At 42.2% G+C, this 57,671-nt stretch carries 53 protein-coding genes, 1 tRNA gene, 9 pseudogenes and 1 riboswitch (1 of these 64 running past the window's edge); of the genes and pseudogenes, 24 read left to right on the top strand and 39 right to left on the bottom strand.

The genetic code is table 11. The features are described from left to right. Positions 1-106: the 5' end (the start) of an HXXEE domain-containing protein gene (locus tag JCM19038_RS12320; RefSeq protein ID WP_255343379.1), read on the bottom strand. 296 nt of this gene lie to the left of the window's left edge; only the first 106 of its 402 coding nucleotides appear in the window; the start codon lies at positions 104-106; its stop codon lies off the left edge, out of view. A 355-nt stretch (positions 107-461) separates the two neighbouring features. Between JCM19038_RS12320 and JCM19038_RS23710 the strand changes: the two genes are divergently transcribed. The 7 genes from JCM19038_RS23710 to csaA all read left to right on the top strand — a co-directional run bounded on the left by JCM19038_RS23710 (position 462) and on the right by csaA (position 5,164). Next, complete coding sequence (locus tag JCM19038_RS23710) at positions 462-812, top strand: amidase family protein (protein WP_238554402.1); 351 nt, start codon at positions 462-464, stop codon at positions 810-812. Next, the gene (locus tag JCM19038_RS23705) at positions 791-1,084 is read left to right on the top strand and encodes an amidase family protein (protein ID WP_238554408.1); all 294 of its coding nucleotides are present in this window, start codon (positions 791-793) and stop codon (positions 1,082-1,084) included. The genes JCM19038_RS23710 and JCM19038_RS23705 overlap by 22 nt, the downstream gene beginning before the upstream one ends. Next, a complete protein-coding gene (locus JCM19038_RS12315) occupies positions 985-2,379 on the top strand; it encodes an amidase family protein (RefSeq protein WP_238554401.1) in 1,395 nt (464 codons plus the stop codon). The genes JCM19038_RS23705 and JCM19038_RS12315 overlap by 100 nt, the downstream gene beginning before the upstream one ends. 166 nt (positions 2,380-2,545) lie before the next feature. Beyond that, positions 2,546-2,620 (top strand) — tRNA-Ala (locus JCM19038_RS12310). Between the two features lie 173 nt (positions 2,621-2,793). Next, entirely contained in the window at positions 2,794-3,279 is a 486-nt protein-coding gene (locus tag JCM19038_RS12305; RefSeq protein WP_042418394.1) for a hypothetical protein, read from the top strand. A 14-nt stretch (positions 3,280-3,293) separates the two neighbouring features. Then, positions 3,294-4,799 carry a serine hydrolase domain-containing protein gene (locus JCM19038_RS12300; RefSeq protein WP_052361573.1) on the top strand — a complete coding sequence of 502 codons (1,506 nt, stop codon included), beginning with the start codon at positions 3,294-3,296 and terminating at the stop codon, positions 4,797-4,799. A gap of 32 nt (positions 4,800-4,831) precedes the next feature. Continuing rightward, complete coding sequence (csaA, locus tag JCM19038_RS12295; protein WP_042418391.1) at positions 4,832-5,164, top strand: chaperone CsaA; 333 nt, start codon at positions 4,832-4,834, stop codon at positions 5,162-5,164. A 57-nt stretch (positions 5,165-5,221) separates the two neighbouring features. Here the strand turns inward: csaA and JCM19038_RS20935 are convergent, their stop codons facing one another. From JCM19038_RS20935 to JCM19038_RS12250, 9 genes are all read right to left on the bottom strand, one after another. Continuing rightward, a complete protein-coding gene (locus tag JCM19038_RS20935) occupies positions 5,222-5,707 on the bottom strand; it encodes a superoxide dismutase family protein (RefSeq protein ID WP_052361572.1) in 486 nt (161 codons plus the stop codon). A 109-nt stretch (positions 5,708-5,816) separates the two neighbouring features. Then, complete coding sequence (locus tag JCM19038_RS12285) at positions 5,817-7,124, bottom strand: NCS2 family permease (protein WP_042418386.1); 1,308 nt, start codon at positions 7,122-7,124, stop codon at positions 5,817-5,819. A gap of 96 nt (positions 7,125-7,220) precedes the next feature. Beyond that, a riboswitch (purine riboswitch) is annotated at positions 7,221-7,322 on the bottom strand. 134 nt (positions 7,323-7,456) lie between these two features. Further along, positions 7,457-8,149 carry a DsbA family oxidoreductase gene (locus JCM19038_RS12280; RefSeq protein ID WP_042418384.1) on the bottom strand — a complete coding sequence of 231 codons (693 nt, stop codon included), beginning with the start codon at positions 8,147-8,149 and terminating at the stop codon, positions 7,457-7,459. 45 nt (positions 8,150-8,194) lie between these two features. Beyond that, entirely contained in the window at positions 8,195-8,788 is a 594-nt protein-coding gene (locus tag JCM19038_RS12275; protein WP_042418382.1) for a GNAT family N-acetyltransferase, read from the bottom strand. Between the two features lie 60 nt (positions 8,789-8,848). Then, a complete protein-coding gene (gene guaA, locus JCM19038_RS12270) occupies positions 8,849-10,393 on the bottom strand; it encodes a glutamine-hydrolyzing GMP synthase (protein WP_042418379.1) in 1,545 nt (514 codons plus the stop codon). A 111-nt stretch (positions 10,394-10,504) separates the two neighbouring features. Then, positions 10,505-10,891: a DUF4129 domain-containing protein gene (locus tag JCM19038_RS12265; protein ID WP_193745121.1), complete on the bottom strand. Its 387-nt coding sequence runs from the start codon at positions 10,889-10,891 to the stop codon at positions 10,505-10,507. Beyond that, positions 10,794-12,674 (bottom strand): transglutaminase domain-containing protein, encoded by a 1,881-nt coding sequence (locus JCM19038_RS12260; protein WP_052361571.1) that lies wholly within the window; start codon positions 12,672-12,674, stop codon positions 10,794-10,796. The genes JCM19038_RS12265 and JCM19038_RS12260 overlap by 98 nt, the downstream gene beginning before the upstream one ends. Further along, positions 12,674-13,861, bottom strand: coding sequence for a DUF58 domain-containing protein (locus JCM19038_RS12255; protein WP_042418373.1), 1,188 nt, complete (start codon positions 13,859-13,861; stop codon positions 12,674-12,676). Before JCM19038_RS12255 ends, JCM19038_RS12260 begins: the two co-directional genes overlap by 1 nt. Further along, positions 13,858-14,814: a MoxR family ATPase gene (locus tag JCM19038_RS12250; protein ID WP_042418370.1), complete on the bottom strand. Its 957-nt coding sequence runs from the start codon at positions 14,812-14,814 to the stop codon at positions 13,858-13,860. The genes JCM19038_RS12255 and JCM19038_RS12250 overlap by 4 nt, the downstream gene beginning before the upstream one ends. Before the next feature lie 223 nt (positions 14,815-15,037). Between JCM19038_RS12250 and JCM19038_RS12245 the strand changes: the two genes are divergently transcribed. Next, entirely contained in the window at positions 15,038-15,484 is a 447-nt protein-coding gene (locus JCM19038_RS12245; protein WP_042418367.1) for a GNAT family N-acetyltransferase, read from the top strand. 47 nt (positions 15,485-15,531) lie between these two features. Here the strand turns inward: JCM19038_RS12245 and cyoE are convergent. Both cyoE and JCM19038_RS12235 read right to left on the bottom strand, forming a co-directional pair. Then, positions 15,532-16,460, bottom strand: a pseudogene (cyoE, locus tag JCM19038_RS12240) (heme o synthase). Positions 16,461-16,702: 242 nt separating this feature from the next. Next, a pseudogene (locus JCM19038_RS12235) lies at positions 16,703-17,693 on the bottom strand (zinc-binding alcohol dehydrogenase family protein). Positions 17,694-17,819: 126 nt separating this feature from the next. Between JCM19038_RS12235 and JCM19038_RS12230 the strand changes: the two are divergent. From JCM19038_RS12230 to JCM19038_RS12220, 3 genes and pseudogenes are all read left to right on the top strand, one after another. Then, on the top strand, positions 17,820-18,638 hold the full coding sequence (locus JCM19038_RS12230) for a YitT family protein (protein WP_238554400.1): 819 nt from the start codon (positions 17,820-17,822) through the stop codon (positions 18,636-18,638). A gap of 189 nt (positions 18,639-18,827) precedes the next feature. Further along, a pseudogene (locus tag JCM19038_RS12225) lies at positions 18,828-20,164 on the top strand (Na+/H+ antiporter family protein). A gap of 127 nt (positions 20,165-20,291) precedes the next feature. Further along, positions 20,292-21,451: pseudogene (locus JCM19038_RS12220) on the top strand (MFS transporter). Between the two features lie 271 nt (positions 21,452-21,722). Here JCM19038_RS12220 and JCM19038_RS12215 read toward each other — a convergent pair. The 4 genes from JCM19038_RS12215 to JCM19038_RS12200 form a co-directional block, all read right to left on the bottom strand. Then, on the bottom strand, positions 21,723-22,394 hold the full coding sequence (locus JCM19038_RS12215) for an ABC transporter ATP-binding protein (RefSeq protein ID WP_042418365.1): 672 nt from the start codon (positions 22,392-22,394) through the stop codon (positions 21,723-21,725). Beyond that, on the bottom strand, positions 22,394-23,464 hold the full coding sequence (locus JCM19038_RS12210) for an ABC transporter permease (protein ID WP_042418363.1): 1,071 nt from the start codon (positions 23,462-23,464) through the stop codon (positions 22,394-22,396). Before JCM19038_RS12210 ends, JCM19038_RS12215 begins: the two co-directional genes overlap by 1 nt. A gap of 77 nt (positions 23,465-23,541) precedes the next feature. After that, complete coding sequence (locus JCM19038_RS12205) at positions 23,542-24,900, bottom strand: cell wall metabolism sensor histidine kinase WalK (protein ID WP_042418360.1); 1,359 nt, start codon at positions 24,898-24,900, stop codon at positions 23,542-23,544. Beyond that, positions 24,897-25,571, bottom strand: coding sequence for a response regulator transcription factor (locus JCM19038_RS12200; protein WP_042418357.1), 675 nt, complete (start codon positions 25,569-25,571; stop codon positions 24,897-24,899). The genes JCM19038_RS12205 and JCM19038_RS12200 overlap by 4 nt, the downstream gene beginning before the upstream one ends. Before the next feature lie 135 nt (positions 25,572-25,706). Here JCM19038_RS12200 and JCM19038_RS12195 point away from each other — a divergent pair, with 135 nt between their 5' ends. Together JCM19038_RS12195 and JCM19038_RS12190 are read left to right on the top strand one after the other, a co-directional pair. After that, on the top strand, positions 25,707-26,258 hold the full coding sequence (locus tag JCM19038_RS12195; protein ID WP_042418354.1) for a hypothetical protein: 552 nt from the start codon (positions 25,707-25,709) through the stop codon (positions 26,256-26,258). 33 nt (positions 26,259-26,291) lie between these two features. After that, on the top strand, positions 26,292-27,230 hold the full coding sequence (locus tag JCM19038_RS12190; protein WP_042418351.1) for a hypothetical protein: 939 nt from the start codon (positions 26,292-26,294) through the stop codon (positions 27,228-27,230). On the opposite strand, the pseudogene JCM19038_RS12185 reads toward JCM19038_RS12190, so the two are convergent. Together JCM19038_RS12185 and JCM19038_RS21875 are read right to left on the bottom strand one after the other, a co-directional pair. Beyond that, positions 27,227-28,302: pseudogene (locus tag JCM19038_RS12185) on the bottom strand (ethanolamine utilization protein EutH). The gene JCM19038_RS12190 and the pseudogene JCM19038_RS12185 overlap by 4 nt on opposite strands. A gap of 5 nt (positions 28,303-28,307) precedes the next feature. Continuing rightward, positions 28,308-28,675, bottom strand: a pseudogene (locus JCM19038_RS21875) (VOC family protein). Positions 28,676-28,852: 177 nt separating this feature from the next. On the opposite strand from JCM19038_RS21875, the gene JCM19038_RS12175 reads away from it, so the two are divergent. Then, on the top strand, positions 28,853-29,326 hold the full coding sequence (locus JCM19038_RS12175; protein ID WP_042418348.1) for a glutathione peroxidase: 474 nt from the start codon (positions 28,853-28,855) through the stop codon (positions 29,324-29,326). Between the two features lie 145 nt (positions 29,327-29,471). On the opposite strand, the gene JCM19038_RS12170 is transcribed toward JCM19038_RS12175, so the two are convergent. Next, complete coding sequence (locus JCM19038_RS12170; protein WP_052361570.1) at positions 29,472-29,963, bottom strand: FixH family protein; 492 nt, start codon at positions 29,961-29,963, stop codon at positions 29,472-29,474. A gap of 225 nt (positions 29,964-30,188) precedes the next feature. On the opposite strand from JCM19038_RS12170, the gene JCM19038_RS12165 reads away from it, so the two are divergent. From JCM19038_RS12165 to JCM19038_RS12155, 4 genes are all read left to right on the top strand, one after another. Next, positions 30,189-30,854 carry a response regulator transcription factor gene (locus tag JCM19038_RS12165; RefSeq protein ID WP_152549434.1) on the top strand — a complete coding sequence of 222 codons (666 nt, stop codon included), beginning with the start codon at positions 30,189-30,191 and terminating at the stop codon, positions 30,852-30,854. 83 nt (positions 30,855-30,937) lie between these two features. After that, on the top strand, positions 30,938-32,140 hold the full coding sequence (locus JCM19038_RS12160; RefSeq protein WP_193745120.1) for a histidine kinase dimerization/phospho-acceptor domain-containing protein: 1,203 nt from the start codon (positions 30,938-30,940) through the stop codon (positions 32,138-32,140). Positions 32,141-32,148: 8 nt separating this feature from the next. Further along, complete coding sequence (locus tag JCM19038_RS25505; protein ID WP_081831778.1) at positions 32,149-32,268, top strand: hypothetical protein; 120 nt, start codon at positions 32,149-32,151, stop codon at positions 32,266-32,268. 73 nt (positions 32,269-32,341) lie between these two features. Continuing rightward, complete coding sequence (locus JCM19038_RS12155) at positions 32,342-32,908, top strand: SCO family protein (protein ID WP_193745119.1); 567 nt, start codon at positions 32,342-32,344, stop codon at positions 32,906-32,908. An 86-nt stretch (positions 32,909-32,994) separates the two neighbouring features. Here JCM19038_RS12155 and JCM19038_RS12150 read toward each other — a convergent pair whose 3' ends face one another. Continuing rightward, on the bottom strand, positions 32,995-33,207 hold the full coding sequence (locus JCM19038_RS12150; protein ID WP_042418339.1) for a hypothetical protein: 213 nt from the start codon (positions 33,205-33,207) through the stop codon (positions 32,995-32,997). 185 nt (positions 33,208-33,392) lie between these two features. On the opposite strand from JCM19038_RS12150, the gene JCM19038_RS12145 reads away from it, so the two are divergent. Further along, positions 33,393-33,572 (top strand): hypothetical protein, encoded by a 180-nt coding sequence (locus tag JCM19038_RS12145; protein WP_042418336.1) that lies wholly within the window; start codon positions 33,393-33,395, stop codon positions 33,570-33,572. Here the strand turns inward: JCM19038_RS12145 and JCM19038_RS12140 are convergent. Next, entirely contained in the window at positions 33,569-35,281 is a 1,713-nt protein-coding gene (locus tag JCM19038_RS12140) for an adenine deaminase C-terminal domain-containing protein (protein ID WP_042418330.1), read from the bottom strand. The two genes, JCM19038_RS12145 and JCM19038_RS12140, sit on opposite strands and share 4 nt — an antisense overlap. Before the next feature lie 162 nt (positions 35,282-35,443). Between JCM19038_RS12140 and JCM19038_RS12135 the strand changes: the two genes are divergently transcribed. After that, positions 35,444-35,764, top strand: a complete 321-nt coding sequence (locus JCM19038_RS12135; protein ID WP_042418327.1) for a YxeA family protein — start codon at positions 35,444-35,446, stop codon at positions 35,762-35,764. Positions 35,765-35,987: 223 nt separating this feature from the next. Here JCM19038_RS12135 and JCM19038_RS22870 read toward each other — a convergent pair whose 3' ends face one another. From JCM19038_RS22870 to JCM19038_RS12115, 5 genes are all read right to left on the bottom strand, one after another. Further along, positions 35,988-36,161 carry a hypothetical protein gene (locus JCM19038_RS22870; RefSeq protein ID WP_193745118.1) on the bottom strand — a complete coding sequence of 58 codons (174 nt, stop codon included), beginning with the start codon at positions 36,159-36,161 and terminating at the stop codon, positions 35,988-35,990. Between the two features lie 107 nt (positions 36,162-36,268). Next, positions 36,269-37,024, bottom strand: a complete 756-nt coding sequence (locus JCM19038_RS12130; protein WP_042418324.1) for a hypothetical protein — start codon at positions 37,022-37,024, stop codon at positions 36,269-36,271. 474 nt (positions 37,025-37,498) lie between these two features. Further along, positions 37,499-38,050 (bottom strand): DUF1572 family protein, encoded by a 552-nt coding sequence (locus tag JCM19038_RS12125; RefSeq protein WP_042418321.1) that lies wholly within the window; start codon positions 38,048-38,050, stop codon positions 37,499-37,501. Then, positions 38,050-38,568, bottom strand: coding sequence for a GrpB family protein (locus JCM19038_RS12120; RefSeq protein WP_042418318.1), 519 nt, complete (start codon positions 38,566-38,568; stop codon positions 38,050-38,052). The genes JCM19038_RS12125 and JCM19038_RS12120 overlap by 1 nt, the downstream gene beginning before the upstream one ends. An 11-nt stretch (positions 38,569-38,579) precedes the next feature. Beyond that, positions 38,580-39,188 (bottom strand): FMN-binding negative transcriptional regulator, encoded by a 609-nt coding sequence (locus tag JCM19038_RS12115; RefSeq protein ID WP_042418315.1) that lies wholly within the window; start codon positions 39,186-39,188, stop codon positions 38,580-38,582. A gap of 133 nt (positions 39,189-39,321) precedes the next feature. On the opposite strand from JCM19038_RS12115, the gene JCM19038_RS12110 reads away from it, so the two are divergent. Beyond that, complete coding sequence (locus JCM19038_RS12110) at positions 39,322-40,722, top strand: PLP-dependent aminotransferase family protein (RefSeq protein ID WP_042418312.1); 1,401 nt, start codon at positions 39,322-39,324, stop codon at positions 40,720-40,722. Between the two features lie 46 nt (positions 40,723-40,768). On the opposite strand, the gene JCM19038_RS12105 is transcribed toward JCM19038_RS12110, so the two are convergent. From JCM19038_RS12105 to JCM19038_RS12095, 3 genes are all read right to left on the bottom strand, one after another. Further along, entirely contained in the window at positions 40,769-42,283 is a 1,515-nt protein-coding gene (locus JCM19038_RS12105) for an acetyl-CoA hydrolase/transferase family protein (protein ID WP_042418310.1), read from the bottom strand. 166 nt (positions 42,284-42,449) lie between these two features. Beyond that, positions 42,450-43,100, bottom strand: coding sequence for a LytTR family DNA-binding domain-containing protein (locus JCM19038_RS12100; protein ID WP_042418307.1), 651 nt, complete (start codon positions 43,098-43,100; stop codon positions 42,450-42,452). Between the two features lie 74 nt (positions 43,101-43,174). Further along, positions 43,175-43,564 (bottom strand): hypothetical protein, encoded by a 390-nt coding sequence (locus JCM19038_RS12095; protein ID WP_042418304.1) that lies wholly within the window; start codon positions 43,562-43,564, stop codon positions 43,175-43,177. A 116-nt stretch (positions 43,565-43,680) separates the two neighbouring features. Here JCM19038_RS12095 and JCM19038_RS12090 point away from each other — a divergent pair. Next, positions 43,681-44,534 (top strand): annotated as a pseudogene (locus JCM19038_RS12090) (LysR family transcriptional regulator). 80 nt (positions 44,535-44,614) lie between these two features. Here JCM19038_RS12090 and htpX read toward each other — a convergent pair. From htpX to JCM19038_RS12075, 3 genes are all read right to left on the bottom strand, one after another. Further along, entirely contained in the window at positions 44,615-45,517 is a 903-nt protein-coding gene (htpX, locus tag JCM19038_RS12085) for a protease HtpX (RefSeq protein WP_042418301.1), read from the bottom strand. A gap of 69 nt (positions 45,518-45,586) precedes the next feature. Next, positions 45,587-45,952: a M20/M25/M40 family metallo-hydrolase gene (locus tag JCM19038_RS12080; protein ID WP_042418300.1), complete on the bottom strand. Its 366-nt coding sequence runs from the start codon at positions 45,950-45,952 to the stop codon at positions 45,587-45,589. After that, positions 45,930-46,715: a M20 family metallopeptidase gene (locus JCM19038_RS12075; RefSeq protein ID WP_052361564.1), complete on the bottom strand. Its 786-nt coding sequence runs from the start codon at positions 46,713-46,715 to the stop codon at positions 45,930-45,932. Before JCM19038_RS12075 ends, JCM19038_RS12080 begins: the two co-directional genes overlap by 23 nt. A gap of 172 nt (positions 46,716-46,887) precedes the next feature. Between JCM19038_RS12075 and JCM19038_RS12070 the strand changes: the two genes are divergently transcribed. Next, a complete protein-coding gene (locus tag JCM19038_RS12070; protein ID WP_042418298.1) occupies positions 46,888-48,150 on the top strand; it encodes an ATP-binding protein in 1,263 nt (420 codons plus the stop codon). A 162-nt stretch (positions 48,151-48,312) separates the two neighbouring features. Here JCM19038_RS12070 and JCM19038_RS12065 read toward each other — a convergent pair whose 3' ends face one another. From JCM19038_RS12065 to JCM19038_RS12040, 7 genes and pseudogenes are all read right to left on the bottom strand, one after another. Then, positions 48,313-49,506 (bottom strand): M4 family metallopeptidase, encoded by a 1,194-nt coding sequence (locus JCM19038_RS12065; protein WP_052361562.1) that lies wholly within the window; start codon positions 49,504-49,506, stop codon positions 48,313-48,315. After that, positions 49,478-50,077, bottom strand: a complete 600-nt coding sequence (locus JCM19038_RS20925) for a hypothetical protein (RefSeq protein ID WP_052361561.1) — start codon at positions 50,075-50,077, stop codon at positions 49,478-49,480. The genes JCM19038_RS12065 and JCM19038_RS20925 overlap by 29 nt, the downstream gene beginning before the upstream one ends. Before the next feature lie 139 nt (positions 50,078-50,216). Continuing rightward, entirely contained in the window at positions 50,217-51,731 is a 1,515-nt protein-coding gene (locus JCM19038_RS12060) for a BCCT family transporter (protein ID WP_307190022.1), read from the bottom strand. A gap of 76 nt (positions 51,732-51,807) precedes the next feature. Further along, entirely contained in the window at positions 51,808-52,446 is a 639-nt protein-coding gene (locus JCM19038_RS12055) for an MOSC domain-containing protein (RefSeq protein WP_042418292.1), read from the bottom strand. Between the two features lie 206 nt (positions 52,447-52,652). After that, positions 52,653-53,981 (bottom strand): ribosomal protection-like ABC-F family protein, encoded by a 1,329-nt coding sequence (abc-f, locus tag JCM19038_RS12050; protein WP_307190021.1) that lies wholly within the window; start codon positions 53,979-53,981, stop codon positions 52,653-52,655. 256 nt (positions 53,982-54,237) lie between these two features. Then, positions 54,238-55,181 (bottom strand): annotated as a pseudogene (locus JCM19038_RS12045) (pseudouridine-5'-phosphate glycosidase). Then, positions 55,178-56,281 (bottom strand): carbohydrate kinase, encoded by a 1,104-nt coding sequence (locus tag JCM19038_RS12040; protein WP_042418288.1) that lies wholly within the window; start codon positions 56,279-56,281, stop codon positions 55,178-55,180. Before JCM19038_RS12040 ends, JCM19038_RS12045 begins: the two are co-directional and overlap by 4 nt. A gap of 239 nt (positions 56,282-56,520) precedes the next feature. On the opposite strand from JCM19038_RS12040, the pseudogene JCM19038_RS25500 reads away from it, so the two are divergent. Further along, a pseudogene (locus JCM19038_RS25500) lies at positions 56,521-57,671 on the top strand (collagen-like triple helix repeat-containing protein); the annotation flags it as partial.

Genomic DNA, 57,671 nt, shown 5'->3' with positions numbered 1-57,671 from the left:
GGTCAATTAAATGTTTCTTACTGTCTGCCCACTTCTCAACAGTAAGAATCTCTTCGAAGTCATGAAACATAAACACGATGACGAACAGCCAAATAGAGGTTATCATTACGGGGTCTTGCATCCACTCACTTCCTTCTTTTTGTTGAGGTTCTTTAAATACGTATGATTACTATTTTTTGTTTCATATTATTTCCAATCAAAGTAATAATCTTGACATTTCACTCCAATTTTCACTTATCCTTCCCCCGAACTCCTTCCTATTTCATTTAAACTAACTTCTACAAAGAAGACAGGTTGATCTTGATCTACAACACTATCTCCTTTGCACGTTCGACACGGGCATTGGGCATATCCTCAGCGCTCGCAGTCGAGGTTAGATAATCTAACAAACTAGTCGTCTCCATCTTCAATCGTTTGATACAAAGAATAAGAGAGATAAAAACGAGGAGAGTGACGACGTTATGCGAGCACATACTTACTTGAATGTTAAAAGAGCGGCATTTCTATCGGTTTCAGCTCTTGCATTATCCATCGCTTCAGTAACACCAGCAGCGGCAGAACAGCAATTTGAATTGCTTGAAGTTACCGTCTCAGATTTACAAGAAGCATATGAAGACGGGACATACACCGCTGAGCAAGTGACACAGAGCTACTTAGAACGAATTGAACTCTATGAAGACCACTATAATGCGTTTACATTTCTAAACGATCAAGCATTAGAAGAAGCTAGAGCTTCAGATGAGCGAATACAAAACGGCGAAGCGGTGCACTCGAAGGTGTACCTGTCGTCATTAAAGAAGCTGTTGACGTAGAAGGGTTTCAGTCGACTTTCGGATGGGAAGGATTTGGACCTGACTCATCAATTTCAATTGACCCAGAGCTAGATGCACCAATCGTACAAGATTTACGAGCAGAAGGTGCAATAATTGTCGGAAAGACAAACATCCCTGCGTTTAGTACATCGGGTACTCGAGCGGATACGAGTTGGCAGGTGATACGTACAATGCCGTTGATCGTGCACTTGCACCAGGCGGTAGTAGTAGTGGAACTGCAACAGCTATATCTGGAAACTTCGCAGTCTTAGGGGTTGCTGAAGAAACCGGTGGTTCCATCCAAAATCCAGCTGCTGCTCAATCCTTAGTAAGTGTTAAACCTTCGTTTGGACTTGTTCCAAACACAGGCACGACACCACTTGCTGCCAATACGCGTGATGTACTTGGTCCTCATTCGAGATCGGTTGAAGATGCAGCGATTATGCTCGATGTGACAGCTGGCTATACCGTACAAGATCCTAAAACAATCGCAGCAATTGGTAACATCCCAGCGGATGGCTATGCAGACGACCTTTCTGAAGATTCGTTAGAAGGTAAGCGGATAGGATTGTATGGCGAAGGATGGCGTGACGAGGCACTTTCTGAGGAAACTGAAGAACTTTATGAACGTTCAATTGAAGAGTTAGAGGCTCTTGGAGCTGAAGTAGTCGAAGACCCGTTTGCAGATTCTGGGTTTATTGATGTGATGGAACAATACGGCAACATCGGCTATGAAGCGTTAGTTAGCGATTTCCAAGCGTATTTAGATCGATTAAATCCGAGTGGCGACCTTCCATCGATTGCCGAGCTTTTTGAACAAGCTGAAGAAGTACCGTGGGCTGAAGGTGGACCACTCGCGCACTTCGGCAATCGCGGGGTAGACTTTGAAAAAGATTTACAGAATCCATACGACATTCCTGAACAAGTCGAATTTACGAAGGCACGTACCGCCTACCTTCACATCGTGGACCAAGTGATTGAAGAGCATGACCTTGATGGGTTTGTTTATCCACAAATGTCGGAAGAGATCCCAAACCTTCATGAAGGTGATCACTCCGCAACAACGGTTCCTGAGATTAATATGAGTGGTCTACCACTTGTAACCGTTCCAGCTGGCAATTATGAAAGTGGCTCTCCATTCTCACTTGCGTTCTTTGGGGAAATGTGGAGCGAGCAAGACTTGTTAGCGATGGCTTATAGCTATGAACAAGACACGAATTACCGTGAAGCTCCGGTTCTTGAACAACCTGAGCAAGACGAATCTGTAATTCGAAACATCCAACCAACGGAAGATCAAACGCTTCAAGCTGGTGAATCGGTGCGTGTATCGTTTGCAGGAGAACCTGGACTTGAAGCTTCATTCGCTATACGTATCCCGCTTTTTACGAGAGCTGCTGCACCGACAGAAATCATGATGCGTGAAGTTGAAGAGGGTTACTATGAAGGCTATTGGACGGCAACAAATAATCTGCAAGTCGACGGCGCAGAAATAGAAATTAAAGCCATTAATCAAGAGGGACAAGAATTTCGTGAAGTTGCTGAAGGAAGACTAAGTATTGAACAATAACGAAACACTCGTATGATGGCACAATCAACATGATTGTGCTTTTTCTCTTTTAATAGGTTTCTCCATATTCCATTTACTGAGCAACTGAACTTGTCAAAAAAACTCGAAAATTCCTTGACGATCGCGAAAGTTAACTGGTATATTTTTAATTGTTGTTATCATTCTTGGGGCCATAGCTCAGCTGGGAGAGCGTCGCGCTGGCAGTGCGAAGGTCAGGGTTCGAGCCCCCTTGGCTCCACCATAAACCTGTTACTAACGTATCTTTACAACCCAATGTGAAGGTACGTTTTTTATTGTTGTTCTGAGTAGCTCGTCCCTTTTCCCTGTTATCATTTCTTATCATTAGCTTGACCTTTTCGTATGCAATAGAGATGATATGAATAGTTTCACTATTCTAACTTTAAGGGGTGTGCTATGAAATCCATCTTGCAACTAACATTAACCATTGCTCTCATCTTTTCACCCGTCATGTTTTCCACTGATCTTGTTCATGCCGAAACAGAAGTGACTGATGCAGCGCTGACAGAACATCCGTCCGTGACGCTTGGCGACATCCAGTTAGCCATCTCACGACTTGAACAACAAGGTCTCCTTACCGATCGTCGGCTAGCGAACGAACTACAACGGGAGCTCACCGTCATGCGTTTTTTCATTAAAGATCCGACCGACGAGAAGCTTCATTCGTACATGCTTGAATTTCAACAGTCACTTGCCGAATACCGTGATCATAGCCGTCTTAATGAGACGACTTACGAGCAATTACGCACGTTAACCAATTACTTTCTTCATCGGCATGACACGTTGTACTTTTCATATGATTCCGATTGGGCAGACCGGCTAGAGACAACACAACTTCGCTATGTCCTTCCTGAAGAATCGACCTTAACGATGACGAACTAAAGAAAGCTGAAGATGTGATAACCTCCGGACTTCAAGATCAACTGTACCCCGGTGCTGTCACACTCATTGCTAAGGACGGAGACATTGTATTCCACGAATCGGTTGGGGATTCATACAAGTACGATGCAAACGGTGAGCCACTTTCTAGCGAAGACATGATTACAATGACGAACGAAACATTGTTTGATCTTGCTTCGTTAACGAAAACATTTACAGCAACTGCCATTATGCAACTCCATGAGAAGAATCGCCTCTCCATTGATGATCTAGTCATTGATTACCTTCCAGAGTTCTCTACGCATCCAGAAAAAGACACGATTACAATTGAGCAACTGCTTACTCATACTTCCGGTCTTCCAGCCTCAATTTCATTAGCCAACTATGATGAGCAAGAAGAAATGTGGGGCGCCATACTGTCTTTGGAGACGGTTTATACACCCGGAGCACAAATGATTTATAGCGATGTTGGTATGATGATTCTCGGTAAAATCGTGGAAGTTGTGAGTGAGCAATCGCTCGATTCGTATGTTGAAGAATGGATTACAGTTCCTCTCGGCATGACTGATACGATGTTTAATCCGAATAGAGAGCTACATACCATTGCTCCGACTGAATACAGCCCTGATCGCGGACTCGTTTGGGGAGATGTTCATGATGAGAAAGCCGCTGCATTAAACGGCGTTGCCGGTCACGCCGGTCTCTTTAGTACTGCCTATGATCTTGCAATCTTTTTACAAACGATGATTAATGGTGGCAGTTATGGTGATGCACAAGTGCTGCAACCTGAATCCTTGCAGTTAATGATGAAAGATCAAATCACAACAGAATCGCATCTCGGTCAAAGCTTAGGTTGGAATGTAAACCGTGGCTGGTTTATGGCTGGTCTTTCTTCACCATCGACCGTCGGTCATACCGGATTCACAGGTACTTCATTTGTCCTCGATCCTCTGACTGACTCGTTTGTTATTTTCTTAACGAATCGTGTACATCCTACTAGAAACGAAGGTTCTATTAATGGCGTGCGCCACGACCTTGTTCAGCAATTCATACGTTCCATTCCATATAGTCATCCACTTGGAGGTCACACTTGGTACTCTGGTATGACTAGCCATGCGAGTAGTGAGCTCGTTTTCGAATTTGACACTTATGAAACAGACCGTCTAGTCTTTGATACTTCCTTTGATATTCTTAATGATATCGCACGTGATCAAGGCTTCGTAGAACTTTCAACCGATGATGGTAACACATGGGATATACTGCCTGTAACGATTTCCATGGATGACTATACAAAAACAATGCACCATTCCTGGATTGGCTCAACGAAAAATCATTGGGTTGAAGCACAAGCCTCAATTGAACATCTAACAGAGGAAGAAATACTCATCCGTTTTCGATATGTAACGAGTGGCTCTAACGGAAAAGGCTGGTGGATTCGTCCGTCTAATCCAGAGAATTGGAGCTTAGTGAACGATCAGAATTGGTCACTCATTGAAACTGAGTTAGAAGTTTCGGTACACTAAGTAAAAAACAAAAGAGGAGACATTGAACACCTATGGCTACCATTGAAGATTTTTTGAAATTGGATATGCGCGTCGGTACAGTTCTTACTGCTGAGCCGCTCGCAAAAGCGAAAGTTCCAGCAATTGCAATGACTATTGATTTCGGTGAAGAAATTGGTGTTAAACAATCAAGTGCACAAATTACCGCTCGGTATGAACCTGAACAAATGATTGGTCAGCAAGTGACGGCCGTCGTTAATTTTCCACCTCGCAAAGTTGCAGGCTTTAAGTCAGAAGTCCTCGTCATCGGCGCAGTGCCTGAAAAAGGAGACGTCGTCTTGCTCACCCCTGACCAACCCGTCTTAAACGGAACACCCGTTGCTTAAATTACGAAAAACTGCCGACGATTGGAATACCTCCATTTCGGCAGTTTCGTGTTAACTTCAATATTGCACTACGCCACACGCAATCCGTTCGCCTCCGACTTGTAAAACGAGCGAAGATCCTTCCTCAAGTGCCGGATTTGTGAGATCCATCGTATCTAAACTGGCATGTTCAGCGACCAAAGAATCACTGTAGCGTCCGTTATTGTCGGTTCGAATACTCGGCAACTCTCCTGCAACGTTTTGCTTATCACTTGTAGGATTGAATACATCACCTGCACTCGTAAACAGCGGTGCTTCACACGTTGCATACTCATGGAAATTAAATTCATACGTTCTGTTCGGCTCTAGACCCGAAACACTAAAATGAACTCGAACGCCTTCATCGTCAGTTTCAAAATAGGCAAGACCAATTCGTTCTCCTCCACTATTCGTTAGCGTTGATGTAAATGGACCTACATTCTCTGCTTTTACGTGATCCGTAACTGTTGTTACGAACACGATGGCTATCACCATCAAGGCGAACTGTCGTGCAACTCGTTTCATTCGTTCTTCGTTCCTTCCTCTATGTAACTGGCACTATTTTGTCCGAGTTGGCATCGATTTACTCATAAAAAAAGACAAGCGATTGATGATCGCTTGTCGACGTTTAGAGTTATAAGAAGAACAAATATCCAGCAAATACGAAGAAGAGGAAGTACATGATCGGGTGAACTTCTTTCCCTTTTCCTGCAAGGATCATTGTGATTGGGTAGAACATGAACCCAAGTGCAATCCCGCTCGCGATACTATAAGCAAGTGGCATACCGACCACAACAAGAAATGCTGGAATGGCAATTTCAATTCGATCCCATTCAATAAGGCGTAAGGCGGATGCCATTAATACACCTACGATAATCAAAGCAGCTGCAGTAACGTGTGACGTTACAACTTCAAGCAACGGTGAGAAGAAAAGTGAAATCAGGAAAAACCCTGCCGTTACAATCGCCGTAAATCCAGTTCGTCCACCCGCTGCAACACCAGCAGATGATTCGACATAGGCCGTCGTTGTTGACGTACCGAGAATCGCACCAACCGACGTAGCTGACGCATCAGAAAGTAATGCGCGCCCGGCGTTCGGTAATTTGTTATCTTTAATGAATCCCGCTTGATTTGCAACCGCATAAAGCGTTCCTGCTGTATCAAAAAAATCAATGAATAAAAACGTAAGTACTACAATTGAGAGTTGCAAGATCATTTCTGTCGTCCACTGAACTTCACCTAAATGAGTAAACGCGGCTCCAAACGTTGGTGCTAAGCTTGGAATTGAACTAATAATACCAGAAGGAGGTGAAATAAGACCGAAAAGCATCCCGGCAACCGCTGTGATCACCATACCGAAGAATACTCCGCCCTTAACGTTAAGTACCATTAAACAGGCAGTCACAATCACACCAAACACAGCTAAGAACGTATAAGGATTTCTAAAGTCTCCAAGACTAACGAGTGTCGCTGGATCTGGAACGATAATTTCAGCGTTTTGCATCCCGATAAAAGCGATAAACAAACCGATACCAGCGCCCGCCGCATACTTCATCTCAGCTGGGATTGCATTAATAATGACTTCACGGATTTTGAACAACGTAATAATTAGAAAAATAATACCAGAAAGAAAAACTCCGAACAAAGCAATTTGCCAATCAATCCCCATACCTAAAACGACAGTATAAGCGAAGAATGCATTCAAACCCATACCTGGTGCTAGTGCAATTGGGTATTTCCCCCAAACCCCCATAACGAGTGAACCAATCGCTGCAGCAATGGCCGTTGCAACAAAGACTGCGTTCGCATCCATACCCGCGTCACCAAGAATCAGTGGGTTAACCGCTAAAATGTACGCCATAGCAAGAAACGTCGTGAAACCGGCTAGCGTTTCCTTTTTATACGATGTGTTGTGCTTCTCAAATTCAAAGTAATTCTTCAACCTCTTTGCCCCCTGATTGTAAGTTCTGATTTCCTCAAAATAAAAAAAGTCGCTGCCTAAAAGCAAGACGACCGATCACTTTTGTAAGAGTAAAGAAGTCAAAAGTATACCGATCATAGTCAAGACATTTACGGTGTCTTGGTAGAGACTTACAAGCCATATCCTTGTTGTTATATGAGGTATCATTGATGATTTTGTCTATAATTATACTATCAGCCTATATCATTGAAGTCAAGTAAAATACGAACATTAAAATGACTAATTTACCATTCGTTCGTATTTAAGTCCTAATCACAAATAAAAAAAGAACCCCATCGCTGAGGTTCACTTAATTAGCAAGATTCATCCGTGCACGCCTCGCCTTGGTTCATCACTTTGAGTCCTTGATCTTTCTCTTCATCGTGCACTTTGTTCAGCACCTCAAGGAACGATTCAGGCGGTTGGGCACCAGATACGGCATACTTACGGTTGAATACAAAGAACGGAACGCCTTGTACACCTAATTGAGCACCCTCTTGGATGTCTTGTTGTACGGCTTCTTTGTACGCACCGCTTTCAAGAATCGTCAATGCGGTTTCTTTATTTAGTCCCACTCGTTCTGCAAGAACGGCTAATTGTTCGTGTTCACCGACGTGCTTCCCTTCGATAAAGTACGCTTTTAGCAACTCTTCTTTCATCTCAGCCATTTTGCCGTGTTCTTTTGCGTAATGAATGAGACGGTGAGCGGATTCTGTGTTCGTCGGTTTTACGTCGTCCATATGATAATCAAGGTTAACATCGTTCGCTTGTTGGACGACTTGTTGTTGCATCGCTACAACTTGTTCTGGCCCTTGACCGAACTTCTTCTCAAGTTGTTCATTTAACGTCTCGGTTGTGTGTACGTCAGCGTCCGGTTGGAGTTGGAAGCTTTTGTACGTCACCTTGACGTTCTCTTTATCCGAGAATTGATCTAAACCCATCTCGAATTTTCTTTTTCCAATATAACAAAATGGACATGCAATGTCCGACCATACTTCAATATTCATGTTAAATCCCCCTTAATCATTTACGATAATTGATTTGTGACCTTCTTACAAAGAATTTGCTCGAACGCTCCGTTTCATGTATTGTTTCCGCTGATTTTCACTTAAATTAATAAACCATAGCTTCTCTTTGCCCATACTATACGTCTCAAACCCTAATGATTCGTATACAGAGATTGCACCTTTGTTCATTTGATACACTTCTAAAATAAACTCAGTGTAAGGTTCATGTTGTATGAGATGAGTAATAATCGCATGGGCAACGCCCTTTTTACGATGATTTGGTGAGGTTGCAACGTCTTCAATGTAACATTGATCGCTTTCAATCGGCACTGGCTTTGTTTTAATCGCTTTTGCGAACAAATATCCTTTCAGGAAACCGAAAGCTCGAACCGATCGGATCAGTGTACTTACTTGCGAATAACGATGCTTCGTTGAGAAAGCCGCGAGCCCTATTACTTCTTCATCAATCATCGCAACGTAAACGTGATCGCTTCTAAAACTATCGGCAATATCTATTGAAAGAGAACGCTCATCTTTATTAAAGATTGCAAGATCTTCTTTAAACGATTGAATTAATACGCTCGCTGCTTGTTGTTTATAAGACACATCGAGTTGATCGAGTCGCTTAATTGTATACATGTACCTTCCCCCTCACCAAAAAAGAGATGCCTAAAATTATTTAGGCATCTCCATTATACGTTATTCCCACTCAATCGTCGCAGGTGGCTTACTCGTAATATCGTAAACAACGCGATTGACATTCGGTACTTCGTTAACAATTCTTACTGAAATTTCTTCAAGAACGTGGTGCGGGATTCTCGCCCAGTCTGAAGTCATTCCATCAATGGACGTTACGGCACGAACGCCGACTGTGTAATCGTACGTTCTAGAGTCACCCATAACGCCTACACTTCTCATGTCCGGAAGTGCTGTGAAGAATTGCCAAATCTCTTTATCTAAACCGTGTGCTTTTAAAACTTCATGAAGAACTGCATCTGATTCACGTACAATCTCGAGCTTGTCTTCTGTAATTTCTCCAAGTACGCGAATTCCAAGACCTGGTCCTGGGAATGGCTGACGCCAAACGAAGTTCTCTGGCAAACCGAGCTCTTTACCAAGCGCACGAACTTCATCTTTGAAGAGTGTGTTTAATGGTTCAATTAAGTCGAGGCGCATCTCTTCAGGAAGACCACCAACATTGTGATGTGACTTAATTGTTTCTGCTGTTGCCGTACCACTTTCAATCACGTCGGTGTAAAGCGTACCTTGTGCTAAGAAGTCCATGTTCTCTAGCTTGTCCGCTTCTTCTTCAAACAGGTAAATAAACTCATTTCCGATAATTTTACGCTTTTGTTCAGGATCACTGACACCACTTAATTTCCCGAGGAAGCGATCTGCTGCGTCAATGCGTACAACTTTAATATCGAATTTTCCTTCGAACATTTGCATAACCATATCGCCTTCGTTCTTACGAAGAAGACCGTGATCAATAAACATACACGTTAGTTGATCACCAATGGCACGGTGAACGAGCATCGCAGTAACGGAAGAATCAACCCCACCACTTAGTGCACAAAGCACTTTCTTGTCGCCCACTGCTTGTTTAATCTTCTCAACTTCCATATCGATGAAGTTCTCCATCGACCACTCGCCACTTGCGTTACATACTTCATAGACGAAGTTTCTGAGTAATGCATTGCCGTGTTCTGTGTGACGAACTTCAGGGTGATATTGTACTCCGTAAAGGTTCTTGTCAACGTTACTCATTGCAGCTACCGGGCAAGATGGACTCGTTGCATCAACGATAAAGCCTTCTGGCGGTGCAACGATTTTGTCACCGTGACTCATCCAAACGAGTTGCTCTTCTGGTAATCCTTTATGAATCTTTACGTCACGATTTTGTACAGTCATTGTTGCTTTTCCGTATTCACGGTGGTTAGCAGCTTCAACCTTCCCACCGAAATCATGCGTCATTAACTGCATTCCGTAACAAATCCCAAGAATTGGAACTCCTAATTCATAAATCTCAGGGTCACAACTTGGAGCGCCTTCTACGTACGCGCTGTTCGGTCCACCCGAGAAGATGATCCCTTTTAAATCGAGTTGCTTTAACTCTTCCGCTGTAACTGTATTAGGGTACAGTTCACTGTAAACACCTAAATCGCGAATACGTCGCGTAATCAATTGATTGTATTGCCCACCAAAATCGAGCACTGCAATCGTTTCGTTTATTTCCTTATTCATCATTGCACCTCGTGAGTTTATGATCAAGACATTGTCTCGTGTCTAAAAGATAGACGTTTCGCTTATAAAATACGAACATAATTTTATCAATAACCTTGGTAGTGGTCAATGTTATCTCGCGATCCGACTGTGAACATCCCGCAACAGTTGGTGATATTGCTCGTTCGTTCCATCTGTAATGGACGAACGCTCTTTTCCATAATACAAATCTTCATACTGACGGGTTAATCGCGTGAAATTCTCATTATCCAACCGTTGATCGATCCGATTCGCGTATTCTGATAATGTCTCGTATTTATTACGCTTAAATCCAGTAAATTTGAGTAACCATAGGAGTGATAGATACGCTCGTTGGAACTGCTCAGTGCTTTGTATATTTTGATGTTTACGCTTCATCCAGTTAATGATAATACGCTCTCGCAAGAAGAAAACGATGATCCCACCTAAAAGCATCACACTGATCAATCCGATTAATACTGGCGATAGCTCCATCAGCATTTGAACTACCCGCTGCTGCACTTTCTTCTTCCTCATTAGTATCACCTTCATCGAGCTGTTCATCCTCTAAAGGATCTGGAACATCACGATCATCTAAATCAGGTGAATCTGAAAGCTCTAAGTCTGTATAAGCATGGTTCGCTTCATTATTAAATCCTGGTGTAGGCTCAAATGGAACCCAGCCAACTTCTGGAAAATAGACTTCAACCCATGAATGGGCGTTTGCGTTTGTAACTTGATACGTACCGTCTTCAACTTCCTCACCAGGTGTGAAGCCTTTCACCCAGCGAGCCGGAATGTCTTGACTTCGGAGCATGACGACCATTGCCGTAGAGAAGTTATCGCAATATCCAAATTGACTCTCAAATAAAAACTGATCCACATAATCCTGTCCATCTTCAGGAATCGGGACATCTTCCGTTTCATACTCGTATTCGTTACGCAAATGATCTTCTACTGCTCGAACTGCACGATAACGATCTGTTTCTCCATCGGTAATCTCTGAAGCTAATTCCGTGACACGTTCCGGCAACTCTTCTGGCGTTTGTAAATACCTCAATTCAATTCCTTCAGGATCCCTAGCATCACCTTCTTGGAATGGCACACCTTGCATGCGTTCAATTGAGAACTCAGCTTCTCGATATGAAAGGTTCATCCCTACTTCTTCATCGTATCCTGATCCCATTTCAATACGTCCACTAATTGCATCCACAAAATAATTCAACGGTTGTTCTGCAGACGTTGCCTCAAAAAATTCACCTTGTGCAAAAATGAGCTCTCGCGTTTGGAAATGCGGCGTATATCGGAGCGTCGCTTCGTTCTCTTCTACGTCTGTTTGTTCTTCGTATAGATTAAGCTCGCCTTGTTCTTCAACGGCTTCTCCGTGCTGTTCTGACTCCCAACCATGGCCTGTATAAATGTGCTTAGCCTCACCTCGCCAATAACCAGGGTCCTCCACTTCAGCATACATGACCGGTGATTCGTCTAATTCAAAACCTCCACCGAGTCTGTCATCATGCTCACCGTATCCAATTCTGCGATTTTCAGTTGAGTATCCTTCTCCAAACCCACCTGCTGCCTGTATATAAGGAACAGGGTTTGGCCATTGTGGTGAAAATTTCGGTCCGAAGAAGGCAACACTACCTGCTACGAAGATGACAAGTGTCGTTCCAATCGACCAACGCGTCCAATCACGCCATGATATGTTCGCGTAAACCGTGCTTAACCGTGACAACTTCAGATAAGCCAGCAGTACAAAACCGATTACAACGAGTCGAATCATTGCCCATGAACCTTCATACATCGTAAATGTGTCTAAGATTGCTACGTAAATGACTGAACAAGCGAAAAAGAATAAGATTCTCTTTACATAAATCACCCAATAGTAAATCAAGAAACTCATGAGCATGAGCATAATCATAAAGAGTAACGTTCGAAACATTGGCGATAACGTTTGCCATTCACCTGTTAGAAGCAAGTTACCTTGGGAGACCGCTTCACTAATAAATGTCTGCCACCAAGCCAATGACATAAAGGTTTCGGTAAAGAAAATGACGTCTAAGCATACTAAAATTGCAAGTACAACAAGTGGCAAGCGCAACCACGTAGACATCGGGATCGCACTCAGAATAAAGAAGAAACCTGCCAACATGAGAAATACAAGCACGTAACCTGTATCTGTAAACTGCGGAAGTGGAAATAGCCACTCAGCCAGTAATAAAAACCCTAATACGTATAAAACAGCTAAATGGGGGTGGCGGAACAATGAAGTATCTCTACTCATTATGAAGCTCGCCTCCTACGTTTATCTTTCTTAGTGATCGGCATCAAAAGCGGATGGACGTCCAATTGTCTGAGTACACGACCTGCCTTGTTCCCGTCATCTCCGTAAAGAACAATGAGCTTGTACCCTCTTGCAGCCAACTGTTTTAGTTTTGCAGTCGTTTTCTCAGTCACTGTCGGCGCAACGTAAACGATCGTACGTAACAAAGAAAACGATCGATGCAGTTGAACATTCTCATCTAAGTCGACTCTCTCGACACTCGTTAACACGTTCATCACTTGTCGCAGTTGTTTTTGTTCATACGTCTTGTTGAGTGCAAGTGGTGTCGATGAGATTGCTGCAAAGTTCATAATATCTTTCTCAGTAAATGAATGGTGCACAAGCCCTGCAGACCATTCAACAGCTGTCTCTAACTGCTCATCAGTCTCCGCGCGGCAATCGAGCAATACAGTAAACCCTTTCGGGTCTTCAGTATCAAATTCTTTAGTCGCGAGTTCTCCTCGTCTTGCGGTTACTTTCCAATCAATGGTTGATAAGCGATCGCCTGGTGCATACTCACGTAAATGTGAGAAATCGAGTGTCTCATTAAATGTCATGCGCCGACTCGAATTGCCTTCGTTTTGCAATTTAATTGCTTTACGAAGACTTGAGAATGCAATGGGCAAGCTTGCGCGCTTTGGATAAACGCGAATCTCGTTGTCTACCCGAACGATTCGTCTTCGTTTAATAAGACCAATCATGTCACCAGTCTCAAGCTCCACTTCTGTAAAGGTGTGTACACCCCGCTGGTCACCACGAATCACATAACTATACGTTTGTTTCTTTTTAAAAAGCATAAAGAAAAACGATCCTGGATGACTTTCAACGCGAATGGAGTTGGGAGGTGCATCGTACACTCCAAGGTAAAAAAGCGGAATCGGTACGTTCTTTGTGATCGTAACTTTTACCGTTGCATGATCGCCATTCTCAAGATACGGCTTTTGAATAGACCGATCTACAGAAATGAAGCGAAGTGGAAAAAGTGCAGTCACAAACCCTAACACAACAACCGTTGTTACACTATAAAAGAGGAACCAACTAATAAATCCCCCTTGAAACATGGCGTAACTATACAAAATGACTAACATTGATAAAAGAAGTAACGTCCTCACCAACTGCTTAATCAGTGAGCCGATTTTTCGTTTCATCGCACAAAGTCCTTCGACGCAGTAGGAACACTTACTTTACGCAATACCTGTTCAATTTTCTCTGCATCTTCAGATTGTGCAGAAAGTAAATCGGTATCGACAACAAGACGATGACCGAGTACATAAGGTGCAAGATACTTCACATCATCTGGCAACACATAGCTGCGACCTTCAACATAAGCAAGCGCCTGACTCGCACGCATAAGAGCAATAGCACCACGTGGACTAACGCCAAGCTCTACGCCTTCGAGCTGACGTGTTTCCCGTACAAGCGAGACGATGTATTGCTTAACGGCCCCGTCTACATAGACTGCTGGAACTTCTTTTTGCATAATGACAAGATCGTCCACATGAATAACGGGTTGCAAATGATCAATTGGATGGCCATGTTCAGTCATTGAGAGTAATTCCAACTCATCTGCTTCTGTAGGGTAACCCATCTTGATTCGAAAAAGAAAACGGTCCAACTGTGCCTCAGGCAAAGGATACGTTCCACCATGCTCAATTGGATTTTGTGTTGCCATTACAAAAAATGGATCGTGAAGCTGGTGTGTTTCTCCGTCAATTGTCACTTTTCCTTCTTCTAATGCCTCTAAAAGAGCAGATTGTGTTTTTGGTGACGATCGATTAATCTCGTCTGCTAACACAATGTTGCCCATGATTGGTCCAGCACGAAATTCAAAGGTTTGTTTGTCTTGATTGTATATTGAAACACCCGTAACATCAGATGGTAATAAATCCGGTGTGAACTGAATTCGACGAAACTCAGCATTTGTTACTTTAGAAATCGCACGCACGAGCATCGTTTTCCCTACCCCTGGTACGTCCTCAATCAATACATGCCCTTTCGCCAAGAGCGCAATCACAGCAAGCTTTATCGTTTCCCGCTTCCCGATGACGACTTGTTCTACTGCTTCAATCACTTGTTGTATTTGCAAGTTTGGTTGAGTCAAACGAAATTCCTCCTCGTGTCTAGTACATATCTATTATCATATCATTAAACTGTCCGTAAGCATTTTGTTATTTCTCACCAACTCTTGAGGACGTGCGCAATTCTCATGCCTTCTTCATAAGATGTAGATGAATTAATTGACGATTCCGGCAATAATCATTAGTCAAATATGCTAGAATACTCTTTAAGATGATTAAAGTTGAGTCAATATAGGGAGGCCATGCATGCAACTTTGTCGCTTGGATCATACGAATACGTCAACTGCAAAAGACATCCTTTCCGTCCAATGCCCTGCGTATAAAGAAGAATCCAAAATTATCGGTTTTGATGGGATTCCTTATCTGAACGATAACATAGATACGATTATGATGAGCCAAGAAACATTTATTGGTTGTTATGATGATCACTTACTCGGGTTTATCGCTTACGAAAAACGGGAAGATCATTATCAAATCACTCGGCTCTGTGTTGTACCAACACACTTTCGAAAAGGTGTCGCGAGCCGACTCGTTGATTACATCTTAACGACAAGTAAATCAGGACCAATTCACGTTCAAACCGGTAGCCTCAACACACCTGCCATTGATCTTTATCGCCGATTTGGCTTTGTTCACGACTACATCTCTGAAGCAGAACCAGGAGTGTGGTTGCAATGTTTAGTTCGCCATTAGATGCCAAAAAGATGAATGGTGTTCACCATTCATCTTTTTTGAACGTTTTAAAAGACCGTTGCAACAATGCAATACAAGATAATTGTCGCAAATAAAATACTCATATGATTTAACGAATAGATGAACATCACACGTGCCCATTTCTGCTCATCCATCTTATGATAGCCCACAATGCTCAGTACGAGCCATGCTCCACTTAGAAGAAGGGCTACGAGCACAATTCCTAGACTTAGTGGCAAGAACAAGAAACTCGCTGCAATCAGCAACACTAAGTAAAAGTTCGTTTGCAAATATGTTCTTCTTAATCCTTTAACGACTGGTAACATCGGTACAGATGCTGCCTTGTACTCATCGTGCTTACGAATCGCAATCGCATAGAAATGTGGCATCTGCCATAACAACATGACGATAAAGAGTCCTAAGACACCAGGCTCATCATGTCACTTGAAATAGCTGCCCACCCAATTAACGGTGGAACTGCACCCGAGAGACTTCCAATTTCAGTGTTATAAATGGTACGACGCTTTGTCCACATCGTGTATGGAATTACATACAAAAACAGCCCTAAGAACCCGAACAATCCTGCAAGTGGTGACGCAAAAAACAATGATATGAGTCCTAAAATCGCAAGTGCACTACCGAAGATTAATCCGTTTCGCAGTGACATAACTCCTGTCACGGTAGGACGATTCTTCGTCCGTTCCATAATTCGATCAATGTCACGATCATATAAATTATTAAATGTTCCTGCTGCACCGATGACAAAAGCTGAACCAATTGTCGCAAGCACAATTTCAGGAATCATAATTAGTGGATTTAATTGATTTGCATAAAGCGCTAGCGCCATACCGGCAAACATCGCAATTAAGTTCGACTTAACAATGCCTGTCTTTACGGTTTCGGCGATTACTTTTGAAGTACGTTGTCGTGGTATGGATAGAGAGGCAGTCGCTGACGCAGGTGCAGCCTTATCCATCGTTTTGTTGACTTTTACATTACTCCGCATGTTCCCCCTCTTTCCTATCGACTAAGTATCTTTCGTTAGTTTACCATGATTTCTATAAAAAAACCGTCATTCTACAAATAAGCTTGTGAACGTTCTGTGTAGGCATATGTTGGCACACGTCTTCAACTATTTTATCTTCGTTAATATAAAATTTCAATCCTGAAAAATATTCACATTATGTAGTAGAGAAGAGAAGAATTGAACAAAATTGTTCAATTCTTCATCTCGATAACAAGCTTGCCAATCATCGATTGTGATTGAAGTTTCTCATGTGCTTTAGCGACTGTTTGTGCGGTAAGTGGAGAATGAACTTCAGTCATCGTATGTTGAATTTCACCTTGATCGATGAACTTGCTTACCTCATTTAATAGATGATGTTGTTTAATCATCGATTCCGTTTCATACATTGCACGTGTGAACATGAATTCATAAGAAAACGTTACACTCTTCGTCTTTAACTTATTAAGGTCAACCTTCTCTTCAGAAACGATGCTCACAATCCTGCCCTCTGGAGCAACAACCTCACAAATGGCATCCCAATGCGTCGTTAGATGTGTACAACAAAAAACGTACTCTATATCATGTTTCTTTAATTGTTCATCCAATGGTTGCTGATGATTAATGACAACATCTGCACCAAGATGCTTCACCCATTCTGACGTTTTCGTACGAGAGGCTGTGGCAATCACATTTAAGCCAACTTTTTTTTGCGAGCTGGATGGCTACAGAACCGACACCTCCTGCACTGCCTACGATCAGTAGTTGTTTTCCTTTATTGTCCTCAACATCTTTTGAAACATTCAAGCGATCAAACAGCCCTTCGTAAGCTGTAATTGTCGTAAGTGGCATTGCTGCAGCTTCACCAAAAGACAATGATGCCGGCTTTTGGCCAACGATTCGCTCATCTACAAGATGATACTCACTGTTTGTCCCTGCTTTCGTCACATCACCTGCGTAATAGACGTGATCGCCGGGCATAAACAATGTAACCTCCTCACCGACTTCTTCAACGATTCCAGATGCATCATACCCAAGAATTCTTGGATGCTTCTCATCTTCAGTTCCTGCCTTAAATTGCTTCGTATCAACCGGGTTCACCGACACTGCTTGGACACTGACTACGAGATTACGCCCCGTCGCTTTTGGCTTCTCGACCGAAACATCCTGTAATTGTGAGCCTTTATAAAACCCTACCGCTTTCAACACATCACAACCTTTCCAGTTATTCTCACTTCATTTTAAGGAAAAGTACGAAATTTGTCACAATGGAAGTGTTAAGATAATCTCGCCTACAACAATTCCAATAGAGAGAGAAAGGAAGTGTTTTGCGTGAGAATCGCTAAAGATTTAGCCCTCATGACATCTGGAACGTTTTTATTTGCCTTATCCATCACTTTACTTTCAATGCCAAATCAACTGGCAGAAGGTGGGGTTGCTGGTTTATCTTTACTGCTTTATTACGCGGTGGAGTTATCCCCTGCACTCGTTACATTAATCGTGAATGGAGTTCTACTCATCATCGGTTACCGATTGTTACCAAGAAGAATGGTCATGCTTTCAATTCTGAACATTCCGTTATTGTCGTTATTCATTTACTTCACAGAGAATCTTGGTCAACCGATTGATGATCCACTGATTGCAGCGATTTTCGCTGGGTTACTTACTGGCTTTGGCTTCGGTTTGATCTTTCGTGGGAGCTCTACGATGGGTGGTACTTCAATTGTTGCACGAATGTTGAACTACCGATTTGGCTGGGATTTAACTGCCACGAACTTTGTGTTGGACCTTCTCATTGTTTTAAGTGGAATGTTTGTTATCGGTCCTCAGCTCACCATGTATACGATCGTTGCACTCTTTATCGGCAAAAAAGCGACAGATTTTATTCTTGAAGGAATCAATACTAGAAAAGCTGTGAACATTGTTTCTCCTCGTGCCGAGGAAATCGCAGATGCTGTCATCGAAAAAATGTCAGCTAGCGCAACGGTCTTCTCAGGGCACGGCATGTACACGAAAGAATCACGTGATGTGATTTATATTGTGATTCAAACCCCACGTCTTTTTTATTTAAAAAAGATCATCGAGGAAGTCGATGAGCACGCTTTTATCGTTGTTCATAACGTAAAAGATGTGTCTGGTGAACATTCTTAATGAAAAAACATAAACGCCGACGCTTAAATCTTACGACTCGAAATGAAAACAGTGATTATTCCGTTTAAGTTGTTGCAGCCGAGCTTCTCGGCTGCTTTTTTGTATTGACAAAAATGAAGGAGCAATGATAGCATACATTTTATCGTATTAGTGATTTATCGAACTAAAGTATTTTAGAGGATGATTTCTATGAATGCTGTCGTTATTGCCGTTTTATTAATGATTGTCTTAAGCTTAATGCGCGTCCATGTCGTTATTTCCCTCATCATCGCAGCCTCGTCGGTGGCTTGCTCGGTGGATTAGGGTTTGAAGGGACTATAGAGACATTTTCCGATGGTCTCGGCGATAGTGCCAGTATCGCTCTTAGTTATGCAGTACTCGGAGCGTTTGCTGTTGCGCTCTCCAAAACTGGTTTGCCCCGCTTACTTGTGGACATCTCAATTAAAATTGTCGGTAAAAAGGGTGAATCGCGCTCCAAAGCGTTGCCGAAAGCGCTGATCTTTTTAATTATCTTTACAATCTCATGTATGTCACAAAACGCGATTCCTATTCATATTGCTTTTATTCCAATTCTAATCCCGCCAATTCTGCAAGTTCTTAATGAATTAGCGATTGACCGCAGAGCCATTGCAACCGTTATGACTTTCGGATTAAAAGCACCATACATGCTACTGCCATTTGGTTTCGGCGCTATTTTCCACGGCATCGTCATAGAAAATACTGAAGCAAATGGGATGAGCTCCGACATATTTGAGTCATCCACTGCAATGACTACTGCAATGCTTATCCCAACACTTGGAATGTTTTTCGGTTTACTCGTTGCAGTGTTCTTCTCCTATCGAAAGTCTAGACAGTATGAAAACCGCCCACTTGAAGCCGGTCAGGAAAATGGTGAGCAAGCAACGTACTCCGTCTACTCACTTATCAGTGCCATTATTGCCGTTGTTGCGACCATCATCATTCAACTACTCTATGACAGTATGATCTTTGCTGGTGTAGCCGGTTTAATCGTGCTCGTCTTTAGTCGCTCGGTTCGCTTTAAAGAGTCCGATGCACTCCTTACTGAAGGAATGAAAATGATGGCATTCATCGGCTTTGTTATGATTGCGGCATCAGGTTTTGCAGAAGTTATTCGTGAAACGGGTCATGTCGAACAAATTGTTGCAGTATCGACGAATTGGATGGGTGATAGTAAAGGTTTAGCTGCGATCGTCATGATTCTAATCGGCTTACTCATTACGATGGGGATTGGATCATCGTTTGCAACTATACCAATTATCGCTGCACTATTCGTCCCAATCTGTGCTGCAATGGGCTTTAGCCCGCTCGCAACCCTTTCTTTAATTGGTACCGCAGGCGCAATTGGTGATGCAGGTGCTCCAGCATCTGATAGTACACTCGGTCCAAGTGCCGGTTTAAATGCAGATGGTCAGCACAACCACATTTGGGATACGTGTGTACCGACCTTTTTACACTTTAATATCCCACTCGTGATTTTCGGCTGGATAGCTGCAGTCATCCTCTAACTTTTTAGCAAGCGACTTACTATAAGTCGCTTGTTTTTTATGTTTCGTGTGTCGAACTTGTTGTTTTGATTTAACTACAGTAGAATGGAGCAGTTAGATTTCTTTACAAAGAAGAAGGTGGAACATCATGAACTTCAAAGTCTATGTCTTAGCAGTCTCAGCATTTGTCGTTGGAATGGTCGAACTGATCATCGGAGGTATTCTCCCGATCATCTCCGAAGACCTCGGCGTCTCTGTCGGTGCCGCCGGTCAATTAATTACCATCTTTGCACTTGTCTTTGCCGTAAGTGGACCCGTTCTACTCTCATTAACGAGCAAATATGAACGAAAATACTTATACCTTATCGCCTTAACGATCTTTTTCTTTGCTAATATTGGGGCATTTCTAAGTCCAAATTACGCGATACTCGTCTTCTTTCGAGTCATCACTGCAATGAGTGCATCGTTAATTATCGTGCTCTCGCTAACCATTGCACCAAAAATTGTAAAACCTGAATATAAATCACGCGCCATCGGAATTATTACAATGGGCGTTAGCTCAGCGCTCGTCCTCGGCGTACCGCTCGGTGTTTTAATCGGCGAAGCATTCGGCTGGCGAATCCTGTTCTTGATCATTGCATTTATGACACTCATCGCTGCACTCGTCATTATGAAATTCCTTGATCCTATTAAACCTGAACAAGTGAGCACCGTACGTGAACAACTTCGCTCGTTACGACACGTAAAGCTCTCGACCGCTCATATTGTCACCTTACTCGTTTTAGCCGGACACTACACGTTTTACGCGTACTTTGCAGAGTTTCTAAATGTAACGATGCAAGTCGAGCCTTTCTGGGTCAGCGTTGCGTTCTTCGTCTTCGGTATTTCTGCAGTAAGTGGCGGTGGAATTGGTGGTTGGGTAACTGACCGCATCGGGCCCGAGCGCACCGTTATTATTTTCATCATCCTGTTCTTCTTCGTTCTCGCTTTCATCCATTTACAACCTTCTCAATCGTGCTTTTCACAATTGCCGTTGTTATTTGGGGAATGCTAAGCTGGTCCATCGCACCAGCTCAACAAGGGTACCTTATTAAGACAGCACCAAGTACGTCAGATATCCAACAAAGCGTGAACACATCAGCATTACAGTTCGGTATCGCAATCGGCTCAGGTGTCGGTGGGCTCGTCGTTAACGGCATTTCCGTACAAGCTGCTCCAATTGCCGGTAGTATTCTAGTTATTATCGCGCTTGGTTTTGCGATCTTCTCGTTCAAGCGCCCACCAATTGAAGAAGAACAAACAATATAAACTAAACCGCGGACCCTTTGAAGGTCCGCGGTTTTTCATATGGAACTGTGACAGGGGCTAATCGGGGGATGGCTACGTTTTGTCTTTTGACGGCTAGACGCGTGGTGCATGCTCGCCTTGGCTTGCTACACTATCGTCCTCGCTTGCTACACCCACGCCTTCCCTTGCTACACTATCGTCCTCGCTTGCTACACCCACGCCTTCCCTTGCTACACTAGTGCCCCCGCTTGCTACACTATCGTCCTCGCTTGTACACCCACGCCTTCGCTTGCTAACTCACTGCGCCGTCTTCTAACGTGATGACGCGGTCGCAATACGCGAGCATTCGTTCATCGTGAGTGACCATGATTGCGGCCCGCTTCTTCTGTTTCACTTGCTGAGCTAGCTGCTCAATGACGTGTTGACCCCGTTCTGTATCTAAGCTTGCGGTTGGTTCGTCGGCAAGGATTAAGTCCGGCTCGTTCATCCATGAGCGGGCAATTGCTACTCGTTGGCGTTCACCTCCTGATAAGCGTTCTGGGTAATGGTGGAGTCGATGGTGAAGACCCAGTTCGGTTAACAAGCGTTCTGCTCGATGTTCTGCGTCTTTTTTTGACTCCTTACTCAGTCGAGTCATAAGCATGAGCTGGTCTTTGACTGTTAAATACGGAAGCAAATGTGATGATTGAAAAATAAAACCGATTTGGTGGAGTCGAATGAGTTGTCGTTCTTTTTCGCTCGCATCGGCGATGTTTTTTCCATCAAGTAAAAGTTTTCCGGAAGATGGTGACAACAGTGCACCTGCAATCGATAACATCGTGCTTTTACCTGAACCGGACGGTCCGACAATCGCAACAAATTCCCCGGGAAATATGTCGAAAGAAACGTCTTTTAGAACCGTCAACGTTCGGTCACCGTCTATAAATGTCTTTTGCACATGTTGTAATGATAATTTTGCGTTCATTATTTCCCACCTCCAATGGCTTCTAACGCATCAACTTTTGCGACTTTATACAGTGACAACAACGAGCCCACAATTGCTGTTAAAAGAAATAATCCTGCACTAATAGCAACCATCGTACCTGTTAACTGAAACGGAAGTCCTTCAGGCATAATCTGTGAAGCACCTAACGTTACAACGATTGCAAGTGTTAGACTGACTGCTGAAAGAACCATCACTTGTACGAGCAAGGATTTTGCCAACACGCTTACTGGTGAACCGATCGCTTTCATAATGCCGAATTGATTCAATTTTTGAATCGTAATCACATAGAAAAATGCAGCGAGTACAAACGCAGCAATAATGTACAAAAAGACGATCATCATCGTAAGTGACCCTTGCTCGGCACTATAGCCAGGTATTCCTGCTAGAGCCTCATCCAATGTAATGACTTCACTATCTGTTAGTTGCTCTCCAACTTGTGCCGCTTCTTCTTCACTTCCGTGAATGGCAATTGTGCTTACGATAAACTCTCCATCACGCATTTCTCGCCAGTCCTCTTCATGTACGTGCATAATTGGCGCATGGCTAAATGTCTGATCTTCTGTAAAACCCGACACTTCGAATTCCATGTCGCTAGCGTTATCCGTAACAACATCTCCAATCTCAATGCCTTCCTCTTGAATGGATTCATGAATCAGCGCTTGTCCTTCACTTGGTGTTTGACCTTCAATGATCGTTGGAGCAATTGGAGAGTTTAAATCAACACTCATCATCGCAACATCAACGTTACTTGCCTCTTCTCGAATGAGCATCGTCATATGAAGACCAAAAGGTGTGGCGTCAACCTCTCCATCTTCAATTACTTGCTGGTCTTCATCAGAAACGAGAGACCTCGTTAGCTGATGTTCAGCCTCTTTATCAAGCACAAAATGATCAACATTCATCGTCTCAAGCGAAGACGCATTGTTAAACGCCAACCCTTGTGCTAAACCAGACACAAATAAAACTAGAAAAGAAATGAGAAACATAATCCCAGCAACGAGTGCATACCGAGTCTTTTCATATCGCAGTTCTTTTAAGGCTAAAAACAAAACATCCACCTTCTCACATTTAGAATTGCTTTCGCTGCACTAAACGGTAAAGGTGGAATATGAACGGAAAATGAACACTAAAACGTGACGGTAAATGTTGTGCCAATACCAACTGTACTCGTCACGTTGATGTCTGCACCATGCAAATCGACAATCTTCTTAACGATTGATAATCCTAATCCTGTGCTGTTCTGCTCATTTGTCCTCGCCTCATCTACTTTATAAAAACGCTCGTAGACGCGGTTGATTTGCTGTTCAGTCATGCCAATTCCATTGTCTTGAATCGACACCTGATCGTCTTTAAACGTAATGTGAATTGTGCCACCGGTTGGAGTGAATTTTATCGCATTAAAAATAAGGTTCTCCCATACTTGGTGAAGCAACAGAGGATCACCCGTGATCGTATACGGAAACGTATCCAACTGAATATATATGTCCTTTTGTTGAGCTTGATAAATGAGCGAACGCACAACTCCTTTAATTTGTTCTTCTAAATCGATCGTTTCTTTGTTCACAACGTCTGTTTCTTGGTCGAGCGATGCCAATGTGAGCAATTGCTTACTCAGCGATGATAGTCGCAAACTTTCTGTTTCAATGAGTTCACTGTAGGTGATTCGCTCTTTGTCTGAGATGTCGTTTGCTTGTAACGCATGAGACGTAGCCGAAATTGTTGCTAATGGTGATTGAATTTCATGAGACACATTCGAGACAAACTCTTGTCGCATCGCATCGAGTTGACCCAATTCTCTACTCATTGATTTGAAGTGCTTCGCTAATTGACCAATCTCATCTTGCCTTCTTACGTTTAAATCTACTTGAAATTCACCTTCTGATATTTGCTTTGTAGCTTCGGTTAGCGACACGATCGGTTTAACGATTCGCTTCGCTGCAATCGCAATAAACAGGAAACTAAACAAAAGAGTTAATACGAGAAGAATCGCTAAAAATGAACGGAACTCACCGAGGTTCTGTTCAACATCTGGACGGATAAATAATGCATAGCGCTCTCCTTCGATCTGAACTGGGACCCCGATCGTGTTTGTCGCAACGTTGTTAAAGAATCCTGTCACAAACCACTCAAACTCTTGTGCTGTGATTCCTCGATATACCGTTCCTTCTAACACTTCGGCTATTACTTCACCCGGAATTGAAGCATCACGGTAAGGTGTACCATAGTGGCTTGAATAACCACTCTCTTGCAAAAGTGTGACTTGATAACCTAACTCTCCCGCATGAATCAAGTAATCTTCGTGATACGTGCTAGGCAAATCTGTTAGAAACTGAGCTACATCTCGCGCAGTTTGTTCAATCTTTTCTTCATTTTGCTCTTGTAATACGAATTGGTAATAACCATTTGCTAGAGTAAAAGCTAATAAACTACTTAAAATCATGACCGTAAATGTAATCAAGAGCATGCGCACATAAAAACTTCTCATGAATGCACGTCCAACTTATACCCGACACCTCGAACGGTTTTAATGTGCACTGATTTGCTAATCTCACTAAAACGTTCCCGTAATCGCTTAATATGTACATCAACCGTGCGGTCGTCTCCTTCATAATCAAACCCCCACACAAGTTCAATCAACATTTCCCTCGTGAATGTACGGCCCGGGAAGCTAGCCAGCTGAGAAAGTAGTTCAAATTCTTTTAGTGGCAAAAACATCGTCCGGTCTTCACAACGAACTTCAAAGCTTTTCCGGTCAATCGCCAAGTCGCCTACACTAATTTCTTGTTCATTCGGTTTGTGATATCGACGCAGCAATGCTTTCATACGAAACGCTAACTCTTTCACTTCAAAAGGCTTCGTCATATAATCATCAGTCCCTACAGCAAACCCACGCTCTTTATCACGTAATTGGTCTTTTGCTGTAAGCATGAGAATGGGGATTTCATAGTGTTCACGTAGTTGCCCAGCGAGCTCGTACCCCGACATTTTTGGCATCATAAGATCAACAATTGCAAGTTGAATTCGGGTTGTTTCCATCACTTCGAGGGCTTCAACACCATCTTTTGCTTCGATAACATGATACCCTTCACGCTCCAAATGCTCTCTCACAAAACCTCGTAGATTTGCATCATCATCAGCGAGTAAAATCGTAGTCATATGATCCCTACTTTCCGTCCTTCTTTTCCCCATTATGAAAACAAATCGTTTTTAAAAGCAAGTTTGAAGATGATCTTGTCGAGGTAATTCTAGCTGTGGGATAATGTTCGTAACCTACTAAAAGAGGAGGAAGCTATGAACGATTTATTGCATTACCATAGTGATTTAGCAGATCGTTCTCGATTAGGTTCTCCAATGCTTTTTGCAGGATCGCTGTATTGGCTTTTTGTAGCATTGTGCACGACGTTCTTGCCTGAAACAGCATTTCCATGGATCTATCTCTATTCCCTAGCTTTTGTACTTCCTTTAGGTGTTTTACTAGCAAAGTTTTTACACGTTGATTTATATCCTAAGAATAATCCTTTCACGATGCTCATCGGTATTATCAGCGGCATTCAATTGTTTTTCATTCCAGTTATCATCTATTTCGCGTTAGTGCAGCCAATGCAATTGTTGTTTGCTATTGGCGTTATGTATGGCGCTCATTTTTTCCCGTATATGTGGGTCTATCAAACGCACCTTTATACGATTTTTAGTGTTACGATTGTAGCAATTAGTACGATTTTTTTATTAGCACCCCTTTCCTTACATTTTTATTTACCATTATCTTTATTTATTGTTTATACATTATTCGGGATTTTTGCTCATACACAATCTAAACGGTTGCAACGATCTGGAGCGAAGTAATTGCCCGGGAAATAACGAATTGGAGGGTCAAAAATGTTTGAAACTCAACGGAAATCCTTGATAGAGGCAGAAAACAACAAACTTCTATATAAAAAATGGAGCTTAGATTTACAGCGAGCAGAACAGTATTTACAAACTGAAACGGCTAAGAAGAATACTTTACTAGAAGAACTCCATTCCTTAGAAAAACGAGTCGAGCAATTGGAACGTTTGTCATTCTCTACGTTATTCTACACAGTTGTAGGAAAAAAGATTGATGAAATTGATGAACGACAACAATCTGTTTTATCGACACAACTGAAATTTAAAGAAGCCGAAAGAACAGTCGAAGATTTAAAACGAGAAATAGACGAATACAAACGCAATTTACAACAACTAGAAAATGCGAAAGACGATTATGAACACGTTTTTGAAGAAAAGCGTCTATCACTCATTCAGCACAATCCTGAGCTTCACCAACAATTGAGTGATTTCGAAGTAAGAGAAGCACAGCTTTATGCTGAACTTAATGAGTTAGATGACGTTTTCGCTGCAGGTGAGAAAGCCGCGTCAGCAATAAAAAATGCGCTTAACACGATTCAAAGTGCTAGAAATTACTCAACCTACGATATCTTCTTTGGAGGCATGATTGCGACTGGGTTGAAACACCAACGAATGGATGATGCGAGTGATGATATTCATAAAGCTCAAACTTCACTTCGTCATTTTCAAGAAGAACTTATGGACCTTGAAGAATTAACCGATCATTCGTTACAGATTGGCAACTTCCTTACTTTCGCTGACTACTTCTTCGATGGCTTTATCGTTGACCTTACAGTACACAATCGAATTACTGAATCAAAACAACAAGTCGAGGATATGGAAAATACTGTTAATCAACTCCTTGAACAAGTCACTGCTCAACAAGAACAACAAAAAAACGAGCTGCACCATGTGCAGACTCGCTACCAACAACTCGTTAAAGAAGCTTAAGGCATTGACTTTGTAACAGAATAAGCGACGACAAGTGCCAAGACGCCTGCAGTCAACTTGCCTACGACCATTGCACTCACGTAATCGGCATCAATTCCAGCCACGAACCTAAGTGCCCCCCAAATACAAACGCTCCAGCTACTGCAAACGAGGCCACGAGTACTTTTCCTCTCGGGTTCATCTCGTGAAAAAGATGAAATGCAGGAATCGCATGAGCGAGAGACGCGAGCAGCCCTGTGCTGCTCTCTTTATTGATCCCTATTCGTTCGCCAAATGATTGCAATGGTTTACGCAATGCTTTTGACAGTAAATACGTTAGCGGTATTGCTCCTGCTAGTACGAGAACAATACGTCCTACAATCGCCATGCTTTCTTCAATTGGTGTAATTCCAGACACTTCGACGCCTGGAAAAATGGCGTCCATCATTAGCACACTTAATCCAATGACAGCGATCACTGTCACTGTGCGCCCTAACCATGTAAAGATCTGTACAGTCCCTTCTGGCTTCCATGAGAGTCCAATGATAATAATAATTGAAGCCCCGATAGCTGGAATTAAGTTTATTAGCATCATCGACAATGGAAAGCCTGCCACGAACCCTCCTAACAAACAGCCGATTGGCGCACAAATAATACCTAATAAGATTCCTCTAATGAAATAACTCACATCATCTTTATGAATGATTCCAAGTGCTACTGGTACGGTAAAAGACAGTGTAGGTCCATACATCGTCCCAAGTAAAACCCAAGCGAACAATGCTGCTTCCTCGCTATACGACAACGTTTCTGCCATAGCATAGCCACCCATGTCGAGTGCTAAGACCGTATTGATGACTGCCGCTGGATCAATTCCTGTATATATGTATAATGGTTCACTTACAATCGCAAGACCATTTGCTATAATCGGCGCTATCGTAACCATTCCGACAATGACAATCATTAACGAACCGAGCATAGCAAAGGCTTGCTGAAACTGATTGCCGAGTCCAAACTTATTCCCTAGCACATAATCGAACGCCGCGATGATAAATCCTATACTCAGAATAAGCAAAATATAATCGTTAATTGTCATGATATTTAATCCGTAAACGTCATCGGCTTCTTTTCATCTTTATAATATTTGATTCGCCCTTTTAAACTGCCTGTATGGAATTCAAATAAATGGCCATCAGGATCTCTAAAATAAATCGAGTCACCTTCGTGCTCTTTATCTCTTGGGCGACCAAGCGTATAAGATATACCTAGCCTTTGAAAACGTTCCTTCTGTTCTTCTAATTCCTCTTCAGTCACGGTAAACGCAAGATGAGTATACGATTCTTCAATTTCGTTTCTGCTAATGTCTTGTTGTACGTTTAACGCAAACCAAACACCACCAATATCGTAATACGCCATCTTTTCACCTTCTACCAACGTTTCGCACCTAGCGCGTTCTCAAAGAGTGCCATAGAACGAGCCAAATCTGAAACGGAGTAGGTGATATGATTCAACTTCAACGTATACTCCCCCTTTTCCCTATACAGTGTACCATGATTTTTATTATGTTCTGACAATGCATTGTATGAGCGCATTGCTTTGTTTTAGCCTTTACAATCAGATAAAATGGAGAAAAGGAGGATTTCTACATGTCAGTCTTTGATTACACCGTTAAAAAGCCCGATGGAGAAGACTTCCCACTGTCTGAATACGATGGAGACGTTTTACTAATCGTAAACACGGCTTCAAAATGTGGATTTACAAATCAATTTGATGGACTTGAAGAGTTGCATCAAAACTATAAAGATCAAGGATTACGAGTTCTCGGTTTCCCAAGCAATCAATTCATGAATCAAGAACCATTAAAAGACGAAGAAATGGAAGAAGCATGCAAGCTTAATTTCGGAGTCACGTTCCCTCTTTTCCAAAAAACGAATGTTAAAGGAAAAGACGCAAACCCATTATTTAAGCACCTAAGGGAACAACAAAAAGGATTGTTCGGTGAAGATATCAAATGGAACTTCACAAAGTTCCTCGTCGACCGAGACGGTAATGTCGTCAAACGCTTCGCACCAAAGGACAAGCCAGCACAACTTGAAGACGATATTAAGAAGACGTTGTAATTCATATAAAACCAGAGGCAGCCTTTCGCTACCTCTGGTTTTTACTTTGATAAGTAATTATATGCCCGTTGACTAAGTATTGCACTGCTAAAGGGAAGGTATCTTCGTCGAACATTCTCCTTTTATCATTTTTTGTACTAGATATTCACCCATCAATTTTTGTAGCGTCGATCTCACTATGATCATAATTTGACCGATCTTCCATTGGTCCTTCTTCAATTCTTGACTGGTCTTGTTTCGTATAATCTCCGATGAGTATTCCTTTGAGTGGCATTACGTGATATCCTTTTGCGGTCACGTGTGTTTGAACGAAATAGGCACCACTTTCATTGAATGTGTAGTTAATTTCATAGACTCCATTCTCAACGTGTGATGCGGAGATGATGTCACCATTCGCTCGTTCATCTGCCTTCCAAATCTCAAAATCTACGTGTTGGGCATTTTCTATCGCTTCGTCGCCTTGACTTATACGAACGGCCAGTTCGTGATTTCCAGTTTCTTCGAACTCATAATCAAATAATACGTCTACTTCAACGATTTCCATCATTTCATTCGTGGCATTATTATCAACTTCTTCATTTGAACACCCAAACAGAATTGCACAACTTGCAACGGCTACTAAGGATCTCTTCAACACATCGATCAACTCCTTTCCTCTTACTCTATTCTATACTTGTGAAATTTCCGTGAGGTTCGTCCATTTAAAGTTCCAAGTTTCGTTTCGTAAAGCTCACAATTACTTCACAATTTTACGATATGCTAACGTAAAATACAGACCGGTGTACGAGACAATCATGGATTGGCTATACTAAGAAGATACAGAGGAAAATGAAGCTCTGGGGGGTCCATTTTGAGTAAAGACATGTTGATTTTAGTCGTAGATGACGAAAAACAATTAATTGAGCTAATTAAACCTGTACTTGAAGCTGAACGTTACGACGTCGTTACCGCTTCTAACGGGGTTGAGGCTCTGGAAATTCTTCGTACACAAAAAATTCAGCTTGTGTTATTAGATGTGATGATGCCTGGCATGGATGGATTTCAGCTCTGTCATGAGATCCGTCTACAATCAGACATTCCAATTATTATGCTAACAGCTAGAGGCGAAGAAGAAGAACGGGTACACGGACTTCGGCTCGGTGCAGATGATTACATCGTAAAACCTTTTGGACTTGAGGAACTGCTGGCAAGAATCCAAGCTGTTTTAAGGCGTTTTGGACATTCAAATCAAAAGAACGTCTTGTCTTTTGAGAATTTGATGATCCATGTTGATTCTAGAACTGTGACAGTCGATGGTGAGCGACTTTCTTTATCAAAAAAAGAATTCGACTTGTTGCTTTTTCTTTGTGAGCATCCCTCTCACGTTTTTTCTAGAGAGCATTTGCATGAGATTTTATGGGACAAGGATGGTTCACCATCGACACTAAGAACGGTCGATACACATGTTAAAACACTTCGGGTAAAACTGAAATCTGCGAAACATATGATTTCTACAGTTTGGGGAGTTGGCTATAAATTTCAAAGTTAATGGAACGATTTAAATCATTACATGTTCGCATTTGGTTGGCGTTAGGAATACTTTTTATAACCATTGTTTTTGTAGGTATGTATGTGATTTCGTTTTTATATGAACGACTGTATGTCGATGAACAAATTAACTCTTTGATGACTTCTGGTGAGGAATTGCAAAGTGTCTATCATAATTATGACTCAGAGAGTGCGTTTTTATGGCGAGTACAGTGGACCGACCAAAGCTTAGGTGCTGATGTTGCTTTTCTTACAGACGAGCACCCTCTAATTTCAGAAGGCAATTCGGACAACGGTGGCATTCACCTTGATTTCGTTGATGCAACGGAGAGACAAGCGCTTGAATCGGGTGAAACAGTCGTGATGTTACGAAATCACCCTAGTTACGATCAAGAGATTCTCGGTGTAGCGGTTCCGCTCAATGAAAACCAAGAACTCACTGGTGTGATTCTTCTCTCTCAACCGTTAGCTAGTGTGTACGAACCGCTAGGTGAATTACGTGTACTTGCGTTACTCTTACTCGCGATCGTCATTGCACTGTTAATTGTGACAGGGAGGGTAATCTCCTTAGAAGCTATTAAGCCGATTCAACAAATGCAGCATACAGCTCTAAAGATGGCCGAAGGAAAATTCCAGGAACGCGTACATCATCAACCGCGTTCAATTGAGTTGAAACGCTTAGGTGAATCATTAAATTATTTAGCACAAACATTGGAAGAAGAAGAGAAAACTCGTAGAACCTTTATCGGTAACGTGTCTCACGAGCTTCGAACGCCTCTTAGCTATATTAAAGGCTATGCAGAAGCTATTGAGAAAAATGTCGTTGATCAAAAGACGGGAATTACGATTATCCAATCGGAAACTGAATCAATGTTACACCTCACGAATGATCTTCTTGATTTAACGAAGCTTCAAAGTGTTACGTATACGATTGAGCAAGAACCTGTCGCGTTTGCTGAAATCGTACATGACCTTATTACACGTATGGAAATTACGGCAAACCGTCATAACATTCAAATTCAGCGAAACCTAGATGATGCTGCAATCATTACTGGTGATGCCAAACGCCTTGAGCAAGTCGTTCGTAACTTACTGGATAATGCCATTCACTATTCTAACCCTGCTACGACAATTTACGTATCATTGATCCCCTGGAAAGACCAACACTATCGTCTCACGATTCAAGACGAAGGCGTAGGCATTCCAAAAGATCAATTGGCGTATATTAAAGATCGTTTTTATCGGGTGAACGACGCAAGAACACGGACTGATGGGGCACGGGATTAGGACTTGCCATTGTCGAAGAAATCATCAAGAAACACCACGGAGTATTGACCATTGAATCTACCTTACACGTCGGTACGACTGTTCATATTGACTTACCAGAGTATATCTTTGATGAGGTAAGTTCGTAATTTCCATCACGAAAGGCGTGAGTTTAATGATGAAACGACTCGTATACACGCTAAGTGTATGTACGCTATTTGCATGATCAGCGGTTGCAACTGGTTGTATCAATCGTCAAACGAATCAGATCTAATTGGTCGTGATCTAACGAATCAGAACTTAACTGTAGAACCATTTTCATATATCAATCAATCCGAAGATGTTATTTCTAATGAGGATTATGAGGGCTCCTACTGGATCGCGAATGTCATTTTTACGAGTTGCCCTACCATTTGCAATCTCATGACTCCACATTTAGTGGAAATCCAAGAGAAAGCTGAATCTCGTAATCTTGATCTCCAATTCGTCTCTTTTACCGTTGATCCCAATCACGATACTCCTGACGTACTCACTCAATATATGGATCGTTACGATGTTGATGAAACGAATTGGCAATTCTTAACCGGATATTCCGAGAAAGAAATTGAAAACTTGATGCTTAATTCTTTTCAATCTACGGTCTTAAATGATCCCGAAGATCCGGATATTCTCCACACGACGAATTTTTTTCTAATTAATGAACAAGGCCAAGTCGTTCGCAGTTATGATGGCCTTGGCAATGAAGACATGGAATTACTCATGGAGGATATTGAACAGAGTATCACGTAAATACACCCCCAGCCTCTTAAAACGGTTGGGGGTTTAAAAGATCATAAAAAAAGAACTGCCCTTATTGATAAGAACAGTTCCTGCTATTAAAGAAATGTGATAACGAGTCCAACGACCGATAACACGACGATTGGAATCCATAAAAATACCTTTTTTGTATTACGAACCGAGAATGCTGAAGCCCCTGAAAAAACAAAGATGGATAGTGCCCAGATGGAGTAAAATGCATCGCTATCATAGACCATTGCCATCACTGCAGATAAAGCCATAATGAGCATCATATAATTTGGATACTTCATTACCCTTACCTCCGTTCCCGTTCATACATTACTATGCGTGTCTTAATTATAGCATATGAAGTGATCGGGACGGCTCTTTTAATTTTAGAACTCGACAAATAGCGACAAATATCTCAATCTTTCCAACAAAGAGCCTTACATTTGTTATACTATACCTTTATTTGTTTTAGGAGGTTCGATAGCCCATGCTCGTACTTATTTTTCTAACCTTTTGCATTATATTCTATGTACAAAATTATCGTATTCAGAATCAAAACAAACGCATTATTGAGCAAAATGATAAGATTATTATTGAACAGAACAAAGACTTAATGATGCAAAATGACGAATTAAAACAGCAAATCCAGCAATTACATCATCGCTAGAATCCTTTTCTTATTACAGGAGAAATTATGACTTCTTGATTTTTCACGTCGATTAACCCTTTTTGCGTAATGCGCACGAAAGGTAAATGTGTCGCTGTTAAGAAAAGCAACGTAAACGCAGGATCGTGAAACGCATATCCTGCGTTTTTTAGTGTTTGAATGATTTCTCGTTCCTCTGCAATGACTTGATTAAAAGGTTTTTGACTCATGCTGCCAAAAATTGGCAACTGAATCTCTGCACGAATCTCTCCTCCTTGAACGATTACAATTCCACCTGCTTGTTCTTTCACCCGATTAAATGCTCGAATCATACTTTGTCGGCATTTACCGATGAGAAGCACATCTCCAGTTCCAGAATAGGAGCTAGCAAGTCCATCAATCTGTGCAAAACCTTTTACGACCGTATTTAAGCGCCAACTCCCGTCTCTTGCAACCATCATGAGCAAGCATTCATCTTGTTCTTGTGATAGTTGATTCACTGATAAATCTTGTTCGGATACGTAAGGTTTCGCGATGACGTTGTTGACTAGATGCATTCCCGCTTGACTTGCAAATTGAAAGTCTTCTTCTGTTAGTTGCCATTCTAATTTCAGACTCGGCATTTTTGGCATGTTGCTGTCTTCTTCGTTGTTACGGACCACTGTTCCTTTTGCGATTACATGCACAGGAGTCGGTTCTACTTTGCTAGATAATAGATTGATGTTAGCGACCCGACCGGTTGCAATGTTTCCATATGAATGATCCATGCCATAATAACGAGCAATGTTGTCACTCGCCATGTGGTACGCATCAATAATTGGGACCCCTAAATCAATGGCTTTTTTAATGAGGACGTTTGACATTCCATGTTCATAATAGAACGGGTGTGAGCCATCCGTCGTCATAAATAATCGATCGAATCGATCGATCCCTTTATCTAGTAATTGTACGAGAATCGTTTCAAGATCTGGACGAATTGATGAATCTCGTAACGTCACATAGTAGCCTTGAGAAAGTCGAGTGATTACTTCATCGGCAGTCATCGCCTCGTGATCGCTTTCAGCCCCTAACAACATCAGTTTCGCTAATGTTTTTTCTGATGCGCCAGGAAAGTGTCCTTCCATTCGCTTTTTGTTTTCTTTTGCATAGCGCACCCACGCATGCATATTGTCATCACCTTGAAGTAGTCTGGGCCAGCCTGTTAATTCTCCGCCTTGAACGACAAGAGGGTGATCAAGCCAGGTTTTCACAGACTCATCCGTAAACATTGACGCTTCATCGTTTAACAGCGACTGTGCGTCGAATCGACTCCACCAAAATAACGTGCTCGGCAAGGAACGGAGTTCGTCTAACAGACGATGAGCTTCTTCAGTTGATAATCCGAGTAAAAATGAGAGATTATCACAAATTAGCGTCGTCGTCCCAAATTGAGCGGCTTGATGAGCAAGAGAAACAGGATTATACAACTGGAATGGGTGGGCATGAGGTTCAATGTAACCGGGGACAGCAACCATGTCTGAGCAATCCATAATATTCGAAGCATCCTCTGGGATTTCTTTACCTACGTACACAATGCGCTCTCCGTAAATCCAGATGTTGCCTTTCATCCATGTATGTAAATAAGAATGCAAATACGTAACATTTTTTAATAATAGTGATGGTACTTCTTTCAAATCCAGCACATTTACTTGTTGTTGCAATACCTCTTTGGAGTATGTTTGGTTTGCCATAAAATCACCTTTCACTAACTCTTCGTCTATGTATTAACTTCGATAGTGCTGTCGAAGTTTCCTGCTAACGGTATGGATTCGTACAACTTTGTAAGAGTCATGAAAGGGAAAGCAATGGTTCCTTATTCGCCCGCGCATTAGACTGATCACAGAGGTGATTAAATGCGTAAAGCACTGATTATAATTTTGACGATCGTAACAGCAACCGTAGGACTTATCTTCTTATTTACGATGCTCGTTCAACATGAATTTGCCGATCAACTAAACCCTTTTGTACCAGAAGAAGATGTATACGTGATCGTGGAGGGTGAAGGTGAAGAACTTGGAAGCGGCCGAGTGGAATACACGTTGACAGGATCCACTGAAGACGGCGAAGAGCGTGAAGTCACGTTCACAGCCAGTGCACCATTACGAGAAGGTGCCACGCTTCGCTTAGAAACAAAACGCACGTATGTAAAGAGCTGGGAAGAAGTTGATCTCTAAACGCTCAGCCTAAAGTGCGACCTATGAGGCTAAATAAAAAGACAATGCCTAAGCATTGCCTACATAGCACTGGCCCCGCCTACGCCAAGTGCCGAAACAACCACGATTGTTGTTCTACCCAACTTCATTGTAGATGATAGCGCTTTCATTTGTCTAGCATTTTTTGGAATTTAAATTGTTTCTCTATTTTCTCGACATCTTTCTACCCTAAACACAGTAGACCTTAGCGGCTTTTAGACGCTTTAGATTGTTGCTTCCGATAATCGAAAAAATGAAAAAGCTGCAATCCAGCTAAAAATAGAAAACCAACCGCTACAAACCACGGGGCACCAAATGCAACTAATAAGATGACGATCAGCAAGTATACGAAAAACGAACTAAGATAAAAACGTACCATATGAATCCTCCATTATTCCTCTCCACACTATATCTCTTTTTTGATAGGGAGACAATGCGAGGCCATACAACGGGGAAAATTGTACCTTAGTAAAAAGACATCTAAACCTAGATGTCTTCTTGCTCCAGCTCTCTCAATCGCTCATACGTTGTTCTGAGTGCAGCTTGTTCAAGTTCTGACACAACAATTTCTTTAGCCAATGTTATTGCTTCTATCGCTCGATCACGTTGATTTAAAGCATCAAAAACTTCTGCTTGCAACACTCTCGCTTTTACGACATATTCGTCCGACCCATCATTCACATACTTATTAAACGCAACTTCTAACGTATTGCGGGCGGCAAAATAATCTTCTTTGGAGTATGCAAAACGGTACGCAGAGGCGTAAAGCTTCTCAAACTTCGACTGTAAGGCTTTTACACGGGCCTCTTCTCGTTGCATTAATGTTGTTGAATCGCCTAAGCTCTCACCGATGATGATCGTATTCTCATTAAGATCTGTAATGTTTACACGCCAATCTTCGGCCGTTTTGTTCAGTCGAGAGATTCGAGGCGTCCCTTTAACTGGAATTCGTCCGTAATAGGCTTTGAGATTGGCACGCAATTGTTCATAAACTTCACGTACATCTGGAACGTCAACGTAACACCCACCACGGTTAATGCCTTCACGATCGTTCCGCGCACCATAGAAACCGATCTCCGTAAGACCACCCATCTTCACTGACGCATACCGATAAGGAGCCTTTTGATAATACACAATATCAAAACCAAGCGCGGTATAAAATTCTAAGTGCTCATCAAACTTATGATAATCACAATCAAACAGCGCGATTGTACGACTCGTATTACTACTTGAATCACTCATTCACTCAACCTCCTAATCTCGACTACCCTTTCATTTTATAAGATAAATGCAAATGAGAATGTTCTGGGCTTAGAAGCTTTGAAAAGGAGCAATACATCCGTCATGTGCTTTAATCATTTACTTGAGAGTCATGCACCCAATTCCCTACGTTCTTACACAATCAATGATTTCTATAACTACGCCTCCCAACATACAGACACTACCAAATGCAAATAACACGATTGATCCAGTCATCAAATTCCCAAATTGATTCCATGTCGAATCGATGATTTGCTGTGCTCCGACTGCATCAACAGAATTACTAATGAAAATTGCATTAATTAAAATAAGACCAATGTGTAAAACAATTGAAGCGAGCAGTACGATTGATCCTCCAATAAAGAAATGAATGGCTAACTACCGCGTTTTAAGGACGTACATTCATACCTTCCTTTACCCAATTTTTGCTAATTTAAAAAAGATAGCTACAATGAGCTACCTTTTTCTTTCTGATCCATGCTTATTTTGCATTTCTTCTAAGTAATTGATTGACTGACCCTTCGGTATACTTAAACTGTCCCATTGCTCACGTTTGATCATTTTTCCTATGTAAACGATTTGTCCGACATGGTAAGAATAGTGGGCCACTTGGCGTTCAATCGCTTCCATTACGAGGTGTTCTTCGCTTCGAATTGTTACGCTTTGCTCGACATTTTCTGGTTGAAGCTCCTCAAGTGTTTGAAATAACACACGCCAGCCTCTTTCCCACCGCTCTAGTAATGAAGTTTTTGTCTCGCGCTTCCTTTCGAATTCCTCGTCTCGGTTTCGCGTTTGTTTTTCACCATCGGTCGTTAGAAAATCCGTCCATCTCGACAACATGTTTCCGCTCATATGTTGTACGATCGTTGCCATACTATTTGAGTTTTTATCCATTGACCAATGTAAATCTTCCTCTGTACATTGGTCAAACGTTCGATCACCGAGTACCTTCACACTTTGGAACCTCTCTTTAACTATGCGTAAATAGATCGTTGCAACATCTGCCATTACAAACTCTCCTCATAAGCTATTTTAGCCATAATCTCTTGAATAAATGGTTCCTTGGCATTTGTATAAGACACAACATCATTACGATAACGCTCAGCTAATGAACGTTTTAACGTTTCGTACGCCCTTCTCTCTTCTTTATGAGCGATTAGGTAGTCTCTGAATTGTTGCCTTGCAACCCATTCAGTACCGTTGTATGTGTAAACATGAAGATGGTGTGTGCCTTTACGCCATTCTCCTTTTCTAAAGAAACGACGGTTTGGAAACTCTTGATGATAAACGTGTGTATAGCCGATTGCAGCAAGCGGCTCATTCATTTTATGAACTTCCTCTAAATCGTCGACACCAATCATCATATCAATGATTGGCTTAGCTCCAAGACCTGGAATTGCTGTACTGCCGATATGTTCAATCGCTTTAAAATGTCCTTTTATGTTTTGTTCAATTTTTATTTTTTCAACGATATACTCATGTGCCCATGCTTTATGGTTCTTCTCAATTGTTATCGCTCTTCCCATAAATGACTCCTTTAAAGATCGTTATGCTGACGCATGTACGTGGCAATTTGTCGTTCATCATCACTCGGTTGTTTTTCTAACTGATCAATAACAAGGCGCTTTCGTTCTTCAGGATGATTTTGAGATAGCTTTGCCTTACCAACAAGCTGATCAATCTTTATTTGAAAACCTACAACGCCTTTGGACATGTTATTCAAAAACTCGGGATCTTGTTTTTCATACAAATAAGGACTCTCTTTGTCTTCATAATTCGCAACAAGTTCTGCGAGTGATTGATGCAACACTTCGTCAGAAACAAATTCAAACGTTCCTGTCACATGTGCCACCATATAATTCCACGTTGGAACGGCTTGTCCGGTTTCGTACCATGTTGGAGAAATGTAACAGTGGGGACCTTGAAAAATTGCTAATACTCGCTGTCCTTCTAACCCTTGCCACTGCGGATTTTTTCGTGCAAAATGACCGACTAAATACTGTTGATCATCTGACAAAGATAGCGGTAAATGTGTCGCAAACGGTACTTCATCATTTGTTGAAACGAGCGTTGCAAAGCTATGTTTAGTGATGAGTTCATACACGTCTTCTCGATCGGCCATTTGAAAATGTTTCGGTACATACATAACAACGTTCTCCCTTCACACTGTTCTCAATTGATCGTTTTTTCTGTAAGCTTAGTGTACAAAAGCTTTGCACCTGTTTAAAGACCCAACCTTCATCTTTTTAAAGGTGCCACACGAGAAATGGGGAACAATCATGATTGAATTTACACCGAATGTCCAAAAAGGAAGTGATCCCCTCTACATCCAGCTGTATAAAAGTATTCGCTTAGAAATCCAAAAAGGTCACTTACCTGCCCATACGAAATTACCGTCACAACGACAACTCGCAAAGCATTTAAATGTGAGTCGCAATACCGTCGACATTGCCTATCAACAATTAAGTGCTGAAGGCTATGTCAAAGGCATTGAACGAAAAGGATTATTTGTCGTTCCATTAAATCAAGATTTGTTTTTTCCCGAACCAAAGCAAGGCATCTTCCGAACCGAGGAAACATCGGCTACCGTAACTCCGGCTCGTTTTAACTTTCGATACGGAGAAGTCGATCTAGAACATTTCCCTTATAAACAGTGGCGCAAGTACACACTTGAGAGCATCCATCGTGAAAATGGAGATCTTTTTCTCTATGGTGATCATCAAGGAGAAATTGGCTTACGTAAGGAAATTGCTCATTATATTTATCAATCTCGTGGGGTACGATGTCTCCCCGAACAGATTGTTGTGGGCGCAGGAACCCAATATCTGATTGAATTGTTATGTAAACTAATTGGCACTAAGGATTCTTATGCGATGGAAGACCCCGGATATAATCGGATTCGTGAAACGTTTCAACATGCCGGGGTCTCCTTATCTCCTATTCCCCTTAACGACCAAGGGATTCGGGTGGACAAGTTGTATGAGTCCAATGCAAACGTCGTCTATGTGACACCATCCCATCAATTCCCAACTGGTGTATTAATGCCGTTATCTCGAAGGAATGAATTGTTAGAGTGGGCGAAGAATGTAGACGGATATATCATTGAAGATGATTATGATGGTGAGTTCCGCTATGTCGGACTGCCGATCCCTGCGCTGCAAGGCATTGACCATCATGAACACGTCATCTACCTTGGAACGTTTGCTAAATCATTGACACCTGCTGCTCGAATTTCGTATGCTGTCTTGCCACAAAGATTGCTCAGTCATTATTCAGAGAACTTTACTCATTTACAACAAACCGTCTCTAGGTTCCATCAATACACGCTCGAATGCTTTATGGAAAGTGGCGATTGGTGGCGCCATCTTAATCGTACGAAAACACGCTATAAATCAAGACAACAGACACTACTTCGCGCACTTAAAACGCACATGCCAGATCTTCACGTTTCCGGTAATGACTCGGGGCTTCATGTCATCGTAGAGCCAAACCTCCCGCTAAGTGAAGAAGAATTGATTCGTCGAGCAGAGTCACTCGGGGTAGCGGTGTACCCAACTTCAATTTATTATGCAAACGAGAAACCAGCTACTTCACAAGTGTTGCTCGGATTTGCTGGCTTATCAGAAGAAACGATTGAAGAAGGCATTCAAATGTTAAAAAAAGCTTGGTATCATTCATAAATTAGAAAAAGCTCGAGAGGCAGTCTAGCCTTCGAGCTTTTATATATTAATTCATGACAAGTTCACGTTCACGCATCGTTCCATGCTCGTCAAAGTTCTTATACCAAGCAAACGCTTCTTGAAGTAGATGTGGGGTATGCCCACCAACCTGTTCGATTGCTCGTTCAAAGTAACTGAGCAACTGCTCTTTATACAATGGATCCGCACAGTTTGTAATAATTTCTTTCGCACGTTCTTTCGGCGCTTGTCCACGAAGATCTGCTAGTCCATGTTCAGTGATCAGTACATCCACATCATGTTCCGTATGGTCTACATGGGAAACAAACGGTACGATGCTTGAAATGTCACCGTTTTTCGCAATCGATTTTGTGACAAAGATACCGAGTCTGGCATTTCGTGCGAAATCACCTGAGCCACCAATACCGTTCATCATTTTCGTACCTTGAACGTGTGTGGAATTCACGTTGCCGTAAATATCAGCTTCCACTGCAGTATTAATTGAGATCAACCCTAAACGACGGATCACTTCTGGGTGATTCGATAGCTCTTGCGCTCTTAGAACGAGGCGATCTTTGTAATCGTCAAGACGTGGGAACACATCGTTCATTTTATCTTCGGATAGTGTAATGGAACAGCCCGAAGCCATTTTTACTTTTCCTGCATCTAAAAGATCAAACACGGAATCTTGAAGAACCTCTGAGTAAACCTCAAGGTCTGTAAAACGTGAATTCTTCAAACCACTAAATACAGCGTTCGCAACAGTCCCGATTCCAGATTGAAGGGGAGCTAGCGTCTTCGGTAATCTGCCTTCATCGTTTTCTTTTTCAAGGAATGCGATGAGATGGTTGGCAATCTTCTCTGTATCTTCATCTGGTGGTGTAACCGTAGAAGGTGAGTCTTCTTGGTTTGTGAAGACAATCCCTCGGATCTTGTCTGGATCTACAGCAATCCCTGTCTCACCAATGCGATCAGACGAATCCGTTAATGGGATTGGCACACGGGACCCTTGCTCACCAAGTTCATAAATGTCATGCATTCCTTCCAACGCAGCTGGTTGAGCGGTATTAATTTCAACGATCACTTCTTTGGCATGGTTCACAAACGCTGCAGAGTTACCGACTGAAGTTGTTGGTATAATCCGGTTATCTTCAGTGATTGCAATCGCTTCTATGATCGCAAAATCAATCTCACCAAACACCTCTTGTCTTAACGCTTCAGCAGTATGCGATAGATGTTGATCAATAAACCACATTTGACCTGTATTGATTTTGTTTCGCATCGTTTTATCGACTTGGAAAGGTAGGCGCTTGTTCACGAGATCAACTTCTGCCATTTTCTTATCAATGTCAGAACCGAGTGATGCACCTGTGAAAACATTCACTTTCATCGGTTCAGCTTTCGCACGTTCTACAAGTGCGGTTGGTACGGCTTTTGCGTCTCCTGCACGAGTAAAACCACTAAGACCAAGTGTCATACCATCTTTAATCCAACTTGCTGCGATTTGATCTGTGACGATTTTCTCCGATAAATGGGGGTTTCGCAGTTTGTCTTGTGTGTTCATAATAAGACCCTCATTTCTTTTTCTATTTAGTGTATCAATGCCTGTTATGCTGAACATTCAATTCTGTATGAAAGGGCTTAGATGTTGGATGAGCCAGCAAAATTACGACATGAATCAGTGTTCAGGGCAGCCTAAAAAACACAAGCGAGAGCTTGCTTTCATTTTTTTAGAAGGCAAGCATCTCTCGAAAGTGACTTGCGTACGACTGACTGACCGGAACGACAGTATCGTCATTCATGATTAGCGTAAATGTTGAATGTGACTCGGGTTGAATTTCTTTGATTTGAAGGATATTAATGAGGTAAGACCGATGACAGCGGTAAAACGTATCGTGCGGGAGTATGGCTTCTAATTGTGATAAATTGAATTTATTCGTACCAACACGTGACCTTGTGTGTACCCAAGTTCTACGACTGTTTGCTTCTATGACAGTAATATCATCGTGCGGAACTGGATACCAACAATTTTGATTCATCACGGTTAGAAAATTAGACTGATAATGTGACTGGACCGACTCTGATATAAGAGTGATGCATCCAATGAGGCGATGATCGGAGAATAGAGGCGTTGAAATCCCGTAATACGGAACACCTAATACTTGTGCTGAAACATATTCAGCCGTTTTCTTTTTGATCGTTAACGCTTTATGGGTAACGGTGTCTTCTTTAATAAGATCACCGGGCTCAATCTTTAAATCAATGGTCTTGCTCGGTCGATAATACATATATTTATCGCCATCGGTTATGGCTATTGATAAGTGATCTGGGAGTATTGCTTGAAATCCTTCAATCATATCAGTAACAGACATGACATTCATCATAAGCCTCCTAGTATATTGATAAACTATATACTAGGTTTATTCTAACAAAAGTGTATCATTAATGCTAAGGATTAGACGAGGTGTAATTTGCGTAGAGATGTGATGGTTTGTTGAAGTTCTTCAAGGGCGTCAATTGTTTTTTGATCTTCATTCATTTTTTTAAGGTTCTCTCGATCATTTTCAATTAGCTTAAGAAGTTCTTTCAAACTTTTGCTCTGCGTTGTTTCATTCAGATAGCTTTTTAGAAGTGCAATTCTGTCTTCCACGCCATCCATATGCTTAATTTGTTGCTTTATTTCAGACCAACGATCCAACAAAATGGACGTATCAGCACTAATATCGTTAACGTTCATCATAAGCATCGGCTCGTTGTTTTCATACCGCCTTAAATTGTCTTCAATGAACTGATAGTACTTAGCGTTATGGCTTTCTCTCATACCTAACTCTTGAATTAACCACATGGGTTTATCATAGCTCCTTTTATTTTTGCTCTAGTTATAGTATAGATGAGGACAGCCATCATTAAAAATAATTAAAAGTGAATAACATCGATCATTTTGAATGATAGGAGATTATTATGGAGCTAAAGGACTTGCGAATTTTTGTTACGCTTGCTTACGAAGAAAACACAACAAAAACAGCGGAAGTGCTAAATTACGTCCAATCCAACATTACCGCTCGTATTAAAAAGCTTGAAGAAGAATTCCAGACACCATTGTTTTACCGACATTCAAAAGGAATGACATTGACACCTAAAGGAAGGCAGTTACTTGATTATGCCGAACAGATTTTTCACCTCATTGATGAGACTCGTCATGCACTGATGGACGATGAATTACCGTTCGGTCATTTACGAATTGGCACGAATGAAACGACAGCATCGAGTAAGTTGCCACAATTACTTGCTTCCTATAGCAAAAAATACCCGGATGTGGAGCTCTCCCTACGCGTTGAGCGAACGGCGTTCTTATTAGAAGACTTGTTCAATTATCAACTAGATGGTGCATTCATGGTCGGTCCAATCGAACACCCCGACCTCGTCAGTACGCCAGTGTTTACTGAAAAGCTCGTCTTGTTCTCAAGTGAGCCGATTCAAGTACACGATGTTCGTGATAAAACCTTGTTAACCCGCCCGAACGACCTGTATCGCGAACGTCTCGAGAGTTGGTTAGAAGACGAAGGATCTATCCAAAACGAATTATGGAGTTTAACACGATGGAATCCATATTGAACTGTGTAAACGCGGGGCTTGGCTTTTCCATTGCTCCGATCTCTCTTGTTGATTCCCACAAATTCGATCGCCCTGTCTCCATTTATGGCATTCCAGAATCACATGCCAACGTCCAAATGATCTTTGTACATCGCAAGGAACAACATTTGGACAGCGCTTTACAAAAGTTCGTAACTCTCACTAAACGTGAAGTGGATTAGGGTTAAGGAGATATTTTCAATCATTCCTTACACAAACAAAAAGCGCCCTTTAAGGTCAAAATAACCTTAAAGGGCGTTCATTATTTACGCTCTAAGCTTGCGATGCGATCGCTTAAGTCAGGGTGTGTGGAGAATAGGCGCATCATACCACCGCCACCGCTGATTTTCATCGTTTGGACTGCTGAGTCGTCACGATGATCATTGACTGTTGCTCGATCTACGTAGTGTTGTAAAGAACGTAGCGCGTGAATCATCTTGTCTTTTCCTGCAAGGTCTGCTCCACCGTTATCCGCATGGTACTCACGGTGTCTTGAGTAAGCATTTACGACAAGACTTCCTAAAATCGAGAAGAGAATTTGTAAGACAAAGATCAGAATAAAGTTCACGATACCTGCCATTTCTTCACGAACGAAACGTGATACAACAAAAGCTACAACTCGTGCAGCAAAAATAACAATTGCGTTCACAATTCCTTGCAAGAGCGTCATCGTTACCATGTCGCCATTATCGATGTGTGCGACTTCGTGAGCGATGACTCCTTCAACGGCGTCATCATCCATCGTTTCAAGAAGGCCTGATGATACAGCAACGAGTGAACGCTTCTTTGATGGTCCAGTTGCAAAAGCATTGACTTCTTTTGAATGGTAAATCCCGACTTCTGGCATGTGCGCGAGCCCTGCAGCACGAGAAAGACGGTGCACTTTCTCAACAATATGGCGTTCATATTGATTTAAATTGTCATCTGGGTCAAGTACACGTACTTTCATCATTTTCTTTGCGACCCAACGTGACATGGCTAGTGAAATAAATGATCCACCAAAACCAAACAGTAAACTAAATACGAGTAAACTTGATAACACGAGTTGGCCGTCTGCATACATACCGCCCACTGGTGTAAATGTTGTGATTAACGTCCAAACGATAAAGATTGTCGTCATCACGAGAATATTCGTTAATATAAATAGAAACGCTCGTTTCCCCATTCCCCCACCTCCAAAAACATATACGCCTTAAATTCTACCACGTTCTACGTTGCGAATGGTACCTTCGTTTCATGTTTTCATGAACTCTTCTAGCACGTTCACACAATCTTCAATTTGTTGAACCTCTACATATTCATCGATACGATGTGCCTGTTCTAAGTTAGCCGGACCAAAAACGAGCAAATCTCGATTGCCTGTTTTTAAAGCGATCATCGAAGCATCCGTGTACGCAGGAAAACCAGTATGAGTGGCCGATTCTTTCAATGTCGTCTCATATGCGCCTTCCAGTCGCTCTAACAGATCTGATTCAAGAGTCGAATCAATTGGCGGTCTCGGATAACCGTAGTGATTCACGCGGTAACTTGCTCCTTCGAATTTACTGCAGGCTGCTTGTAAAGATCGGTCAACCAGTTCATCTGCTTCTTCTTGTGTCATCGGAGCGACTAAGCGAAAATCCAATTCGATTCGTACAGACCCACCACCATATTCGTCTTCTCTCCCCATTAATCGTCCCAACGGAGAGCGTCGGCTTACCAAAACGTTCATGATCATATGGAAGATTAGCAACATTTTTCTTTAGCTGAATAATGCTTTCTGCCGCCACATGTCCTGCATCAATACCAACAACAGCATGACCTCCGTGAGCGCTTTTTCCGGTAATCAATAGTTCATACCAAATCGTTCCCTTATGAGCGACAGCAATCGTATTGCTTGTCGGTTCAGTCACAAGTAGTTCTGCATTCGTAGGAATGACCTTTTCTTCAACTAAGGCTACAGCGCCTTTCATAAATGGTCCCTCTTCATCGACCGTGATTGCTAGATACAAATCTCGCTTCGGTTGCGATTGTTGGACGACATTTTTAAATGCAACGAGGGCTGAGGCTAGTCCACTCTTCATATCACAAGCACCACGTCCGTACAATCTGCCGTCACTAATCTCTGCACCAAATGGTTGTTGTGACCATGTTCCTTCTACTGGCACGGTATCCATATGAGCGAGAATCACAAGTGGACGCAAGGAAGATTCAGAGCCTTTACACGTTGCAATAACGTTCCACCGTTGATCCTCTATTGATTGTACTTGCACCGTTATTCCATTTAAGTCTTTCAAGTAGCGCTCCACATATTGTGCGCATTCACGCTCATTACCGGTAGGATTCTCAGACGGAATTCTAACAAGTGATTGGGTTACTTTCACCGCTTCATGAATAGACCTACTCCCCCTCTATGTAGCAGATTTAAATACACCTACATTATATCAAATATTCTGTTTTATTATCTTTTTATTAAGGAACTAGACTTTTCTGTCTTTTCTATATAAAATAAATAAGCTTTATAATCATAGATTATGGAAGGAAAACAAGAAAAAAATGAAGACGATTTATCCCTATGTGGATGAGCATAATACAGAAGTAAACGGCTATGCTCCTCTTGCTAAATTATTATCAACAATTACTAACACGTTAGAAGAAACGTTTGAAACGCGTTACTCAGCGTTTCAAGTTGATGAACATATTTTTGATCTATGGACAATCTTTGAAGAAGATGTCAAAAGTGAAAGCGATGAACTCACGCATGTTGCACAAATTTTTGAACACCTTGGTGAGTATACGTTTGAGTATGAAGAAGGTGCGCAAATTCCTAAGTACCGCGTACATCGCGCCTATGCGAATCAAGTGTTTGCTTATCATAGCTCCGGGGTTGCTTTTGCGCAAATTCCAATTTTCAGTGAAGCTTCTGTTTTCTATATGCATGCGGTCTTTGCAAGTAGTCAGGAGGCAATGTCTGCATTTCTAACAACGGTTCGCGAAAGAATGTGGAACAAAAGTAAACATGAAATTCTCTTACTAAAAGATAGTGATGAAGGTTTATCACAAGAATATCAAGCCATCTCAAAAGATGTAACTCGAGATGAAGTGATTTTGGAAAACTCCATTAAACGAGAGATCTATCGCTCTCTTGATCAGTTTTTCCAAGCGGATCGATCGTTTTTTGAGACATACAACGTTCCTTATAAACGAGGCATTTTGTTGTATGGACCGCCTGGAAACGGAAAAACCACTCTCGTGAAGTCGATTGCCAATAGTGTTGATGCGCCTGTAGCCTACTGGCAAATTACCGAGTTTACTTCAAGTGATTCCATACAAGAAGTGTTTGAAACTGCACAGAAGTTAGCTCCGATGATTCTCGTTATTGAAGACATTGACTCACTGCCAGACCATACTCGTTCTTATTTTCTCAATACATTAGATGGGGCTACATCTAAGGAAGGGATTTTCCTGATCGGCACTACAAATTATCCTGAAAAGATTGATCCTGGCCTTGTTAATCGTGCTGGCCGCTTTGATCGTGGATATGAAATCACTGCCCCTCCAGAAGCGTTACGAAAGCAATACATTCAACAAATTGGATTCCCAATGTTAGACAAAAGCATTGACGTGAACCAGGTTACTTTATTAACGGATGGTTTCTCATTTGCACAAATTAAAGAACTGTTCATGAGTTCCGCCATTGAGTGGCACAATGAAGGAACACTAAACATAAAGCAAACGATTGAAACGATCAAAAAAGAAAAACGAAAAAGCGAACGGGGTGAATGGTGGGATGAATCCGAACGTACGCTAGGTTTCTAACCCATTATGCATTCACAGTGATGTATATCGGGATCTTAATGAAATTTCTTCAACCTATGCTAAAATTCCAGCATACAACACCACAGCACCTTCATTGTTAAGTAATTAAGACGTTTAAAAGACCCAACAGCTCCCTCATATAGAGGGAGCTGTTGATCAATTCTATTCATAAATCCCTACGCCATCAAACGCGTCAACCGTCGCATCGACTTCATCACTGCCTTCACCGTAAATATCAATTGCCGATTGGATAAATGCAAAACGAGTGTCTGAGAAGTTCGAGATTGGAGTTAAGTATACCGTTAACGCTCGATAGACGATGTTGCCAAGTGCCTCTCTTCCTACTTCATCTCCAATTAAATATGCCGCATGGTTAATAATCGATGAGTTTACATGAACGCCTCCGTTATCAACATTCAAAGGCATATCATAAAACTCGTCCATATGTGCTGGAAACACACCACTACCATCCCCATACTCAACGTAATTCGCATTTACTGGGAACTTCCCAGGTTCTTCAAGACTACGAAGCGCTGTTCTTCCCTCATTTAACCACGCTTCACCGATAATGTTGTCTCCGATGTCCCAACTAGACGTATCGACGAGCACCCCGAAAATATCAGCGATTGATTCATTTACCGCACCTGACTCAAAGCGGTAAAGTAGACCTGCTGTGTTCGTAATCACACCGTGTGAGATTTCATGAGCAGCAACGTCTAACCCTGCTGATAATGGAATAAATTGTTGACCATCACCGTTTCCATAAGCCATTTGACGACCGTTCCAGAACGCGTTATTAAAATTGTCTCCATAATTCGCTGATGAGATGAGCGCTGTCCCTTCGTCATCCAGCGAATTTCGATCATGTTCTTCAAGGAAGTACTCATAGACTTTTGTGGAGTTATAATGGGCATCGACTCCTGGCGCATCATACGTCGAATTAAAACCAGCTGTGTTATTTGTGAACGGATCACCTGGTAGACTAAATGAAGAAGACTGGAATTGGTTTTTCATATCATACGTATAGATTCCTTCAAAGTCTGGCCTTGTCCAATCAAATAATTTAAATGTTCCTTGAGGAATATCTGAAATTTTATAGACCAAATTCAATACTCGGTAGTCTCCATGAACCCCAAATCCAGAACCGTGCATCGGACCAAAATCAGAGCGATCAATATCTTCTGGCAAAGCTTGTGCGTTCACAGCCGTTTCAAGTAGTGTTGGTGATGGTTGCGCGACAATGTCTACTTGTTCCTCATCTAAGCCTGCATCTTCTGCTAAATGCCCAATTGTGTTGTATGCATCTACAACATCGCCACTTGCAACATCAATAAAAACGAACAGTTCCTGGATCATTCCCCATAAAGTTAACGTTTACTTTTTGAACGGTTACAGCTTCATCGCCCATCGGATAGATAACAAGTTCTGCGGTTGGCTCATACTCCAGCTGATTTGGGGCGTTCACATAATCCTTAGCTATTTCTACAGCTTCTTTATCATCTATTGAAATGCTTTTAACCGCCTGCACACTACCATCATGATAGTTTCCGTTCACACTGCTAATCGTTCCATTCGCGTCAAAGTGAACGATTAAATTATGACCTTCAACAGGAAATCCGTTCATTGTCTGTTGATAAGTAATGTGTGTCATTCCATATTCATCCGTCGTTTTATCTACGACCGTTAACTCATCTTTAGGATTTTCAATGCCGAACGTTTCAACATGATCGACAAGAAAACGCTCGGCTAATCGTTCATGATCCGCTCGCGATGTTCGGGCATGTTGTTGCAATGATTCTTCTGAATCAACATAGAGTATTCGAGACTCTTCATCATTCGCTTCAGGAACTTGCTCCGTTTGTGCATCCGTAAGTGAAGGGGCGCTCAAAAATGCAGCTGCCCCAACTAGCATATAAAACTTTTTCACTAGACAACCCTCCCTATTTGTCTTTATCATCTCATTATTCTGTTAATTTTGGATGTGCATATGTTCTTGTTTGCAACTATTACTTTCCTCCTGACCATACAAAAGGATGAAAGTACAAAGTATGTACTTTCATCCTCCACTACATTCGTCGGTGTTTCTCTTTTAGTAACTTTTTCGCCGTTTGGGGTGCCGTCCAAAGTGTTGTTAACATAAGCAGTGATACGGGCACGGCGGTGACGACGATAAAGGATTGTAACGCATCCACCGTTCCTTGACCGATCCACAATAATACAGCTGCTACCGCACCAAATATAATTGCCCAAAACATCCGCACACTTCTTGGTGGTGTATGTTGTCCAGTAATAATCATGGAGATCGTATAGGCAATCGTATCTGCCGTAGTTGCAACAAACACACAAGTAACGATGATAAAAGCGATTGCGAACCAAAATGCAAAAGGTAATTGTTGAACAATCGCAAAAATGGAAGCAGGAAGCCCACCTTCATTTAATACATCACTTACAGATCCAGGGTTTTGCGTTTCAAAGTAAAGGCCTGTCCCACCAACAACAGTAAACCAAAAGTTGGTTACTATCGGTGCCAAAAATGCCACGCTTAGAAAAAGCTCACGAATTGAACGACCATCAGAAATTCGACTAATGAATACTGCCATAATCGGACCGTATCCAATAAACCATCCCCAAAAGAAAATGGTCCAACCTGATAACCAAGCCTCATCTCCTCGATATAAACTCATTGAAAAGAAATTCTGCAAATAAGCCCCATATCCACTAATAAAATGATCAAAGATAAATCCTGTAGGTCCTAACAATAATATAAAAATCGCCAATACTACGGTAAATACAATATTAAAACGACTTAACCATTGAATGCCTTTGTAAATTCCAGTAGCCGCTGAGATCGTTGCAATACCAACTAGCACAAAAATCATACTCACTTGAACAACAAACGTATCAGGCAACCCAAAGATTGAACTCAATCCATAGCCTGCTTGAAGCCCTAAAAAACCGATTGGACCAATCGTACCAGCACAAGCCGCAATGATTGAAGTTATGTCAGCAATGGCACCAATTACACTATTTGTTTGCATAACTTTATCACCCATGATTGGATAAAGTAACGTTCGTGGCTTTAGCGGTAGACCTTTTTCTTTTGCGTACATCAAAACGACGACACCTAATGTCCCAATCATTGACCAAGCAAGAAAACCCCAATGTAAAAACCCTTGAGCGAGACCTGCGTGTAACGCCGATGCCGAAGCATCATTCGTAGTAAATAACGGTGGTGTATCAAGGTAATGATACATTGGTTCTGCCGCCGCCCAAAACACACCTCCGCCCGCTAACAACGTCGTCATGACCATTGCAAGCCATTTAAACGTTGAGATCTCAGGATGATCACGATCACCGAGACGAACTTTTCCTAAATCCATCACACTCATAAAAATCGCAATCAGAAACGTTAGCAACATGAGAATCTGCCAATAAGCGCCGAAAAACTCTGACGACCATGCAAACGTAACATCAACAAACTGGCTAACACCCTCTGCATTAATGAGTGCAGCGATCACAAATGCTAAGAGCACGCCCCCACTAATCAAAAAGACAGGCCAGTCTAGCCGTAAATGCTTCACATTATTCACCTCTTTCGCTTAGCGTACGCAAAAATAGCTAAACTAACCAAGATGGTAAACATTGCATTGACATGGGTTACGACTTCTTCACCAATTTTTTTTCAAAGCGATTCTTCCATTCCTCAGATAGACTCGGTATCGATTGAATTCTTCTCATTTCAGCCACGTCTTCCCCAAGAAATAACGTCTGGATCGCGTGTAGCACACTTACGTCAGATGGGTCTCTTTTTAGTAAAGTAATGCATGATTGGTCAGTAACCTTCCCTCGTTGTAACACTCTTCCGAAATACCCTGTGTAACCCGTTTCTACAAATCGAGCGAGCAACTGGGAAGACGACGTGTAAAGATTTATCGTCGCACAAGGAACCCTGCCTTGACTAATTTCTACAACTGCCTCACCAATTTGATAAACATCACCAATACAAACGTCTGATTCAAGCATCGTCGAAACCGTAAGGTTCTCACCGAATGCTGGGAACGGTAATCGCTCCCCGTGTTCACGTTCCCACATCGCATAATGTTCATAGGGATAAAAACAGACTGCTCGATCTACTCCTCCGTGATTCTTCTTATTTCCGACTTCATCATGTTGAAAACCAGCGTACTCTAATTCCACTTCTTTAATCGATGTTTTCTTAATTCCCGTTGATATGGTTCGATCTTGCTTTGACGATAACAATTGCGGTCGCCCAACAGCTAACGATTGAATGGTCATCTGTCATTCTCCCTCATAATGATTTCCTATAGGGTACCATGCCTGAACAGAAAATGAGCCGCAATCAAAGATTGCGGCTCATTTTACTTATTGTTCTTGTAGCATTTGATTTACGATCTTATACTCAACATCCCCAACTCTTTGAATGAATTCTCGGTCATGAGAAACGAGAAGAATCGTTCCTTCATATGCCTGAATCACGCTCTCTAACGCTTCGACACTTTGGATATCCAAAAGTTCGTAGGTTCATCAAGTACTAACACATTATAATTTCCAAGAAACAGCTGGCTTAGCACAAGCCGTATCGCTTCACCACCACTTAAATCCTGGACTGATTTCTTTAAATCATTTCCGGAGAACTGCATTGAAGATAGAACAGCACGAATCGTCTTCTCTGATTGTTCACTACGTTCTTTCATCCAACCATACACAGACATCTCTTTAGTAAACCGAAAGTCCTTTTGCTTGAACACACCAAACTTTACTTTTGGTGACCTTGTAATCCCTTCTTGGCCGTTCACGATATAATCAAGCAACGTCGACTTACCACTACCATTATGACCTGTAAAAGCAATCGTCTTACCTAATGGCAGTTGCAGACTCACATTCTCAATGAGCAAACGATCGGCAATTTTAATTGTTGCTCGATCAGTCATGATCGGAATACGATTATGAAGCTCTAACGCTTTTGGTTTATGAAAAACGATGGGTTGCATAATGTCTGGAGCTTGGATCTTCTCCATCTGTTCAAGACGTTGTTCCATCGCTTTGGCTGATTTCATGATGCCTTTTTGAGACGTGCCTTTATCTTTTGTCATGAACATCCGATTCGCGTTCGGCTGGCCTTTACTACCTTTCCCTACTTTTTGTGCGTGTTTCTTTTTATCTTCAACCGCCTTGTGTAGTCGATCTCGTTCTTTTACATAATGGTCATGTTCTTCTCGTTGCTTTTGTCGTTCTTCATCTTTTGTCTCAACATATTGACTGTAATTCCCAACGTATTCCGTTACCTTTCCATCGTCAATTTCCCACACTTTCGTGACGAGTTCGTCTAGAACACGTCGGTCATGGCTGATGAGTAGGAGTGTTCCATAATAATAGGAAAGCTCCTCCATGACAAAATCAATCCCTGCTTGATCTAGATGCGTTGTCGGTTCATCTAGAAGCATGCCTTCATAATAGGTTGATAATAATGCGGCGAGTTTCGTGCGAGTTTCTTCTCCTCCGCTCATCTGTTCACCAGCATCCATCGGCACTGCTAAACGACTACTTAATTCTCCATCTAATTGATGCACATCTACTTTAGGCGCTGACAATTGTTCATAATAGCCGAATTCGATATGCTTTTTCACGTGACCTGTTGTAGGTCTTAAACTGCCTTCAAGTAATTTTAGTAATGAACTTTTCCCACTACCATTTTTGCCAACAATACCGATTCGGTCCAATTGGTGAACTCGTAAACTTTCAATATCTAACACTTGGCGATCACCAAATGTGAGTGTAACTTGATTCATTTCTAATTGAACTTGTTCCATTTTAAAACTTCCTCCCTTAATCTTTGCACCGCTCAGGCAAAGTAAGAGGAGAGCCTGTAGTTTTTAACCATAACAAAAAGAAGGGCAGAAATAATCCGCCCTTCTCATACGTAGAAGATGTTATAAAATGACAGACTTATCCCGTGTACTCTGCCATAAGCAGAGCCTTTGAACGTATGCAATTACGAGTTCAAATTCGGGAAACGCAGTCTAGGTAAAAACATTCTATAACCATCCTCCTTTTTCATAATTAGGCTTAGTATACGTGGGTAACTTCTTTCTTGTCAATCGATTCTGCCTGGTAATGTACGGCAAGACGTGCTGCCACCTTTGCATTATGTTTAACGAGTTCGATGTTCGCTTCTAAACTCTTCCCATCCGTTAACGTCTTCAATCGATCTAAAAGATACGGCGTGACATCTTTTCCTTGGATGTCGTGAGCTTTTGCTTCTTCTAACGCTTGCTCGATAATTTGACTTATATAGGCTTCTGAAAGTGCTGCGTGTTCAGGAATTGGATTCGCAACAACAACCCCACCGTTTAACTCAAGGTCCATTTAGTGTGCATAAATCGAGCAACTTCTTCTGTATGTTCCATCCGGTAATCAACTGCGTGTGGACTAGTTCTCGTATAAAATGCTGGCAATTCAGACGTCTTAAAACCGATGACTGGCACTCCGTTTGTTTCTAAGTATTCACGTGTTAAGCCGATATCAAGAATGGACTTTGCGCCAGAACAGACGACAGCGACATTCGTTTTGGCAAGTTCCTCAAGATCAGCTGAAACATCCATCGTGACTTCTGCGCCGCGATGAACGCCACCAATTCCCCCAGTTGCAAACACAGAAATTCCAGCTAAATTCGCACAGATCATTGTTCCTGCTACAGTCGTTGCACCGTGTTTTTTCTGTGCTACGACGTAAGGAAGATCGCGTCTCGTTACTTTCTCGATCTCTTTGCTCTTACCTAAAAATTCAATATCTTCTTTCAATAACCCAACACGAATTTCTCCAGATATGATTGCAATTGTAGCTGGAACTGCGCCTTCAGCGCGAATGAGTCCTTCTACTTCCAATGCTGTTTCGACATTTTTAGGGTAAGGCATGCCGTGAGAAATAATCGTTGATTCAAGTGCAACAACTGGCTTACCCTGTTCCAATGCTTCCTTAACTTCGGCTGATATGACAATGGCTGTTTTCATAATATTTCCAACTCCTCAACTAGATTCATTTTTCGTTTCACAAGATTCGTAACATTCAATCGAGAGGATACCGTTTCATATGTTGATAACGTTAGCGCTGAACAATTCATACCAACATGACAAGCCTCTTCGAGCGTTTTATCTTCATTTAATGCATAAAGCAATCCTGCTACAAACGCATCCCCTGCACCTGTCGCATCTGTAACATGAACCTCTGCCGCTTCCAAATGGTTGGTGGTCCCTTGCTTTTGTTTATAATAGATTCCGTTTTTCCCATCAGTAATGACGACATTTTCTACACCTTTGTTTAAGATCCCATCGGCTAATTGTTCGTAACCATCACCTTTATGCCCGATTAATTCGATCGCTTCACCATAATTGCATACGAGATAAGTTACACCGTTTAAATCTTCAGGTAATTGCTTGATCTTTGGTGCGGATACTGGTGCAATGCATAATGGTACTTGATCTTCTTTACAGCTTCGAATAATTTCCTCAATAACTTCTGTAGAAAAATTCGTATCCAGCAACACGTGCTTAGATGAACGGATGACACTCCACTTATCTCGAACAAAGTTCACTTCAACGTCTTCACAGATGTCCATGTCAGCAAATGCAACGATCATATCACCACTGTCGTCTAAGACTGCCGTATAACTTCCTGTGTTCTTACCAGGTAACTTGAGCACGTGACTCGTATCAACATAAGGCGTTGTTTTGTCTAATAGCCAAATGCCTTCTTGGTCGTCACCGATAACGGTTAGTAGTGTCACAGGAACGCTTAGACGACCTAATGATTCAGCAATATTTCTTGCCACACCGCCTAATGCTTGGGTTGTGGAAACGGGATTAGATGTATTTTTCTGAAAGTTACTTTTGAGCGAAGCTTTCCGATCGATATTCGCTCCTCCAATACAAGTAATTGTACCTTCTTCCGGCAACACATACGCTCTTCCAACGATGATGCCTTTTTTTATCAATGAAGAAATGTATCCTGCCACCGCCGATCGAGAAAGTTGCAACTCATTCGCAAGTTCATTTTGGGTAACATACGGATTTCTTCTAATCTGATCGATAACCAATCGTTCTTTTTCTTTCACTATGAACAACACTCCCTTCTTTAAACATTTGTCTACAGATTAAACTTTTGTTAGAAAATTAGCAAGAAAACATTTTCTCCACTCGTTGCATACACCATCTATAAAGTTATAAATAGGGAGGTGCTGACTTGTATATGAGAAGGCATTCCAACCATCATCATTTATATAACCGTTATCGAAGTCACCGAGCAAGTGGCCATCCTTTTATTGAGATTAATAACTATATAATCGGCGTGCCAACAGGTGCTTCTTTTCCACCATGGAATTGGATTACAGGGACTACTGGCATTATTCTCCCTACAGGACCGACTGGGGCCACTGGAACAATCGGTCCAACGGGGGTTACTGGCTCTACCGGAAGCACTGGAGCCACAGGATCTACCGGCGCTTCGGGCAGCACTGGTATTACTGGACCTACTGGACCGATCGGCGCCACTGGCAGCACTGGATCGACTGGGGCCACTGGTATTACCGGAGCCACAGGCAATACTGGTGTTATGGGCAGCACTGGAGCCACAGGACTGACTGGCTCCACCGGACCTACCGGAGCCACAGGCAATACTGGTATCACCGGACCTACCGGCGTTACTGGCAATACTGGTAGTAATGGACCTACTGGTGCTTCGGGCAATACTGGTACCACTGGACCGACTGGCTCCACCGGACCTACCGGAGCCACCGGCAATACTGGAGCCACTGGGCCTACCGGCTCCACCGGCACTACTGGAACTATCGGTCCAACGGGGGTTACTGGCTCTACCGGAAGCACTGGACCGACTGGGGCCACTGGCAGTACCGGAGCACTGGACCGACCGGCGCTACGGGCAATACTGGTATTACTGGACCTACTGGTGCCACAGGCAGTAATGGAGCCACTGGACTGACTGGGGCCACGGGCAGTACTGGACCGACTGGGGCCACCGGCAATACTGGAGCCACTGGAACTACTGGTGTTACGGGCAGTACTGGTACCACTGGACCGACCGGCGCTACGGGCAATACTGGTATTACTGGACCTACTGGTGCCACTAGGCAGTACTGGAGCCACCGGACCGACTGGGCCACCGGCAGTACTGGAACTATCGGTCCAACGGGGGCTACTGGCTCTACTGGAAGTACCGGACCTACCGGCGTTACGGGCACAACTGGCATTACTGGACCTTCTGGTGCTTCGGGCAGTACTGGAGCAATCGGACCGACTGGGCCACGGGCATCACTGGAGCCACTGGATCGACTGGGGCCACTGGAACTACTGGTGCCAATGGCAATACTGGAGCCACTGGACCGACTGGTGCCAATGGCAGTACTGGTACCACTGGACCGACTGGCTCCACGGTACTACCGGAACCACTGGACCGACTGGTACCACGGGCAGTACTGGGGCCACTGG

The sequence above is a fragment of the Geomicrobium sp. JCM 19038 genome, assembly GCF_000698125.1.
GTDB lineage: Bacteria > Bacillota > Bacilli > Bacillales > Marinococcaceae > Geomicrobium_A.
The sequence above is the reverse complement of the archived record's forward strand: the minus strand, read 5'-3'. Positions and strand labels throughout refer to the sequence as shown.

Bases quoted from the DNA above. Each gene is read 5' to 3' on its own strand.
- abc-f (WP_307190021.1), bottom strand. From the start codon at position 53,981: ATGGAACAAGTTCAATTAGAAATGAATCAAGTTACACTCACATTTGGT.
- JCM19038_RS12100 (WP_042418307.1), bottom strand. From the start codon at position 43,100: ATGAATGTCATGTCTGTTACTGATATGATTGAAGGATTTCAAGCAATA.
- JCM19038_RS12155 (WP_193745119.1), top strand. From the start codon at position 32,342: ATGATCAGCGGTTGCAACTGGTTGTATCAATCGTCAAACGAATCAGAT.
- JCM19038_RS12215 (WP_042418365.1), bottom strand. From the start codon at position 22,394: ATGAACGCAAAATTATCATTACAACATGTGCAAAAGACATTTATAGAC.
- guaA (WP_042418379.1), bottom strand. From the start codon at position 10,393: ATGAATAAGGAAATAAACGAAACGATTGCAGTGCTCGATTTTGGTGGG.
- JCM19038_RS12125 (WP_042418321.1), bottom strand. From the start codon at position 38,050: ATGGCAGATGTTGCAACGATCTATTTACGCATAGTTAAAGAGAGGTTC.
- JCM19038_RS12105 (WP_042418310.1), bottom strand. From the start codon at position 42,283: ATGAACACACAAGACAAACTGCGAAACCCCCATTTATCGGAGAAAATC.
- JCM19038_RS12245 (WP_042418367.1), top strand. From the start codon at position 15,038: ATGCAACTTTGTCGCTTGGATCATACGAATACGTCAACTGCAAAAGAC.
- JCM19038_RS12255 (WP_042418373.1), bottom strand. From the start codon at position 13,861: ATGAAACGAAAAATCGGCTCACTGATTAAGCAGTTGGTGAGGACGTTA.
- htpX (WP_042418301.1), bottom strand. From the start codon at position 45,517: ATGGGGAAACGAGCGTTTCTATTTATATTAACGAATATTCTCGTGATG.
- JCM19038_RS12265 (WP_193745121.1), bottom strand. From the start codon at position 10,891: ATGCTGATGGAGCTATCGCCAGTATTAATCGGATTGATCAGTGTGATG.
- JCM19038_RS12140 (WP_042418330.1), bottom strand. From the start codon at position 35,281: ATGGCAAACCAAACATACTCCAAAGAGGTATTGCAACAACAAGTAAAT.
- JCM19038_RS12070 (WP_042418298.1), top strand. From the start codon at position 46,888: ATGAAGACGATTTATCCCTATGTGGATGAGCATAATACAGAAGTAAAC.
- JCM19038_RS12150 (WP_042418339.1), bottom strand. From the start codon at position 33,207: ATGAAGTATCCAAATTATATGATGCTCATTATGGCTTTATCTGCAGTG.
- JCM19038_RS12130 (WP_042418324.1), bottom strand. From the start codon at position 37,024: ATGAGTGATTCAAGTAGTAATACGAGTCGTACAATCGCGCTGTTTGAT.
- JCM19038_RS12200 (WP_042418357.1), bottom strand. From the start codon at position 25,571: ATGACTACGATTTTACTCGCTGATGATGATGCAAATCTACGAGGTTTT.
- JCM19038_RS12190 (WP_042418351.1), top strand. From the start codon at position 26,292: ATGTTTGAAACTCAACGGAAATCCTTGATAGAGGCAGAAAACAACAAA.
- JCM19038_RS20935 (WP_052361572.1), bottom strand. From the start codon at position 5,707: ATGAAACGAGTTGCACGACAGTTCGCCTTGATGGTGATAGCCATCGTG.
- JCM19038_RS12275 (WP_042418382.1), bottom strand. From the start codon at position 8,788: ATGTATACAATTAAGCGACTCGATCAACTCGATGTGTCTTATAAACAA.
- JCM19038_RS12135 (WP_042418327.1), top strand. From the start codon at position 35,444: ATGCGTAAAGCACTGATTATAATTTTGACGATCGTAACAGCAACCGTA.
- JCM19038_RS12055 (WP_042418292.1), bottom strand. From the start codon at position 52,446: ATGACCATTCAATCGTTAGCTGTTGGGCGACCGCAATTGTTATCGTCA.
- JCM19038_RS12095 (WP_042418304.1), bottom strand. From the start codon at position 43,564: ATGTGGTTAATTCAAGAGTTAGGTATGAGAGAAAGCCATAACGCTAAG.
- JCM19038_RS12195 (WP_042418354.1), top strand. From the start codon at position 25,707: ATGAACGATTTATTGCATTACCATAGTGATTTAGCAGATCGTTCTCGA.
- JCM19038_RS23710 (WP_238554402.1), top strand. From the start codon at position 462: ATGCGAGCACATACTTACTTGAATGTTAAAAGAGCGGCATTTCTATCG.
- JCM19038_RS12280 (WP_042418384.1), bottom strand. From the start codon at position 8,149: ATGAATATTGAAGTATGGTCGGACATTGCATGTCCATTTTGTTATATT.
- JCM19038_RS12115 (WP_042418315.1), bottom strand. From the start codon at position 39,188: ATGTATGTACCGAAACATTTTCAAATGGCCGATCGAGAAGACGTGTAT.
- csaA (WP_042418391.1), top strand. From the start codon at position 4,832: ATGGCTACCATTGAAGATTTTTTGAAATTGGATATGCGCGTCGGTACA.
- JCM19038_RS12080 (WP_042418300.1), bottom strand. From the start codon at position 45,952: ATGACACAAGAAGAAGCAGATGAACTGGTTGACCGATCTTTACAAGCA.
- JCM19038_RS12065 (WP_052361562.1), bottom strand. From the start codon at position 49,506: ATGATCCAGGAACTGTTCGTTTTTATTGATGTTGCAAGTGGCGATGTT.
- JCM19038_RS12205 (WP_042418360.1), bottom strand. From the start codon at position 24,900: ATGAGAAGTTTTTATGTGCGCATGCTCTTGATTACATTTACGGTCATG.
- JCM19038_RS12305 (WP_042418394.1), top strand. From the start codon at position 2,794: ATGAAATCCATCTTGCAACTAACATTAACCATTGCTCTCATCTTTTCA.
- JCM19038_RS12165 (WP_152549434.1), top strand. From the start codon at position 30,189: ATGTTGATTTTAGTCGTAGATGACGAAAAACAATTAATTGAGCTAATT.
- JCM19038_RS12175 (WP_042418348.1), top strand. From the start codon at position 28,853: ATGTCAGTCTTTGATTACACCGTTAAAAAGCCCGATGGAGAAGACTTC.
- JCM19038_RS12145 (WP_042418336.1), top strand. From the start codon at position 33,393: ATGCTCGTACTTATTTTTCTAACCTTTTGCATTATATTCTATGTACAA.
- JCM19038_RS12110 (WP_042418312.1), top strand. From the start codon at position 39,322: ATGATTGAATTTACACCGAATGTCCAAAAAGGAAGTGATCCCCTCTAC.
- JCM19038_RS12120 (WP_042418318.1), bottom strand. From the start codon at position 38,568: ATGGGAAGAGCGATAACAATTGAGAAGAACCATAAAGCATGGGCACAT.
- JCM19038_RS22870 (WP_193745118.1), bottom strand. From the start codon at position 36,161: ATGGTACGTTTTTATCTTAGTTCGTTTTTCGTATACTTGCTGATCGTC.
- JCM19038_RS12260 (WP_052361571.1), bottom strand. From the start codon at position 12,674: ATGAGTAGAGATACTTCATTGTTCCGCCACCCCCATTTAGCTGTTTTA.